Source organism: Spirulina subsalsa FACHB-351 (assembly GCF_026130165.1).
Taxonomy (GTDB): domain Bacteria; phylum Cyanobacteriota; class Cyanobacteriia; order Cyanobacteriales; family Spirulinaceae; genus Spirulina_A; species Spirulina_A subsalsa_A.
Window position 1 is genome coordinate 1 of record NZ_JAIHOM010000034.1, and the last position, 45,669, is coordinate 45,669.

Here is a 45,669-nt window from a genome sequence, read left to right on the forward strand (position 1 = left end):
TATGTGCCAAAAAATTAGCTATGTACACTGGTTTAAAGAGCTAGTCCCACCTGGTTAAATTTACCTCTTGACAGGGTTACTATGTCCATTTTTACCTAGTTCATAAGTACCGATTCAACACTTCTGGCATTATAGGTCATTTCAACATATTTAAATATAAATCCCCTCACATAGCCCTCAAATGTTTCAATACCTCATAGGCATTATAGGTCATTTCAACGAGGGTAAAAATTACCCTCCAGGATGTACTCGATGGTTCGGCATGTTTCAATACCTCATAGGCATTATAGGTCATTTCAACCGCCGGCCTCACTTCTTTGATGAGTTAAGCATGATGTTTCAATACCTCATAGGCATTATAGGTCATTTCAACCTGTTCTACTCGGCCGTGATGGCGGAATACGAAGGTTTCAATACCTCATAGGCATTATAGGTCATTTCAACGCAGAGATGGAATTGTGATAGACGCAAGACAGGCTGTTTCAATACCTCATAGGCATTATAGGTCATTTCAACCCGCTACTTGCCTTAACTTGTAATATCGGTCTTTAGTTTCAATACCTCATAGGCATTATAGGTCATTTCAACTGCGGCAGCTTGAAAACCTTGTGCAGTAGGCTTTTCCCACCTAGTTTGCGCGACACCCACAAAAGAACTATAACACAGCCACCCAGAAAAGACAAGAAAAGGCTGAAACCCTTGTCCTGTAAGGTGCGCGACACCCTCCAAAGCCCAACACACAGCAAAACCAGAGCCAGCTTGAGTTCCAGCCATTTTCAAACTACCCGTCTAAAAAACACCTACCCCGTCGCGCAAAATCTAATCCGCCTCTCCCCCCACAACTACCTGATTAATGCGGAGACTTGGGCCACCACAGCCCACCGCTAAACCACTTTGTCCCCCCTTGCCACATCCCCCCGACTCATCCCAGTAGAAATCATCCCCAATGGCCTCAATATTCGCCAACGTCTTGAACACATTGCCCGCCAGCGTCACATCCCGCACCGGTTCCGCTAACTCCCCATTGCGAATCATCCAAGCTTCCCCAGCCGTAAACGTGAACATCTCCCCATTAGTCATCCCCCCTAACCAGTTTTTAGCATAAACCCCTTCCCGAATATCTGAATATAACTCTCTGACAGGGGTTTTTCCCCGTTCAATCCAAGTATTCGTCATGCGGACAATAGGGGGATAAAAATAATTGATACAGCGTGCGTTACCCGTGGGTTTTTCCCCTAACTTACCAGCCGTTTCCCGAGAATGTAAGCGCCCCACTAACACCCCATCCCGGATTAACTGAGTCGTGGTGGCCCGGGTGCCTTCGTCGTCGTAGAAATAACTGCCCCGGTGTCCGGGAGGGGCTGCCCCGTCATAGATTTGTAAATCAGGGGGGCCAAAGCGCTTACCCATAGTCATCACTTCCAACAAATCCGGGTTTTCATAGGCCATATCAGCCTCAGAGAGGTGTCCAAAGGCCTCATGAACGAACAAACCCGTCAGAATGGGGTCGATCACGACCGGGTAGACTTTGCCCCGTACAGAGGGCAGAGAGAGGGCAGAGACAGCCCGTTGTGCTGCCCCTTGTACTTGGTTTTCTAGGTTCAGTAGGTCTTCGTAACCATTGCGGGAGCCGGTGGTTTCTCGTCCTGTTTGTACAGTGTCTCCCTGTCGGGCTGTGGCGGAAAAGCGCATTTCCATGTCTGCCCAAGATTGCTCAATCAGAGTGCCTTCGGAGGTAGCGAGGAGAATGGTTTGAGTGCTGTCATTGTAGCGGACTGAAGTGGTGGTGATTTGGGGGTTGTAGTGGCGGAGGAGGTTGTTGTAGCGATCGCACAATTGTTTTTTCTCACTCAAGGGAACATGACGCGGATCCGTTCCCATCAAAGGCAGTGTACAGTTAATTTGCACCGGGTCAATCGGCGCTAATAGGGTTTCCTCTTCCCCCACCAAACGAGCCGCACTAATAGCTTCCGAGACACGCTCATCTAGGCTAGAAATTTGATTAAAACTCGCAAAACCCCAGCCCCCCTTATAACAAGCCCGCACCTGCCCCCCCAAGGATACCCCTTCCGTTAACGTTTCCAGAGTTTCACCCCGTAATAAAATCTCCGTGCCTTGAGAGGATTCTAGGCGAATGGCGAGAAAGTCTACAGTGTGTCGATAGCGAGCAATTAAATCCGTCAATAGCTCTTTCTGGTCGCTGAGTAGGTGGGACATGGTGAATTCAAAACCACAACAGGGCAACATTATCCCCTATTCCTCTAGGATACTGGAAGGAAAAGCCAAAAAACATTACAATGTTCGACTGACTCAACAACCTTCTGGGGAAGAAACTCAGCCCATTGCAGTTGGTGTTGACCCTGGACAACTGTATTCCGGTGTTGGGGTGCAATCCCCCAAAGCCACCCTAGTTCAGCTTTTAGCCAGAGCAAATGGACTGGTGGTGAGCCGACAATCTATTGCTTGCTTCGGGGGCATCGAACCCCACTCAGCAAGCGCTCCTATCCCTCCGCACCCACAAGGGGATGCGGTTTCTCGGAGAAATTCATGAATAAACGTCTATTTCGTCAACTTCACCGTACCCTAGCCCCGATTATTATTTTGCCCTTTTTAGTCACCGCCCTAACTGGGATTAGTTACCGCTTAGGGAAAAGCTGGTTTGGTTTATCTCGGGACCAAGTGCATTGGTTAATGACGGTTCATGAAGGAGAATATCTCGGCCCTTTTTTAGAACCCATTTATGTACTGCTCAATGGTTTAGGTCTGTTGTTTATGATTGGCACCGGAACCTATATGGTAATTCAGAGTTGGCAACCTCAGCGTTGGTTTCGTCCTCGGGAAAAGCAGGAGGAAGGAAAGGACTGATTGATTGAAGCTCAACAGTTTTTTCAAGCTTTGTTCAGGTATTTGCCCAACAGGAATATACTCTTGACCTCCCACGACTGCCGTGGGTTTGATGGCTCACCAAACCCCTCAGACAATGCACAGCCTTGTCCGAACCTAATTTCTCATGGCGTAAGCTAAAAAGATTTGGAGCAAACCTAGGGTAAGTTAAATCCCTGCTATAGAATAATCTGGACAAAAAACCCTATGCTTGATAATCACTATGCCTCGTCGCGAAGACCTACAAAAAATCCTAATCCTCGGTTCTGGCCCGATTGTCATTGGCCAAGCTTGTGAGTTTGACTACTCAGGGACACAAGCTTGTAAAGCCTTACGTCAGGAAGGATACGAGGTGGTGCTGGTGAACTCTAACCCAGCTTCCATTATGACGGACCCCGAGACGGCAGACCGCACTTATATTGAACCGTTGACTCCTGATATTGTGGAGCAGGTTTTAGCGAAAGAACGCCCGGATGCCTTATTACCGACAATGGGAGGACAAACGGCGTTAAACATAGCCGTGACTCTGGCGAAAACGGGGGTTTTGGAACGCTATGGGGTGGAGTTAATCGGCGCGAAGTTGGACGCGATTGAGAAAGCAGAAGATCGTCTGTTGTTTAAACAGGCCATGCAGAAAATTGGGGTGGGGGTTTGTCCTTCCGGGATTGCCTGTAATTTAAACGAAGCGCGGGAAATCGCCCAAGAAATCGGCTCTTATCCGTTAATTATTCGTCCGGCCTTTACCTTAGGGGGTACGGGGGGCGGTATCGCCTATAACCAAGAAGAGTATGAGGAAATGGCTCAGGCCGGGATGGATGCCTCTCCGATGAGTCAGATTCTCGTGGAGCGCTCTTTGTTGGGTTGGAAAGAGTATGAGCTAGAGGTGATGCGGGATTTGGCGGATAATGTAGTCATTATCTGTAGTATTGAGAACTTCGACCCGATGGGGGTGCATACGGGGGACTCCATTACAGTCGCTCCGGCACAAACTTTAACCGATAAGGAGTATCAACGCCTGCGGGATGCTTCGATTAAGATTATTCGGGAAATTGGGGTAGAAACTGGGGGGTCTAATATCCAGTTTGCCGTGAATCCGGTGGATGGGGATGTGATTGTGATTGAGATGAACCCCCGGGTGTCGCGGTCTTCGGCCTTGGCTTCTAAGGCGACGGGGTTCCCCATTGCTAAGTTTGCGGCTAAGTTGGCGGTGGGTTATACCTTGGATGAGATTAAAAACGATATCACCAAACAAACTCCGGCTTCTTTTGAACCGACGATTGATTATGTGGTGACGAAGATTCCCCGCTTTGCCTTTGAGAAATTCCCCGGTACAAAGCCTGTGTTAACGACTCAGATGAAGTCGGTGGGTGAGGCGATGGCCATTGGTCGGACATTTCAGGAGTCCTTCCAAAAAGCGTTACGGTCCCTGGAAACCGGGCGTTTTGGTTTTGGCTGCGATCGCACTGAAACCCTACCCACCCTCTCTCAAGTGCGTTCTACCCTGCGAACCCCTAACCCAGAGCGGGTTTTCGGCATCTACCACGCGATGAAGTTAGGGATGACGGTCGAAGAAATCTTTGAACTGACGGCCATTGACCCCTGGTTTTTGGATAAACTGTCTCAGTTGTTAGTGACCGAACGGTTTTTGAAACAAACCCCCCTGACTGAAATCACAGCAGACCAAATGTGGGGGGTCAAACAACAAGGATTTAGCGATCGCCAGATTGCCTTTGCCACCAAAACCAACGAGGATCAAGTCCGCCGCTACCGTAAAGAATTAGGCGTGATTCCCGTCTACAAAATGGTAGACACTTGCGCCGCAGAATTTGCCGCTAGCACCCCCTACTATTACTCCACCTACGAGCGTTCAGAGTCAGAAGTCGCCCCCTCCGACCGCGCCAAAGTGATGATTCTCGGCGGTGGCCCCAACCGCATTGGTCAGGGGATTGAATTTGACTACTGTTGCTGTCATGCCTCCTACGCCTTACGCGACACAGGCTTTGAGACAATTATGGTCAACTCCAACCCCGAAACCGTCTCCACCGACTACGACACCAGCGATCGCCTGTATTTTGAACCCCTAACCAAAGAAGATGTCTTAAACATCATCGAGGCCGAAAGTCCTCAAGGGATCATCGTCCAATTTGGCGGTCAAACCCCCCTCAAATTAGCTGTTCCCCTGCAAAAATTCCTCGAAACCTACAGTCCCACCCAAATCTGGGGAACCACTCCCGACTCCATCGACATCGCCGAAGACCGGGAGCGCTTTGAGAAAATCCTCCATGAATTAGACATCAAACAACCCCCCAACGGCATCGCCCGGAGTTATGAGGAAGCACTGGCGATCGCCAACCGCATCACCTACCCCGTCGTCGTGCGCCCCTCCTACGTTCTCGGCGGCCGAGCCATGGAAATTGTCTACTCCGACGAAGAACTAGAACGGTACATGACCTTTGCCGTCCAAGTCGAACCCGACCACCCCATCCTAATTGACAAATTCCTCGAAAACGCCGTAGAGGTTGATGTAGACTCCATCACCGACCACACCGGACAAGTCGTCATCGGCGGCATCATGGAACACATCGAACAAGCAGGCATCCACTCCGGCGACTCCGCTTGTTCCCTCCCCTACACCTCCCTCTCCCAAGCGTCGGTAGACACCATACGCACCTGGACCGTGCGCATTGCCCAAGCCCTCAAAGTCGTCGGCTTAATGAACATTCAATACGCCGTACAAGGGGATACCGTCTACATCCTAGAAGCCAATCCCCGCGCCTCTCGCACCGTTCCCTACGTCTCCAAAGCCACCGGAGTCCCCTTAGCCCGCATGGCCTCCCTCGTCATGTCCGGAAAAAGTTTAGCCGAACTCAACTTTACCGAAGAACCCAAACTGCGTCACGTTGCCGTTAAAGAGGCCGTCCTACCCTTTAATAAATTCCCCGGTGCTGACACCTTATTGGGGCCAGAAATGCGCTCCACCGGGGAAGTGATGGGCATTGACCAAACCTTTGGGAAAGCCTTCGCCAAAGCCGAAATCGCCGCCGGGGAAAAACTGCCCCTCTCCGGCACCGTCTTTGTCTCCACCAACGACCGAGATAAACCCCTTGTCGTCCCCATTGTCAAAGACTTTATCGAACTCGGCTTTAAAATCATTGCCACAGCCGGAACCTATCAAGTCTTGAAAGAACAGGGTGTTCCAGCCGAATTAGTCCTCAAACTCCATGAAGGTCGTCCTCACGTCTTGGATGCCATCAAAAACGAGCAAATCCAACTGATTATCAACACCCCATCTGGTCAAGAAGCACGGGAAGACGGTATCTTAATCCGTCGGACTTGTTTAGCCTACAAAATCCCCCTAATCACCACCTTAGCCGGGGCAAAAGCGACAGTTTCCGCTATTCGCATCCTGCAAACTGAACCGTTAGGGGTGAAAGCTTTACAGGATTATATTTACTAGAACGCTCGTTAACATCTCCCCGGGTTGAAACCCTAGGGCAACTTAAGAATCTCCCGTTGCAGGATAGCTTAACGGGAGATTCTCTTAATTGTTGGCTGATTTGGGCTGACGGAGAAACGCCTCTAGTGCTTTTAACACGGTGGCAGGTTCTTTGTTCTGCAAATTGTCTCCCCCCTGTCGAGAAAACACACTCCAACGAAAAGGGCATTTTTGGGCGGCCGACATCCAGAGGAGACGTTTAGCGCGGGTCATAGCGACGTAGAATAAACGGTATTCTTCCGCCTGTTTCAGTTGATTGGCCAGTTGCCAGGCCTCTTGAGGGTTAGGGAGGGGCGTGGGGTCGTGGGAGTCGGTGGTTTGGTCTAAGTGGCGATTATGGACAGCGACACGAACCTGAGCGCGGGCAATTTCGGGAAGGGTGAAGTCACCTAAAAACTGAGCAGAACGGGGAATCCAAGGGCTGCCCGGGAGAATGTCGTGATGGAGGAAGGGCAGAAAGACATAATCCCAGTCCAGACCTTTGGCTTTGTGCATGGTGATGATGGTGACTTGACCCGGTTTGATTTCTGGCTGCTCCTCCGGTTCTTCGTTAATGTTTTCAAAGTCCTCGGAGCTTACCATGTCTTGTAAAACGCTGATGATAGCTTTGAGGGAGCGATTCCTTGGGAAGGCCTCGCCAACGCCTTCCATTTGTCGCCACACCCGATCCGCCAGTTTCTGCACGGTGGCCAGTTCCCCACTTTGATAACCTAAAGTCATGCCGAAAAAGGAAATCAGTTGATAATATGGCAGTTCTAACCGAGCGTTGAGCATTTGGCAACAGGCTTTACGAGCGATTTGTACGGGCTTTTTTTGGGGCGGATCCAAGGGGGTGGGATAGAGAAATTGTTCCGGCGCTGTGGCGAGAGCGTTCAGGTCTTGGGTCGGGATGATCTCCCGTTTATCTAAGACTTCGAGGGCAGCTTTCAGGTTATCGGGGGAGTGGGGGCGATCCACAAATTGCAAGAGTTTCAGCATTTCGTTGGGGATCTCAGACTGTCGTCCCCCTGCTCCGACTTCATGAACCTTAATCTTGGTCACTTTTTCCCATTCTGCCAGTTGTTCCCCAATGAAGCGACCTTGACGATTTTCCCGCACTAAAATGGCGGCGCTGTGGTGGGGGTTTTCTGTCAGTAGTTGTTGGATACGCTGGCCAATTTGCTCCACTGTTTGATAGATGTCCTCGGGATAGTGGATTTCTACTCCTTGAGCGGTGGGGGGTGGGTTAGGTTGGGGATCGTGGGGATCAACGGGGCAGATATCTTGGTCGCGAAAGGGACGATTTTGGGCATCGTTGGGATTCCAAGTTTTATTAACCCAGTGCAGGACATAGTTAGCCGCTTTGAGGATGGGGGTACAACTCCGTCCGGCTTGATTCATGGTGGCTAGACGAGTTCCGTCCCGAGACGCTACGCGAGCGCACTGCTCACAAAAATGATTGAAATAAATGGGATCAGCCGGGGTAAAGGTGGAGTTAATGGCTTGATTAGGATCTCCCACCCGCACTATATTGGGATCTGGGCTACCTTCTACTGGAGTGGCCAGAATCTCTAAGAGTTCAGTTTGTAAGGGGGTGGAGTCTTGGGCTTCGTCTTCAAAAACGGCAAAAACTTGATCTTGCCAGATTGGCCGCGGTTTCGGGCTATCTAAAACCCGCCGGGCGGCCAGAATCATGTCATCATAATCAATAAAATTCCGACGCTCCATGAGTTGCTGGACTTTGGTATATAGACCCGCCGCTATTGTTAAGGTTTGATAGGGATCTTCCACCCCAGCGCTCACCTCCCGCAACTCCTCCGGCATGAAGCCGGAACTTTTCGCCTCTTGAATAACCGTCATGGCTAACTTGGGTAAAACTTCCGTGCGCAACACCGACTGACGGCGTAAACGTTCGGCTTCTTCTCCGTCAAATTCAGTCCCTTCTAACAGGGTTTGATAGAGGGCGGGATTTTCCCGAATCCACTGTTCCACTGCCTCTTTTACGAGATAGTGGTTTTGATTGGGGGAGATGAGGGTGAAGGTTTCTAAATCAATGCCCGAGGCTTCCGGATGACGGGAGGCAATACTAAAGGCTAATCCGTGTAAGGTATAGACTTGAAAGCCCAGTTGGGGCAGTCTGAGGGCTTGGAGATTCTTCTTAACTTTGCTTTTAATACTGGCGGCGGCGGTTCGGGTAAAGGTGACTAGAATCAACTGTTTGCGGCCATTGAGTTGATGACGAGCAATGGCGATCGCTGCCCCCACCGCCATACTGTGGGATTTGCCAGCCCCCGGCACCGCAGAAACCGCTAAACGCCCTCCTTGCCAATCGGCTAAACTGCGCTGTCCGGGGCGCAGGCCTTGGCGTAACTGGGTTAGGGTTTCCTCTTGCAAGCTAGAAACTAGCGTATCCATGACTTACCACCAACGTAATTCTAAATAACTGCGATCGCCTAATTTTTGCTCCTCCTCCGTCAACCAATCCACCACCTTATAAGTCCCAAACACCCGATCCCACCAATCCACCCCCAGACCAAAATTATGATGCCACATCCCATATTTATGATGGACATAATGAACAGGCATTTTCATCCAGAAACACTTGGTCGGGTTTTCATGTTGTAACTGGTGAGCATAGGCAGAAAACGCCGCATAAACTAGCCCCCCCAAAAACCAGCCAATGCCCGCCTCCCAAGACACCCAAAACAAGGCCAACATGGGGAGAAAACTGCCCTTCACATAATCCCGAAACTCCCACAGCACCCCCTGACCTTCATTGCGACGGTGATGATCTCGATGACGCTCTCCAATGCGGGCATTCACGTGCATCAGGCGATGAATCCAATATTCTACCAAACTGGCTAATACAAAGGAACCCACAAAACAAAGCACACCAACCATGATGATTCTGCACTCCTCGTTCAACGAAATACAATGTACTGCTTATTGTGCCATTGTTGTCGCCTCCTAGGTTGAAGACTCAAGCAGACGACACAACAGGAAAGCTTCATAAAAATTAAAGAAGTTTGGTATGATGCTAGCTCAAATAGCCATCAATTATTTTTTTAATGGAATCGACCTGAAACTCTAACCCCCCAGCCACGTCATTAGCCGAGAGTGTAGAGACAACAGACTCCCCCCGGAGTATCCCCTCCCTTATCCCAACTCGTACACACGGCCAACTGACTTCGATATACTAAACCACTAAATAATGTGAAGGAGTGAACGGTGCAAGTCGTCCAAAAATACACCCAGGGAATGTATGAACACGGTCTTTATCCTGACAAATACATCTGTCACCAAAAGCAGAATAATTTTGTCGAAATCGAAGATCCTAAAACAGGTAAGCGGCAAACAGTTTTAACATTTTGTACTAACGATGTACTCGGGTTAGTGCAGAACCCCCAAGTTCAACAGGCGGCGATTGATGCCATCCTCCAGTATGGAACCTCCAATAGTTCCTGTTCAGTTCTAAGTGGTCGCATTGACCTCCATCGTCAGCTAGAACAAGAGATTTCAGCATTTAAACATCTTCCCCATACGCAACTGTTCCTGAACGCTTGGATGGCGATGCAAGCCTTAATGGATGCCTTTTGTCATTTAGCCATTCCGGTTCCGGGGTTCCAACATACTCGGGAAACGTTAATTATGACAGATGTTTTGAATCATGGCTGTATTGTTTCTGCCGTGGTTAATGCCGATAATCGTTCCGGCAAGGTTTTCAGTTATAGTCCTCCGGTACGAGTGAAACCCTATCGTCACTGTGATGCAGACGACCTAGCCCGGAAACTGCGCCGTTATGCTAAAGCGGGCGATCGCATTTTAGTCGTCTCCGATGCTGTGTTCTCCATGGACGGCGACATTGCCCCCCTCCCCGACATGATTGAGGTTCTCTCTCAATATCCAGATAGTGTTTTAGTGATGGACGAAGCCCACGCCAGTGGCGCACTCGGGGCAAAAGGTGGCGGAATTTACGACCACTTCAGCATCTCCACCCAGTCCGTCATTGACCAAGGGATTAACCCCCTCATCATGACCACATTCTCCAAATTTGCCGCCTCCGCCGGGGCCGCCATCAGCACCCACGTCAAAGAATTAGTAGACCTCCTCGACGTTTCCCCCACCTCCATCGGCACCATTTCCCTCCCCGCACCCACCACCGCGGCCGCCCTAGAAAGTATCCGCCAAGTGCGCAGCCATCCCGAACTGGTGCAAAAACTCCAAGCCAACAACCGTTATTTACGCTCTCGTTTAATTGAACACGAGTTCAACGCCATTGGGGAAACCAACGTTATCCCGGTGATTTTACCCCCGGACTACGACCCCAAAGCTTTCGCCGACCATTTAATGGAAGTTCACGGGATTTGGGTATCTCCCATTTGGTACATCGCCAAACCTCGCCTACGCATCACTGCCAACGCCCTCCACACTCAGGAGGAAATGGATCAACTGGTGAGTGCCATGGTACAAACTCGCGCCGCCCTCTATTCTACCCCTGTCACAGCTACCATTAGCGCCTAAATCGATTAGGGAGGGGGGTTAGGTGGGATAGTCCTGACTCCATTCCCCCTCTCCCTATCTTGACCAGTTAAGCCTGAATGTCCTCTGGTCAAGGTCAGGGAATAGGGAATAGGGAGTAGGGAAAACGCTAACCGTAAGCTTTACCTATTCCCTAGCTGAACTGGTATGATTTTTGGGGCAAGGCCGATCAAGGTCAACCCTTGAATGAGCCAGCCCAATTGTTGTTAATCATGTCCTACTGCCTTGGAGTAACTTCATGGATTTAGCTCGGATTCCTGCTCAACCCAAACCCGGTTTAATTAATGTTTTAATTGAAATTCCCGCCGGGAGTAAGAATAAATACGAATTTGACAAAGACCTGAACGCCTTCGCCTTAGATCGAGTGCTTTACGCCTCCGTTCAATACCCCTACGACTACGGCTTTGTTCCCAATACCCTCGCCGATGATGGGGATCCCCTCGATGGCATGGTTATCATGGATCAACCCACCTTTCCGGGTTGTGTCATTGCCGCTCGTCCCATTGGAATGTTAGAAATGATTGATGGCGGCGATCGCGACGAAAAAATCCTCTGCGTCCCCGACAAAGACCCCCGCTATACCCAAATCACCTCCCTCGAACAAATTTCCCCCCACCGTCTGGATGAAATTGCCGAGTTTTTCCGGACTTATAAAAACCTAGAAAACAAAGTCACCGAGATTTTAGGCTGGAAAGGACTCAACGAAGTCGGTCCATTGATTGAAAAGTGCATCCAAGCGGGTAGCAAATAAACAATCTTAAGGTACAGTTAGCTTATGAGCTAGGACTCACTCTTGTGACCTAACTCACAAGCTAACCATCCGGGTCGCGCTAGTATTGGGAAGATCCCAGCTAGAAATTCCCGACTTACTCAAGGGTGCTAGTAAATTTAAAATAGAGAGCAAGGCTACCCCCTCCCTAGCGGTAACACGGGAGGAAAACCCGCCCCAACTCTGCTTACATTTTCCAGCAGAAACTTTTTCAGTCCCATTTTTCGGGTTCTCGTTGCGAGTTCTCCATGGGTCAAGGCCAAAATCAGGCGGGTCGAAAACCAACTCCTGGGTGAATATTTCACCCTTGAGCCGCTTTCTGACCTAAGATAGAAAAAGTTTCAGGAAAATCACAGGGAAAGCAAACAAGCGGATATACTTTAAAATAGCTGCTAACCCAAGGCTATTAAAGTGCCTATTTCCAGTGAACAATGCCACCCAATTCCCAGCCAGCAGCAACCAATGAGAAAATGCCAAACAGCCATGTCCAGGAGGAGAGCCTTGCTGTGAGCTTTGATGTTCAGTTTTGGGGCGTTAGAAATCAGATTGCGACTCCGGGCAAAGACACAGTGCGCTATGGTGGGAACACCTCCTGCGTGGAAATGCGCATTGGGGAGGCACGGCTGATCTTCGACGGAGGAACAGGTTTACGCGCATTAGGTAACAGTCTCCTCAGTCAGATGCCCGTAGAAGCTCATATGTTCTTCACCCATTGTCATTGGGATCGGATACAGGGTTTTCCCTTCTTTGTCCCGGCTTTTATCCCCATTAATCACTTCCACATTTATGGGGCTGAAGCGTCCAACGGGTCTACCTTTAAACAACGTCTCAGTGGACAAATGCTCGGCCCCAACTTCCCGGTTCCGATCCAAGTCATGCAGTCAAAGTTAGAATTTCATGATATTCATTGGCAGGATAAGTGTTTAGTTGGAGAAGATATCGTCATTGAAACCTACATTTTGAATCGCGAACATCGCTCCATCGGTTATCGAGTTATTAGTCAGGGCAAATGCGTGGTTTATGCCATGACTCCCGATTATTTCACTGAAAAACATCACTCCAACTGGTTAGATTTAATCCGCCAAGCCGATTTATTATTATTAGCTGCTCCTGAAAACATTCCTCAGTTTCACTCGCCACCGAAACCAGAAGAATTAAACAATCCAGTTGAAGGATTTTGGGAGAAAGGCATTAAAGTTGCTCAAGAATTGGGTGTAAAACAAGTGATCATGTCTCTACATCACCCCGAGCATAATGATGATTATTTAGATTTAATGGAAAGCAAGATGCAGCAAAGTTTTCCCAAGGCAACTTTTGCTAAAGAAGGAATGATTATTTCCCTGTCATAAGCTCTTGCCGAAATTATAGCGTTTCCAAATCATTGATCAACTCTGATCAACTCTCAGAAAAGTTTCTCATAATACTTCAAGCTCCTTGTAACCCTTGTATACTGTTCCCTGTTCCCTGCTCCCTTGTAGACTACAAAGGCCGGGCTTCTGCCCTAGGACAAGAAGAGGACAAGCTTAACTCGTTAGCCTTGCTCCCTTCTCGAAACCTCTGGGTTTTGCGAAGATCCTGTAACAATCTGTATCGTCTCTTGGTTTGTGGCGCACATTTTTCTACAATAAACCCATGATTTATGGTGACTTATCGCGCTCATGTCCAAAACCGTTGCTGATTACATGACCCCCAATCCTTTAACTGTCACCCCCCAAACCCCGTTAAAGGAAGCCATTCAACTGCTAGCAGAACGCCGAATTAGTGGTTTGCCTGTGGTAAATGAGGGAGGAGAATTGTTGGGGATTTTAGCTAATGCGGATTTGATGTGGCAAGAAACGGGGGCAGATCCCCCGCCTTATATTATGTTCCTCGATAGTGTGATTTTTCTGGAAAATCCCGCGAAATATGAGAAGGAACTGCACAAGGCGTTAGGGCAAACGGTGGAAGAGGTCATGAGTACCAAACCTATTACTGTGAAGCCGGATCAGCCGTTGCGAGAGGCGGCTAAACTGATGCACGAGAAGCACGTTCGCCGTTTGCCTGTGTTAGATGAAGAGGGGAAAGTGGTGGGAATTCTCACCCAAGGGGATGTTATTCGCGCTTTGGCGGCTGAATAATCAGGATATTGACTACTCCCAACGTTAAGCTCCTCTCGTCGCTATAACGGGGGATTCTTTCAAGATAAATTTTTTTGAGCAGAGTAAATTCATGACCATTACGCCGGAATCCGTACAAGCTTTATTAAATTCTGAAGATTATGGCGATCGCTTGAGTGGATTAAATAAACTGCGCCAACTCTCTCCAGACGTGGCTTTTGGTTTAATTAAACCCCTGATTACAGATAGTCACCCTCGGGTGCGCTACTCAGCCGTGAGTCAGATGGATTCCTTGGGGGGGCAGAATCTAGCCGAAACGCTGCCGTTGTTACGGGAACGCTTGCTCACGGATAAGGAATCCGATGTACGCGCTGCGGCGGCTGATGCGATCGCCGCCTTAAAACTAACAGAAGCCTTTGATGACTTGCTCACCGTTTATCAACAGTCAGAAGATGACTGGCTGATTCAATTTAGCATCATTGCCGCTTTAGGCGAAATGGGAGAACCTCGCAGTTTTCCCCTCCTTGAAGAAGCCCTAGCTTCCGATAATAACTTGTTACAAACCGCCGCCATAGGTTCATTGGGCGAATTAGGTGATCCCCGCGCCGTTGCCCTTCTTGCCCCCTTCGTCACTCATGGAGATTGGCAAATCCGCCACCGTTTAGTTCAAGCCTTAAGTCGTTTAGGCACCCCAGAAACTCACGCTTTATTAGCCCAGTTAGCCCAAGATGAGTTCCCCCAAATCGCCCAAGATGCTCAAGCTGCACTCAGTCAATGATTAGGGCTTGCTGAAAAAGTTCGGGAGCAGGGGAGAGGGGGAGCAGGGGAGCAGGGGGGCAGGGGAATTGATAATTGATAATTGACAATTATTACCTATTCCCTATTCCCCATTCCCTATTCCCTATTCCCTATTCCCTACCCTAAAACGCCAGACATACCCGAAAACCGACATCATATAAACTCGCTTGGGCGTTAAACTTCAAACGTGCGCCGGAACGACAGTGAATGGGGCCTTTATTCCAAGAACCGCCTCGCACCACTCGTTTATCCTCTTCGCCTCCGGTGGTGCGTGCTTGTCCATCACTGGGGGCTTCGTTGTAGTCAGGATGCCAGACATCGGCGCACCACTCCCGGACTAAACCGTGCATATCGTACAGTCCAAAGGCGTTGGCGACGCGATAATGACCGACAACGGTGGTTTCTCGGAGGTCTGCCCCTTGGGGACCTTTGCCGTATGCGCCATAACTGCATATTTTGCCGCCATAGTCCCAATCAATGCCGGAGTAGTTGGCGAGTTGGGTGGTTATGGTTTCGCCAAAACAAAAGGGGGTGGTGGTTCCGGCCCGGCAGGCGTATTCCCATTCGGCCTCGCTGGGTAAACGATAGTTGCGTCCGGTGTGTTGGGAGAGTCGCGCACAAAATTCCACGGCCTCCCACCAAGTAATCTGTTCTACGGGGCGATTCCGGCCTTCAAAACAAGCGGGATGGGTGACGAGGGGGCGTTCTACTTGGGGGAAGGTGGCCACGACTCGCCATTGTGCTTGGGTGATGGGGTATTTACTCAGGGCAAAGGGGGTTAATGTAACAGAATGTTGAGGACTTTGGAGGCGATTCCATCCGAGTTCGGTTTGGGGGGTTCCCATGAGAAAGGTTCCCGAGGGGATGGGGCTTAAAAGTAGGGAGACTTTGGCGTTTAAGGGTTCTACCCAATAGGTATGTTGTGGTGTGAGGCGATCGCAAATATTGCCAAAAGCATCCACTTGGACAATTTCAATCGCTTCGGTTTGTTCAGAAAATGAAGATTTGACTACTCCCACCGTTAAGCTCCTCTCGTCGCTATAACGGGGGATTCTTTGTTCACCGAGGCTACTTGCTTAGACAGGATTTCTCCTGAAAAAGTAGAGGTATCCTCTCCCAAAGCGTTTAGGCTATCTTGTAGCCAAGTTCCCGAATGCCCTGCGGTACTTAATCCCAGTTTTAAGATGTTGCGTGCGGCGTTTTCGTCTCTGTCTAACTGACACCCACAAGCACAAATATGGGTTCTTGTGGACAGGGATTTTTTAACTTTTTCCCCACAATTAGAACAGTTTTGGCTAGTCAATTGAGGGGGGACAGCAATAGTTATTTTGCCGTGTTTTTTCCCTAGATACTCCAGCCAAAGACGGAATTGATCCCAGGCAGCATCGTTAATTGATTTAGCTAGACAATGATTTTTCACTAAGTTCTTAATCCTTAAATCTTCATAGGCTATCACATCGTTAGAGTGAACTACGCATCTTGCTAACTTTACAGCAAAATCTTTACGCTGCCTACTTATTTTAAGATGAGCTTTAGCCAATCGCTGTCTAGCCTTCCTTCTGTTAGAAGAGCCTTTCTTTTTCCTAGATAGTTTTCTTTGCAGTTTTTTAAGTTTCTTTTCTCCTTTTCTTAAAAATCTAGGGTTATTAATTTTATGACCATTTTGATCTGCATAGAAATATTGTAAGCCAACATCCAAGCCTATTACACTATTAGCTGGTTCAGTATCTACTGGGATGTCAATCGATAAAATAAACTGACAATAGTAGCCGTCAGCACGACGAATCAACCTAACTCTTTTGATTGATTCAATCGGGTAAAAGTTTAAATCGTAAGTTCCAAGCAGCCTTAATCTACCGATCTGGTTTTTATCCGTAAAAGTGATGGCTTTTCTGGTGTTTAAGTCCAACTTCCATCCGGTAGTTTTATATTCTACAGAACGGCCATTTTTTTTGAACTTAGGAAAGCCTTTTTTCCCCGGGATTTTACGTTTACAATTGTCGTAAAAACGAGAGATAGCTGACCATGCTCTTTCCGCACTAGACTGTCTAGCTTGGGAGTTTAGCTTGTTAGCAAAGTCAAAGTTATGGGCTAGTACACGACAATACTTATTGAGGTCATACTTATTGACCTCTTGGTTATCCATCCAAAAGCGTAAGCACTTATTCTGGACAAACTGAGCCGTGCGTATTGCTTGGTTTATGGCTGTATATTGATGTTTTTTAGCCCTAACTTTAAACTCTAAGACTAACATTTTTGCTAACCTCACTAGCCTAAATATAGTTTAGCACACAGTTTTCTGCTTTGAGAAAAAAGTTGCGAAAATATGGATGCTACGCCTTGTTTATTGGTAGGGGTTTCATCCCATCGTTAACATTCGTGTAACTAAGTCAATTATCAATTCCCTTGTGGAGTCTAGCGTTAGGCTTTTTCAGCAGACCCTAGCATAAGCTGCAATAGGTTTTGAGTCACTTGGATTAACCCTAAGCGCCCTTGACTTAACTGGGGGGTGTGTTGTTGTACCTCTCCCCAAATCCGGCAGGAGCGATGAAACTCAAGAAAGGCTTCACTGAGGGCTAGTCCCAAGTTAGATGAGCCGCCAGAGGGGGGGTAGGTGATTGCATCCATGATCTGAATCTGGGTGGCAATGAGGTTAATCTCGGCTGGGTGTTGGAAGGGTAGCGGGGCAGAATTTACAGTCCAAGGCGGGGGCTGGGGGGCAAGCCATGTCCTGACTTGATCCGGTAAGGGGGGGGATAGCTGAATCAGTTGTTCACTCGCGCCAAGATGGAGTAGGGAGACACAACGGTTATAAGTATATTGAATGGGTATAATGTGAGATTTGTCAAGAGATTTTAAGCGGTAAAGTTTAGAAATTTGTAGCTTTTCGGGGCTGGGGGGAAGATGTAAACATTGGGTCAACCAGGAGGCGATCGCACTTGCTCGAACTTCCCACTCTAATCTCCCCATCTGTACCCGTTTAATGAGAAAATCAGTAGAATCAGGGAAATTACGCAGCAACTGTTGAGCAATTTCCTCGGATTGCTTTCCGTATTTTCCGCTAATTTTTAAGGCAAGTGCCGATTGATAACGCCATTTTCCGAGGACTTGAAGGCAAGGAATATCAGTAATATCCGCAAGAGCAGCTAAATCATTTTCCTCCCGTGATAACTTCAGCAGCACTTGGGTTAAATGCTGATTTAGCCTAAATTTGAAGGAATAGGAGCGATAAAGTGGATCTAATTCCCTAAGCTGACCAGTCACCCTGTTTTAACAACGTTTTAAAAAATACATTTGACCTAAGTATAAACTAGAAAAATGCCTGTTTCAATCCCACAAAGCCCTATGCAATCACTTCCCTCGGCCTCAGAAGTATCTCGTCCCTTCCTGACTTGGCAACGTATTTTAGATTGGGCCCAGTCTCACTATCGCGATCGCACCTTTAGCAAAGACGAACGGATTCCCGCCCGTCCCGGTTTGTTATACTTAGTGCAACGGGGGGCGGTGCGTCTGGTGGGGACGGCTCAAATTAGTGTCCCGTCTCGACGCAAATCAGCCAGCATCTCCACGGAACCCGAAGAGGCCTTTTTGGGCTTTGTGGGAGCGGGTCATCCCTTTGAAATTGTTGCTCAGTCGCCCTTTACCCTCCAAGCTTACGCCCACGTTGAACAAACCTCCGTAATTTGGATGTACTGGCACGACTTAGACAACTGGCCTCATTTTCGCCGAGAAATTCTCGACGCTTTCCGTTACCAACACCAGCGTAAACTGTTGTGGTTAAGTACCCTCGGACAACGGCGGACGATTGACCGTTTACTGGGCTTTTTGACCCTTTTAGTTGAAGAGTATGGAGAACCGAGGGACAATGGATATTGTCTCCCCTATCCCCTCACCCACGCTCAAATCGGTAGCGCCATCGGGTCTACTCGGGTCACAGTAACTCGTCTCATGGGTCGTTTACGGCAACAAAATCTAATCTCCATTGAGGAAGATAATTTGATTTGTTTACCCACCATGCAAACGCCTCAAGATCCCGACGCATAGCTTAAATCAATTACTAATCACTAATTATCAATTATCAATTCTCAATGAATACTTCCCATCCCCTAATTCCTGATTCCTGAATCATGAGTCTTAAAGCGGTTTTACTGGACTTCAACGGCACAATCATTAATGACGAACCCGTTCACGAAGAACTCATTAATGACCTTCTCTTGCAGGAAAACTTACGTCCTTCTCCCCATGACTTCCATGAAATTTGTTTAGGGAGAAGCGATCGCGTTTGTCTCAAAGAAATCCTAGCGCGTCGGGGTCGCGTTGTTTCAGAGGAGTACCTCGACCGTCTCATTGCCCGGAAATCTCAAGCCTATCAAGCCCGCATTGCCACCCTTGACCCCTTACCCATTTATCCAGAAGTTGAGGAATTTTTGCAGCAATTACAAAGGGAGGAATTAATCATTGGCCTAGTGACAGGAGCCCTGCGGAGTGAAGTGGACACGGTATTACAACGGGCTAGTTTAGCCCATTATTTTCAAGTCTTTGTAACAGGGGATGAAGTCACCACCAGTAAACCCGATCCCTATGGTTATCTCCTAGCAGTAGAGCGCTTAAATCGTCTCTTTCCTTACCTCAATATTACCGCCCAAAACTGTCTAGCCATTGAGGACAGTCCGGCCGGAATCACGGCCGCTAAACAGGCGAAAATGCAGGTTGTGGGAATTGCCCATACTTACCCGTTCCATATGTTACAACGCCAGACCAACTGGACAGTGGATCGTTTTTCCGAATTGGAATTAGAACGAGTTAAAGCCGTATTTGCCCCCGTCCCCAAGGGTGGCTAAATGGGCAATTGATCGGTAAGACTACTCGCGAAGACAACGCAATTGCGTCCTTTAAGTTTGGCTCTATAAAGTGATAGATCTGCCGCATCTATTAACTCTTCTATTGAACAGGTTAAAGGCGGTTGTATGCTAGCTCCCCCAATACTAACAGTGAGTTCAAAACGTTGCCAATCAAATTGATTAATTTTAAGTCTTAAAGAGTCAGCCAAGCATAAGGCGTGATGTTCGTTAGTATTCGGTAGAATCAAACAAAATCCGTCGCCACTATATCTCGAAGCTGGATAACAGAAACGACCGAAATTTTGTAAAATTTTTCCAATATGATACAACACATCATCCCCGCATGAAATCCCAAAATGATCATTAACTTTTTTAAAATTATCAATATTAATCATCAGTAAAGATAGAGGAAGACAAAATCTCTCAGCTAGGGAAATTTCGCGTGTTAAGCTACTAAAAAAGTACTGTCTATTTTCAAGCCCTGTCAGTACGTCTCGATAGGGTAATCCATACCGTTCAAGGTAATTATAAATTGGCTCTGGTTTATTTTGATTGATGTCTGTTATATCCACTACCAATTCAATAATCCCCATGACTTTCCCTTCTGAATTGTAGATAGGGGCAGCATATAATTTGGTAGAAAATTTTAGTAAGCTATCTTCTTCTTTAGTTGAAATTTTAGTTTCTATCTTGCCACTCATCAAACATTTTTGAGCAACACATTCAGGACAGGTGTTGGTTCTTTTTTTTAAAACTTCATAGCATTTTTTTCCGATAATATCTTCTCGCTTCTCGAACCCAAGTTTCTGAAGCCAAGGAGGTTTAACGTTAGCATTTCGGATATTAAGTTGGGAGTCTAGGATATGAACATGAGCAGGAATTAGGTTAAAAATGGCCTTTAATTTAGCTTTGGTTAACTCTAGCTCTTTTTGTAGTTCTTCGTAGGTAGGTTTCTGATTCATTGATTTTTCGGAATTAGTTTTAGCTTCTCTGATCTATATTTTATGTTTGTTAAAATCGATACACCATCATTAGTTAGATTTATTAACATCCTCCCACGCTGAATCGAAGATTACAGCCTGGGATTCCCAACTCAACCGCCCAACTTATCCAACCAGCTTTCACTGATTGAACAAAGGTTTAGATGTCCTTGGGCGTTAATTGGGCAGTGTCCCCCCCTACTCATTATTTCCAGTCCTCTGGCCAAAAAATTTAGAAATATTAGCAAAGCTTATTGCCCCAAGGGTTCAATCTGTTATATTGTCCCTAAGCAAACCCTCATGATGGCTATGGTGACATCCTCTCAACCTCCCTCAGAACCAACTTGGTGGACGATTATCCGTTTGTTGCGCTGGGATAAGCCCGCAGGACGATTGATTCTCTTGATTCCGGCGCTGTGGGCCGTCTTTTTAGCGGCTCATGGTTTGCCCCCCTGGCCCTTAGTGGGGGTAATTGTCCTAGGAACCCTCAGCACCAGTGCGTTAGGTTGTGTCGTGAATGACTTGTGGGATCGGGATATTGATCCCCAAGTAGAACGAACCAAAACCCGCCCCCTTGCCTCTCGGGCGCTATCTCTACAGGTGGGTTTTGCCATTAGTGCGATCGCCCTACTTTGTGCCGCAGGATTAGCCTTATACCTCAACCCCCTCAGCTTTGAACTTTGTCTGGCCTCTGTCCCCTTCATCCTCCTTTACCCCTCCGCCAAACGCTTTTTTCCCATCCCTCAATTCGTTCTCGCCCTCGCTTGGGGATTCGCCGTCTTGATCAGTTGGAGTGCCGTGACAGGGAACCTTTCCCTCCCCGCCGGGTTGCTCTGGGGAGCCGTGGTCAGTTGGACATTAGGCTTTGATACCGTCTACGCCATGAGCGATCGCGAAGATGACGCCAAAATTGGCATTAACTCCAGCGCCCTCTTCTTCGGTCAAGCCGCCCCCTTCGCCGTCGGAGTCTTTTTTGCCATCACTGCCGCCTTACTCGCCGATTTAGCCCTTGTAGAAGGCTTACATTGGACATTTTGGCTGGGGTGGAGTGCTGCTTTTCTGGGCTGGCTCTGGCAGTTTAACCAACTGCGACAACCCGCTCCTCCCCGTCCCCTCTATGGCCAAATTTTCCAGCAAAACGTAGGCTTAGGTTTTGTCCTGTTAGGGGGAATGATTGCCGGGTGTTTATTATGACCTACTCCCACACTAATCTGACGGTATAGTATCAGCTTCTCAGTTTTATTAATCCACTCATGCTCTCAAAAGAAACCCTCTTTGCCCTATCCCTATTTCCCTACCTCGGGTTTTTGTGGTTTATGACTCGTTCCGGCAAAACCCCCCGTCTAGCTTTAATTGGCTTTTATGTCCTTTTAATCTTCGTTGCTGTCACCATTCCAGCCGGAATTTATGCCCAAGTCGCCTATCAGGAAAACTTAGCCAATGTAGACTGGTTACATGGGGGCGCAGAAGCCTTTCTTACCCTCTCCAATATTTTAGTGGTGTTAGGTTTTCGTCAGGCGATTATTAACCACAAAAAGAACGTACCCGAGGAAAAACCCTAAAGGTTCTCCTCAGCTACTTGTAAGTTGGGTGAAGCGAAGCGCCCAACCCAACACTCCCATCAAAAGGTAAAGCTTCAACTCCCCAATCAGAAACCGGGTTTTTGTTCAGAAGTGGCAGGACAACAAGGGAATGCAAGAAACCCGGTTTCTAGGTGGCTAGTTGATATGTTTGACACATCGATATCCATGTGCTAGAATCCGCACTAATATTGCTGGAGCTAAGTGGGTAATTATTCCAATGCAACCCAAAAACCCACTCTTTCAAAAATGTCTCGATTATCTTGAATCACTGCCTCATATTGAGGCAATGGTTGAAGAAGAACCATATCTTTCTAGCGAAGCTCTAGCCGATGGAAAGCTAATCATTAAAACATCCAGCAAAAGTGTAAATTATGTCTGTGAGATTAAAACTGGACTGACAAATGATGTCATTGAACAAGTCACTAAATATTTTTATAATTTGGGTAAAAGGTTAAAGCATACCGAAAGACCATTATTGATCACTCGTGGATTGTCTAATGTAGTTTTAGAGCAACTTCTAAAGAAAAATATTGAATTTATAGATGTTGACGGAAATATTTATCTTAACAGTCCAGAAATTTATATCTTGGTTCGCAATCAAGCTTCAAAAGAAAGTGCAAACAAGTCTCTGGAAATCACTGCTGCCGCCTTGCAAGTTATATACGCTTTGCTTCGTAAACCTCACCTTCTTTTAGATGAATCTGGCTTTGGTGAAGAAATTTCTTATATCTCTGGTGTTACCCTAAAAACTGTAAAGAATACCCTTAATAAACTTCAGGAGTTAGATTACATTGCACGTAGGTACGGAAGGTATGAGATTGTTGATTATCTCAAGCTCCTTGAACGTTGGGAGTTGGGATACATTGAGAGATTGCGCGCAAAATTGCTTCTTGGAACTTTTTCGCCTATTGGAAAAGGAGGCTTTCGAGAAGTCGAAGACAAAATCAGAGAATGTACAGATCAATTCAATTACTTAGTAGGTGGTGAACTTGCTGCTTCAGTCATGACTGATTATCTCAGACCTATTAGTGCTACCTTGCATTTGATCAACAACTCTGATAGTCGTCAAATAGCAGTTAAGTTAAAGCTAAAGCCTGACCCAGATGGTGATATTGCATTGCTCCAAACTTTTGGTCATATTGGATATCAGCGATATGAGGGTGGCAAAAATCAACAAAGCCTTGTTCATCCATTATTAATTCATGCAGAGCTAGTTCGAACTGGAAATAGCCGCCTAAAGGAAACCGCCCAACTTATTTACGATCGCTACATTGAGGAGTTAGCACAAAAGTATGATTGGCTCTGAAGAAAAACAAGTCTTGGCTGATTTAGTTGATGTAGTCAGATCGTTGGATCTACCAATGATTTTAGTCGGTGCAGGAGCCAGACTTCTAATATTTGACCAGCAGTTTGGAGCAGGAAGAAGCACAAAAGATTGGGACGTAGCAATTTCTATAGATAGCTGGGAAGTATATCAAGAACTTCGTACATCTTTGACGACTGGTGAGTATCCACGTTTTAAGTCTACAAAAAACTCTCACAAATTTATACACATAGAAACCAATATAGAGGTTGACATAGTTCCATTTGGAGAAATTGGTGAGCCAGATCAAGAAATTACTTGGTCTGACAGTGGTAATTCTATGAATGTTTTAGGTTTTGCTGAAGCTCTCCTATCTGCGAAAACCACTACTATAGATGAACTAGAAATCCAAGTAGTTGATACACCAGCCTTTGTAGTCCTCAAATTATTTGCATGGGGAGATCGTGGAGAACGCACAAACAAAGATTTGGAAGATATTGATTTTATCTTATCGAAATATGAAGATGATGAGCGTGTCTATTCTGAATTATCACAAGAGCTTGTCGATGGAGTAGTTGATTTTCTTGATGCAAACATATATCTGCTTGGACAGGATATTTGCAAAATCCTTCAACAGAAAACTTTGGTTGAATTGAATTTATTATTAAATAAGCTGGTTGAATATCTAGATTATGATGAAGCTGGATCTTTGGGTTATAAATTGAAAGTGTTGCAGCAAGGAATTAGCTCTATCAGCGCCCAAAATCAGTCATTTTAAGACCCGGCGATCCCGACTTTGACGCAAAAATTTAAGCAGCAATTCGGCACAAACTAGAAGCCTCACCTAGTAGCGAGCTAACAACATTTCTGGGTAGATTCATTAGATTTCTACACTTTACTGGACGATGTTTTCATCTGTTGAGTAGCCAAGAAACCCGGTTTTTGACCATTGACGAAAAAATCAGCTAAAATGTGAGGCAACCCTAAGCACAGACTGAGAAGTTTTGAAGGTCTTGCCTACAGAGGGTCTGACACCGATTTAAGGGTGGATTCGAGTTCAACAATTGAGAGGTCTAAATCTATGGTAACTACCCCTCAACCTACACAACCGACAAAGGTCATCTACCCCGATTGTGACGGAAATCCTATGTCCGATAATACTCGCCAGTTTCGTTGGATTGTGGTGATTAAAGAAAACTTGGAGATTCTGTTTGATGATGATCCCAATGTCTTTGTGGCGGGGGATTTACTCTGGTATCCCCAAGAAGGGAATAATAAACTACGTCAAGTGCCTGATGTGATGGTAGCCATTGGAAGGCCTAAAGGCGATCGCGGTTCTTATAAACAATGGGAAGAAGGCAACATCCCCCCCCAAGTCGTGTTTGAAGTTCTCTCCCCCGGAAATCGCCTCAAGGAAATGGCGAAGAAACAAGAGTTTTACGAGTGCTATGGGGTGGAAGAATATTATATTTTTGACCCAGATCGTCTGGATTTTAATGGTTTGGTTCGCAGTCAAAGGGGTTTCCTGGAGACTATCGATCAGCCTGAAAACTGGACGAGTCCCCGTTTAGGGATTCGCTTTGAACTTCAGGATGAACAGTTCACCATCTACCGTCCCGATGGTCAGCGATTCCTCACCCCCACGGAGTTGGCAAAACTCGCGGAACAACAGCGTCAGAGAGCGGAGTCCGCAGAGGCACGGCTGCGGGAATTGGAGGCTCGTTTGCAGGAACTAGAGAGGAAGGACAGGAGCGATTTGTAGGTTAGGTGAAGCGAAGCGCCCAACCCAACACTCCCATCAAAAGGTAAAGCTTCAACTCCCCAATCAGAAACCGGGTTTTTGTTCAGAAGTAGCGGGACAACAGGGGAATGCAAGAAACCCGGTTTCTAGGTGGCTACTTTCTCGCCCAGCGTGTTCCTTGCCACATCATGAGAAATAGCACTGCCGCTAACAAAGAGCCAAGATTCCATTTAACGGAGTTCTTTAATAAAGACAGTCGTTGAGCCGCTTGGAGGCTTTCCGCTTGCTGTTTAATATTTTGTTCAACCTGTGACATGGTATCAGCTAAACGGGCTTTCACTTCGTCGTATTGTTCAGGATTATCTAGGGTGGGGCGGGTAGGTTGATTGGTAATTTGTCCGACTAATTCCTCCAATTCTTGCACGGAATTAACTTGGGTCAATTGTTGTTGAACTTGCTCTACTTGGCTCACCCCTTGAGCGACTCGACTGGTAATTTGTTCGTCCGCTTGTCTCTGAATACGAATGGTATTAAAGACTCCCAAGGGGATGAAGAGGAAGAAGAGTAAGGCTAAACCTAACACTAACCAAGATAATATTTTTAAGAGGGGAATTTCCCACCCGGATCGTACTTTTTTTTCTGCAAAAAAGATGAAGCTAAAACCAATTAAAGGAACGGCTACCCGTTCCACAATGCCGCCAAAGGTTTGAAATTCCCAAGTCGGGTTCATAAAGTTGGGAGGGATCAGCAAATTTATCACATCAAACAGGAGGAAAATCAGTAGACCATACCCGACGGTTCTTAAGAGTTTAATGGACTGAACTTGAGCTAGGGAAAAGTTCCAAATTTCGTCAACTTTTCCACTCATTTCGGCTAAATGTTGATTAGAGTGTTGAGACTCTAAGGGTTGCTCAGGATTGGAGGATTGGGGGGCAGAATTCATATTTTTTTCCTTGACTTATAAGCTAAAATATGCGGCAAAGATGGGTTAGGTGGAGGGGAGATTCCGAAGATGCGATCGCCACCAATCATACCAACCCGTCCAAACCTCCTCGACTCCCTCTAAGGGATTCGCTAGAGGAACGTCGGATGCAGGCATGATGATTAAAGTCCAAAAACACCGAGGATCTCGCAAGGGTTGCTCTCTGGTTAACCAAGCCAACAGCCTTGATCCGTCCAAACCATAGCGATAACCATTTTGCTTGAACTGTAAATGAGTCACGGTGCTATGGCCTCTGGCATTAATACAGGCTGTGAGATAAGTATAATCTGGATTGGCTGTCACGGCATAAAACCCCTGATTAGGATGTTCTCGAATTTCTACAGGTTGAGAAATATTAGCATATTGTTTCATTAATGTTCTGGCATCTTCTTCATTGGTAACAAGGCGCATTTCTACTTGAACCACTCGGTTGTTCTGTTGGTAGTAATACGTCTCGGCTTGGGGGAATAAATCGGGGTCTGACCGTTCCTTAATTTCTAAAGGCTTGGGGAGGGACTTCCAGCTAGGAATGGGGACGTTTTCTGGAAACTCAGGTACTGTTACAACTGCTTGGGGAATGGAGGGGGAGGGTTGAGAAAACAGAATTTTCAGGCAGCTAAACCAGACTCCAGTACAAATAAGGATTAAAAAAGGGAGGCGCATTTTCTGCTCAAAAAATTGGTTCATGGCTTAAGCTAAAAAAGAGTTAGTCACTAGATAAAGCTGGGTTATTTCCCAATACAAAACCGACTAAAAATTTGGTCTAAAACGGACTCGGTAACGCCTTCTCCGGTAATTTCTCCTAGGGCTTGAATGGCACTGCGCAGGTCAATGGTCCAGAAGTCTAGAGGGAGTTGTTCGTTGATGGTTTGTTGCACTTGTTCTAGGGCAATTTTAGCCCGAGTGAGGGCGGCGGCTTGGCGTTGGTTGATGGCAATATCAAGGTTAGTGGCCGTGAGTTGTCCCGTTTTGATGGTGTTTAGGATCGCTTGTTCTAGGTCAGGGATGCCTTGATGGTGGGCGACGGCGGTATAGACGACTTGCTGGATTTCGGGGGGATAGTGGACTTGTTGAGGGGAGGCGAGGTCAATTTTGTTCAGGATGAGGATCAGGGGGCGGTGTTTGACTTGTTGGTAAATTTCGTCATCTTCGGGAGTCCAACCGCTTGGGGTGTCTAGGGTGAAGAGGATCAGGTCGGCGGTTTGGGCGGCTTGACGCGATCGCGCTACCCCAATTTGTTCTACTGTATCAACCGTATGGCGGATTCCGGCGGTGTCTAACACTTGAATGGGAATCCCCCCCACAATCAGGCTTGACTCCACCACATCCCGCGTGGTGCCAGGGAGTTCCGTCACAATAGCGCGATCGCTCCGACTCCAAGCATTGAGTAAACTGGATTTGCCCACATTGGGACGGCCCACAATGGCCACTTTTAAACCACTACGCAGTAATTCCCCTCGGTTAGCTGTGGCTAAAATCTCCTCTACGACCCCTAACGCCCCCTTGAGGTCTTTTTTGACCTGTTCCTCATCTAACGGCGGTAAATCGTCCTCAAAATCGATGCGTGCTTCCACTTCTGCGAGGATATCCAGGCAAATTTTCCGCAAGTGACGGATCGGGTGGGCGAGTTTGCCCTGTAGTCCGGCGAGGGCCAGGCTAGCCGCTTGGGGAGAACGGGCCCCCACCAGATCGGCCACACTTTCAGCTTGGGTGAGGTCAATTCGCCCATTGAGAAAGGCACGCAAGCTAAATTCTCCCGGCCCGGCGAGTCTGGCACCCCCTTCCAGACACAATTGTAGAACTCGTTGCACCGGAATCATGCCCCCGTGACAGTGGAACTCTACCACGTCCTCCCGGGTGAAAGAGCGGGGGGCTTGCATAATCAGTAAGAGAGCCTCATCAACTTGTTCCCCCGTCTCAGGGTGACGGATGGAGCCGTAGAGGATGCGGTGGCTTGCCCAGCGTTGATTGCCCGGGGCGTGGAAGATTCGCCGGGCGAGGGGTAGGGCTTCTTTGCCCGACACCCGCACAATGCCGATGCTTCCCTGTTCCGGGACAATGGCCGTTGCGATCGCCGCGATTGTCTCACCTTGCATCATTAATCCCCAGTTTCTTGTTCTTTAAACTCTCGGGGGGGGAAGGACTGCTCAACGTGCCAGAAGGACGATCCCGCCTCCGTGGGACGATTGAGACGGAGGGACAAACCAAAGCCCGCCCCCGCCGAAGCGGCGATCGCACTGGTCATCAACAAAGCCCCCATCGGAAAGCGGACTGTGAGCTTTGGGCTTCCGGAGCGCGCTTTAACTTTGCGTTTCCCGGTTTTAGTGGGGTGGGTACTGGTTTTGGGTCGTTTTTGGGGAGAAGATACATTGACGGCCAAAGCTCCAGCTTCTAATTCTTCGAGAGCAGCAGGAGATGGGGGGGTTTCTCCGGCAGTTGTTTGTTGACGTTCTACCTCCCGTTGAATTTGTCGTTCAAACTCTAAACGAGCTAAACGTTCAGCTTCCAATCGTTCGGCATCTAAACGAGCTAAACGTTCAGCTTCCACTCGTTCAGCCTCTAAACGAGCTAAACGCTCATTTTCCACTCGTTCAGCCTCTAAACGAGCTAAACGTTCATTTTCCACTCGTTCGGCCTCTAAACGAGCTAAACGCTCATTTTCCAACCGTTCAGCTTCTAAACGAGCTAAACGCTCATTTTCCAATCGTTCAGCTTCTAAACGAGCTAAACGTTCATTTTCCACTCGTTCCGCCTCTAAACGGGCTAAACGTTCATTTTCCAACCGTTCCGCCTGTAATTGTGCATCTAACTGAGCTTGTAGAGCCTGTTGTTCTCGTTCCCAGACCTCTCGCCATAACAAAGACCAATCCGGCACCGTTTGGGGGCGGTCAATAGCAGAGAGAGCCATCCCCCGTAAAATCGTAGCGCGGGTGGGGGAGCTAATCTCCCGGGGGAACTTCTGCCATTTTTCCGGGGGAATATGCCCCAAAATCGGGACCGGTGGGGGAGCATCTCCGGTCAACATAAAATAGAACGTAGCACTAAGGCTATAAATATCCGTCGCCGGGGAACAGGGTTTTTTCGGATTATGTTGTTCTAGGGCAGAATAACCCGGTGCGATTAAGTTAGCGTGAGTTTGGCGAATTTCTGGAGTGAGTTCTGCGGTAAAGCCAAAATCCACCAGTACCACATCATTGGTTTCCCGGCGATAGATAATATTGCGCGGGTTAACATCTAAATGCTTAAGTCCCTTTTGATGCAAGAGATCCAACGCTGAGGCGATTTGATTAATCCATTCTCGGGCTTGGTCTTCTGGGATTCTACCCTGAGCGGCGACATGATCGGCGAGGTTCACCCCAAGGATTCGGTCATAGACAATGTAGGGCTGTCCATCTTCCTCGAAAAACTCCCAAATGCCCGGTAAGTGGGGATGAACACATTGTTTGAGTTGTTGGCACAGCTTGAGAAATCGTTCCCGAAATTGAGGAAATTGGGGATGTTCTTGCAAGCTGGGGGCAAGGGTTTTGATCATGACGGGCTTCCCCGTACCAACTTCGACCGCTTGGTAGGTTAGGCTAAAGATGCCTTGACCAATGGTGGTGTCGAGGCTGTATTTGAAATCGTTATGGGTGGCAGTGGTTGTCATGGTTACAGAATGGGGGAATGGGGAATGGGGAATAGGGTAACTGATTACTGTTTACTGTTCTTGGACAAGGGAAAATATTGCTTTAAAAAGACTTCAGCTTGAGGGCGATCGCCAATGACTCCATCTAAGGTAGCAGAAAGGAGCGTTTCTAGGATTTCTCGGTACAATGGACCGGGCTTATAACCCATTTGTTTTAAATCATGACCATTGAGCGGGGCGCGACGGTGGGATAAATCAATCAGATAGTGCCAGATTTGCCGTCGCACCTGTCGGGGGGTTTTCACGGCTAAAAGGGCTAAGACTGCTAGTGAATAATCCCGCAGAGTCTGGACAATTTGACTCGGGGGGATTTCGCCGTGATTCCCCAAGACTTTGATTAGCCTTTGACGAGCCTCTGGCAACAGTTTCAGCCGTTTGATTCCATCGGCGGAGAGTTCTAAACTTTGGGCGACTTTCCAGCCTTCTGGGGCCGCTAATTCGGCCAGTAGGAGTTCTAAGCGCAGTTGCCAATGGTCTAGTTGGTGTTGGGGGTCAAATCGTTGTAATCCCCGGTCTAACAGGCGAATCTGCCACCAGAGACGAGGGTTTAGCTCTAGGGTGGGATGGAGGCAGCGCAAGGCCCCAAGATCATTGAGTAGTTCTAGGGCAGGTTTCCAGTAGGGGGCTTCTAGGATATATCTTAATTCAGCCTTGAGGCGGGTCGTCAGGGCGGGGGCGGGATTTTGTTGGGAACGAGAACGATCATACACGCCACTGGTGATGGCATAGCGGATATACTGTTCCGTTTGGGCTTCGAGGTGAAAGCCTAGACGCACGGCAAACCGCACAGCCCGGTAGATGCGGGTGGGATCTTCAATGAAGCTGTTGGCATGGAGGACGCGCAAGGTGTGCGATCGCAAATCTAACAAACCGCCAAAAAAGTCCAACAATTCCCCCTCCCTCGGTGAGGTGAGACGAATGGCCAGGGCGTTGATGGTAAAATCCCGGCGGTACAAGTCCTGACGAATAGAACTCGCCTCCACTTCGGGATTGGCGGCCGGGTAGGGATAAAATTCTGTTCGCGCTGTGGCAATATCGACGGCTAAGGAACTAAAAGTAGGATCTTTATGCCACAACAGGGCGGCCGTTTGGAAAGCCCCATGCACTTCTAGGCGGGCTTGGGGATACTGTTCTTGTACCGCTTTGGCTAATTCTACCCCGGCTCCGGTTTGGGCGGTACGGTGGAAGCCATCCACTACTAGGTCGATGTCTTGGAGGAGGGTGGGGGAAGGTTTTAGGGGGGCAAGACTTGCGCCCTCATGGGAGGCTGTTTCTGTTCCCCTCCCTTTTTGGGCATCTTGCTGCATGATTAAATCCCGCACAGCCCCCCCCACTAGATACAAATGCCAGCCCCGTTGTTCGGCCTGTTGGCTCACTTGTTCTAAAAATTGCCAAATTCCCGCCGGAATCAGGTCTTGAGGTTTAGGAATCAAGCAACTCGCCCAACGGTGCCGTTTCCCGTTGCTGGACCGATTGCCCATTTCCCCCATGCCCCAATTTTCCCCTTGACGGACTCTCAGCACATCCGTTCTGGTCACAATTCCCACCAGATGACCTTGTTCAATCACAGGTAAACGCCCCACATCATAGGTCACCATCAGGGACTCAATTTCCGGCATGGTGGTTTCTGGGGTGATGGTTTTTAGGGTGTCCGTTTGGCTCATATAGCCCTTAACGGGGGCGTGTTGAAAACCATGATGAAGGGCTAAATCTAAATCTCGACGGCAAATAATGCCGACTAATTGGTCATTTTCATTGACCACCGATAGGCCCGAATGACCATAACGCAGGAGAATCCGTTGAGCTTCGGCGATGGTAATGTGGGGGCGAATGGTCCGCACGGGGGAGGACATGATATCCCGTGCTGTGAGGGGGTGGGGCAGTTGATCAATCAGTTGGTTGACAAACTCTTGTAAGGTGTCGCTGGCGTTCACATTTTTGAGGGTGGCCGATGTCGCTTGGGCATGGCCGCCCCCTCCTACAGCCTGAAAGAGGGGGAGGAGGGTGGTGTTGGGAATGCGCGATCGCCCAATCACCGTTAAACGACTCCCACTTTCCGCGCTGCGTTGATACTGCACCCCAAAAAATAGGGCATCGGCTTCCGTTAAATCCATCAGGCGTTCTGCAATACTCGATAAGCCCGGGACAAAGCCCTCCGTATCTAAACAAACCCAAGTTATGGTATAGCTCTGTACTTTAGCGCGCTCTAAGCCCTCTAGGGCAGCCGAGAGCAGCTTTTGCAGGCGGGGGGTGAGTCCGGGGTCGATATAGTCCCGAATGCCCTGTAAATCGGCTCCCTGCTCCATTAACCAAGCTAAAGCCCGCACATCTCGGGGGGTAGTTTGATCAAACGTCAGGGAGCCGGTGTCTACATGAATTCCCAGGGCCATCACTGTCGCTTCGGGGAAGGTCAGAGACACCCCAGCGTCTTGCAGTTTCTCCACAATCAACGTTGTTGTTGCCCCAACATTCTCCACCTGTCGAAAGGTAGCGGGAATGTCACTCTTGCTGTCCCAATGGTGATCATAGACCTCAATGGCTTCGAGCTGGGGCAAATCTAACCAGGCGGCGCTTTTGCCGAGGCGATCGCGCTGTTGGGTATCCACCACCATAATCCGTTTCAGTCGTTGGGGGGTGACGCTGCGCTGTTCAATTAACAGCAACTCATCCCGATACAAGGCCAGAAAGTTTTTCACCCCCGGATGAGCGCCCCCCGTTAATACTAACTTCGCCCCTGCCCGTAACCGCGTCAAGCCTACAGCCGCGCCTAACGCATCAAAATCAACGGTTTGGTGACAGAGAATGATCTGATACATTTACGCGACATTTATCCGGCGATTGAATGTTTAACCAAAAGGCTGGCCCATTGCCTTTTCCCAACTAGCAGACCTTTTCAGCAAGCCCTAACTTAAGGCCTCAGATAAAGAATAAGCGGCCGCTTCTACTAATGTAATGGCATTTTCATATAACATCCGCGTTGGACCAATTAATCCAATACTGCCCACGGGAATATCCCCTTGTTTATAATTAGCAGAAATAACGGTGCAAATGGTCAACGGTTCCAGGGGATTTTCTGACCCAATTCGGACGGAAACGCGGGGAGATTTTTCATCCAAATCAGGGTACTCAAAAATCAGAGGAAACAGTTGCTCTTGTTCTTCCTCTAGTAAATGGAGCAACATTTGCACCTGTTGCACTTCAGAAAATTCTGGCTGACGAAGAGCTTCTGAAATACCCCGAATAACAATGGGTGTACAATCGGTTGATTGATTCTCTCTCGCCAAAACCTTCAGAATATCCTGCATAAATTCGGTGTACTTTTTGAACTCTTGATCTAACTCTCCCCAGTTTAAGTGATTTAAGGTGGCTAAAGATTTTCCCTTGAGTTTACTATTAAGGAAGTTCGACAATAGTTCTAATTCACTTTCTAAGTCTTCCCGGTTATCGCTGTTATAATCCCGTTGGGGTAAATCAATCAGTAAGGATTGGGTATAATAGCCATCGGTCACAACTAACAGCATGACCTGTTTTTCATTAACCGGAATGAGTTGTAGATGGCGCAATTGATTTTGGGAGTTTTGGGGCAAGGTAATTAAGGCAATATGCCCGCTTAAACTGGCTAAAATTTGCGCAGCCCGTTTTAAAAGAGTTTCAATATTGTAAGCTTCCCAGTTTAATTTTTGATGATATAAGTTTAACAGATGATTATTCCAAGATTCATCAAGGCTCATCAAATTATCTACATAAATCCGATAGCCTGAATCGGAGGGGATGCGTCCGGCGGAAGTATGGGGTTGATATAATAAACCTGCTTTTTCTAACCGTCCCATTGCATTCCGAATGGTAGCAGAACTCACTTGTAAGCCATATTCTTGAGCAATAGTTCGTGAGCCAACAGGTTCGGCTGTCGCGATATAATGGCGGATGGTCGCCCAAAGAATATGCTGGTGACGGTCACTCAATTTTAATTGGGGAGACATCATGGAAAAATTGTGTTTTTTATTAAAGGTTTTTTCAACAGTGAATAGTAAGAGATGGGGGGGTGGGGGAATTGACAATTGATAATTGGGAATTGATAATTGGGAATTCCCTTGTTAAGTCTAGCGTTTGGTTTTTTCAGTCAATCCTACCTATTCCCTGACCTTGACCAAAGGACATTCATGCTCAACTTGTCAAGATTACCGATTTCCTAATATTGAGGAATAGACGGATCCACTAAATGGGAATACTCGTGGATTCCTCCTCGGACATTTTTAACATTTGTAAAACCCTGACTCCGTAGCCATTGGCACATTTGCTGGGAACGAATTCCATGATGACATATTACAAGGGTTTCAGCATCGGGGTTAAAACGGGTTGTAATGTCCTTTGACCAATATTCGTATTCACTGAGGGGGAGGATGGTAAAACCGGGAATTTGTGCGATCGCCACTTCTTGAGATTCCCGCACATCAATCAGTTGTAAGTCTTCTCCTGCCTCAGCCATACGTTGCGCTAAAGTATCCGGGGAAATTTGCGGGATCGGATCTTGAGGATTATTCATGGGTCACAAAATAAGTTTAAATGTATTAATCGGGGAAACCAAAGATTCAGTTGATGACTGTCACCAACACCTGAAATAATAATGTGTAACCAAGCGATGGAGGTATTGTAACAACTCCCCTCTGTTCTTTCCTCGCTTAACATCGCGTAGACTAGATACTGGATTTTGCCCAATTTTTACGAGACAGTCTCGATCATGACGCTCCGTTCCTTTTTCCTCACCCTGTTAGTTGCTGCCCTCCTCTTCCTCTCTTTGGCCGGAGGGGGAGTATATTGGGTACTAGCCCAAAGTCCCCTAACCTTAAAGGATGGGGGAGTTCAGGAAACGCCCTCGGCCGCTATGTTTGTCCCCCGACAAGCTCCAGCCATGTTATCTTTACTGGTCAATCCCGACCGTTTAGAGGCCCTGCTTCAGTTGGGGACTCCAGTGGGGGAACGGAAACAGTCACGACGGGAGCTAGATGAGATTAAAGCGGGACTGTTGAGCAAAACGGGGTTAAAGTATCGCAAGGACGTTGAACCTTGGTTAGGGGAAGAAATCACCGTCGCGGTGACGAGTTTGGACTATGACCGCAACGGGGAAAATGGTCAACAACCGGGTTATTTATTGGTCGCTTCAGCTAAAGATGGGGAATATGCCCGAGAATTCTTACAGGTGTTTTATGCCAAAAGTGCGATCGCCGGAGAATCGGATCTCGTCTTTGAACAGTACAAGGGCGTTAATGTTATCTATCGTCGTCTACGGGAAACCGGGGAACCCTCCCTGGCCAGTGCGGTGGTAGGCGATCGCTATGTATTATTTGCCAATCATCCCAAAGTCCTACGGGATGCCCTCAACAACGTCCAAGTTCCTAACCTCAATTTAGCCAATGCCGAGGTTTATCAACAAGCCCTAGACACCCTCACAGCGCCCCGGATTGGGATGGCCTATGTGAACTTGTTGGCCTTAGCCAAAAATGCCGAAATTGACCCCAGCGAACCCGTTCCCACCCTCACCTTGGGCTTTACCGTCAGTCCTCAAGGTTTAGTGGCCGAAAGTGCCATTTCCGGTCTGGTGAAACCCCCCGCCCTCACCACCGCCTTAAACGCTCCTGTGGGCGCGTTGAACTATCTCCCACCCCGTACCCTATTAACCGCTTCTGGCGTGGATTTAGAGGGCTTCTGGGGGCAAATCCGGCAGGGTTTCGGGGAGGATAGTCCTGTGGCTGGGTTATTTGAACAAGCTCTGAATAATTTACAAGCACCTTGGGGGGTAGACTTACCCCAAGATATCTTTAGCTGGGTTAGGGGAGAGTATGCTTTATCCTTACTGCCCACTAGCTTAACCCAACCCGATTGGGTCTTTGTGGCGGAAAAAAACACCCCAGAAGCAGAACAGGCCATTGACCACCTCGACGAATTGGCCGAGTCCCAGAATTTGAGTTTAGGCAAAGTCACCGTCGGGGAGCGTCCTGTCACAGTCTGGACGGCCTTAGAGGCCAGTGGGGGACGCTTAAATGCTCAAGTGAAGGGGGTACATGGTACCGTGGGCAATTATGAGGTGCTGGCCAGTTCCTTGGAGGCGATGACACAGGTTCTCAGTGCGAATAATACGCCTTTAGTGAAGACCAATGTGTTTAAGGAGGCGATCGCACCCCTTCCCCTACCCAACTACGGGTATTTCTATATAGACTGGGCCAAAAGTAAACCCCTCTTGACCCAAAAAGTCCCCGTCGTCAAAGTTCTAGAATTAGTCGGACAGCCCCTATTAGATCATCTCCGTTCCTTCACCCTCACCAGTCAAGGCCGACAAAACGAGGTCAGTCGTGCCACGATTTTCTTTAAATTAGGGCTGAAAAAATGACGGAGATAGTGAATCGCTGAACTCAGTTATCTTTAGTTCAAATCCTAATCTGTGATAGTCCACTTGTTTAGATGATCTGTTCCCCGTTTCCTCAAACCAGAGACTTTGTAGCTCACCAACATAGGAATTTGTATATTGTCATAACTTCCATTAATTCAATGTTCATGTTTGATGTTCGATGTTCGATTTCAAATTGATCTCAGCACCTCCTGTAAGAGTTTCTGATTCATCTGTTTTCTTATCATCATTAAGTTCAGCTAAAAACCATTCTAAAAACTCCTGATACTTGGCTTCATTCTCAAAATGCCATTCAGTTGTATTAGTTTCATTAGAGGCAGAAGTAAAGTGATACTCAGGATAGAATTGTAGGTTGGGTGGAATGAAATGTAACCCAACATTTTTCAAGTTGGTATTGCCATGATGTGGCCTCATATTCGCCCGGTTGTTGGGTTGCGCTGGCGCTTCACCCAACCTACGGATTGCTACTATTGTTGGGTTGCGCTGGCGCTTCACCCAACCTACGGAGCGCGAAATAATTAGCAATTATCAATTATTTTGTTGGGTTGCGCTGGCGCTCCACCCAACCTACGGAGCGCGGAATAATTATTAATTGTCAATTGTTTTGTTGGGTTGCGCTGGCGCTCCACCCAACCTACGGAGCGCTACAAATAGCTGATTAGGCACAAAAAACCATGCAAAAACAGGGGAGTATTCCAACCCTTAAATTGAACCACGTCACCTATAGTTACCCCGGCAGTTCTCACCTGGCCTTAGATGATGTATCCTTATCTATTGCTGAGGATCAAGTTTCTATCTTCATTGGACGAAATGGTTGCGGAAAAACAACCTTATTCTGTTTAGCTAATGGGTTATTTCGTCCCCAAAAGGGAGTTATAGAGGCTTTTGGGAAACCTTTAGGGTATGATCACCGTGCCTTGAATCAACTGCGGCAAAAGGTGGGATTTGTGTTCCAAAATCCTGAACATCAGTTAGTTGCGACTACCGTAGAAGAAGATTTATCTTACGGATTGTTCAACTTTGGCTACAGTGAAGGGGAAGTGCGCGATCGCGTTCAACAAACTCTAGTAGACTTTGATCTAGTCGAGTTAGCAGATACACCGATCCATCATCTCAGTTTAGGGCAGAAAAAAAGACTGGCGATCGCCGACGTGATGATCCTACAGCCGCAACTGCTACTATTAGACGAACCTACAGCCTATCTCGATCCCTACCAAACCCGCAACTTTATTGATCTTTTACAACAAATTCGCGCTGGGGGAACCACCATTGCGATCGCTACCCATAACCTTGATTTTGCCTATACTTACGGGGACTGGTTATTGGTCTTAGATCAAGGAAAATTAGTCACCCAAGGCACACCCCAAACGGTGTTTAACGAGTCCCAAATCGTGAAGGATTTACAGTTAGGTCGTCCCCTGATTCTAGATGTATTAGACCTCCTTGAAGAACCGGAAAAATCTAGAATAGCAAGACAATTTATTCAGAGTGGAGAAGGAAAAACTTAACTGACTTTTAAGCCATTTTTTCGTTAGTCTGAACTCTATAGCTAGTCCTAATGAGATGTGAACTCTGGGCTATTGTCCTATAAGGCTATATTAGGGAACAATCCGGCCAAACAGGTCATTGAGCTTGCTCTCTCTGGATATTGCCATGAGAGATTTTGGTGCTCCCCCAAATTTTGGCCTAAAATACATAGACTGAAGAATTGGTCAACAAAGCCTATAGATACGATCTACGGAAACCTACAAGGTTTAAAACCCAGTCAACTCAAGCAACTCCAGCGGCTCTATCAACAGCGTTTGCCGAGGGATAGCTTTGCGACAGCAGAATTTGCCCAACGTTTAGCCGCCATTAGTACGGAGATTAAACAAGCCATCTGTGCCTATGTGAATCGACGGGGGCAGGTGATTCGGGTGGGGGTGGGATCTCCTCGCCAGACGCAGATTCCGCCCCTAGAATTGCCCCGCTATGGTGCCGAACGGTTATCGGGGATTCGTTGTATTGCCACGAGTTTAAAAGACGTGCCGCCAAAAACCTCTAGTTTAACGGCGATGGTGATGCAGCGCTTAGATGCCTTGGTGGTGTTAACCCTGACGGGGGAAGGATTCGAGCGTCGGGGAGGTGGGGCGACGGGCTATGTGAGGGCGGCCTATTTTGCCCATTTAATCCCAGAATTAGAGGGGCAGGAGGGAGAAAGTGCCTATTGGACGGTATCCGAGGCGATCGCACTGGAAGAACTAGCCCAAGAGGATTTTTTCGCCCTAGTGGAAGGCCTAGAGGCAGAATTTCGCCGGGAATATGTCGCCCAACAGGTGGACGCGGATCATGAGCGGGTGTTATTGGTGGGACTGATGACCCAAGAGATGACCACCCAACAGTTTGAAGATGGTCTAGCAGAATTAGAACGCTTGGTGGAGAGTGCCGGGGGCGAAGTGTTACAGGTTTCTCGGCAAAAGCGATCGCGTCCAGACTCTCAAACCCTCGTTGGTTCCGGGAAGGTGGAGGAAATCGCCCTCACTGTGCAGACCTTGGGGGCGAATCTGGTCGTCTTTGACCGGGATCTTTCCCCCGCTCAAGTGCGCAATTTAGAGCGACAATTTGGGGTGAGAGTGGTAGACCGCACCGAGGTCATCCTAGATATTTTCGCCCAGCGCGCTCAATCTCGGGCGGGAAAATTGCAAGTCGAATTAGCCCAGTTGGAGTATATGTTACCCCGTCTCACCGGGCGAGGTCAGGCTATGTCCCGTTTAGGGGGAGGCATTGGGACAAGGGGACCGGGGGAAACCAAACTAGAGACGGAACGACGGACTATTCAAAAACGCATCGCCCGACTACAACGGGAGGTGAACGAACTCCAAGCCCATCGTTCCCGTTTACGCCAACAACGACAACAGCAGGAAGTCCCGACGGTGGCTATTGTGGGCTATACCAACGCGGGCAAATCCACGCTGATTAATGCCCTAACCAATGCGGAGGTCTACACAGCAGATCAATTGTTCGCTACCCTAGACCCCACTACTCGCCGTTTATCGGTGACAGACCCGGAAACGGGGGAAGCTTTGACCCTATTGTTAACGGATACGGTGGGTTTCATTCATGAGTTACCCCCGGCTTTGATGGATGCTTTTCGGGCAACTTTGGAAGAGGTGACAGAAGCAGATGCCCTGCTGCACGTGGTTGATTTATCCCATCCCGCTTGGTTGAGTCATATTGAATCGGTGAAAAATATTTTGGCGGAAATGCCGACCTGTCCCGGACCGAGTTTAATCGCCTTCAATAAGTTAGATCAGGCCGATAGTGAGTCTTTGGCTATGGCGAAAGAGCAGTTCCCCGGGGCGGTTTTCATCGCCGCTAGTCAACGGATTGGATTAGAAACGTTACGGCAGAAGTTAGGGCAGTTAGTGGATGATCGGGTATGGCATTAGCCAACTTTGACAAGTTAAGCTTGTGTGCCTTTTGTGATGGGAGTGTCAACTCCCCGTTTGTTCCACCCAGAGCGTCGTTCCCGAACGTCCCACCACATAGACCACATCCCCCTCTTCTAGAATTCCCCCCATGCAGGCCGCACGCCACCATGTCCCCCGATAACGCACCTGTCCTATTTGTTGGGGGGTGATGCGTTGGGTCACAACTGCTTGCCACTCTCTGAGGGAAGTGCGATCGCCTGACGAGAAGGAGCGCTGATGAAACTGGGCGGGAAAATGTTGCCAAAATTCTGTCATCGGCCTAACCTCCTGCAAGATCCTATTATGGGGATCTCCAGTGAAAATCGCCGATTTGATGCCAACTAGCCGCCAAAATTGAACCCAGCCCCCGGCTCAAGAGGGGCGAACAATGGGGCTATACTAAGAAAATTAAGAACATTTGGGTTAATTCACCGCCAAAATTATGCAGCTTCCAACTGATTTCGCTATTTATATTCAAGGATTTGCGATCGCAACAGGTTTATTCTTCCTACTCACCCTACTCGCCTTCGCCCTAAAATGGGGCTTCCGCTTCCGCCTTGTTGGGATAACCTCCTTTATGGTTGTCCTCACCATCGGCGTTTTCGGCCTCAGTTTAGGCCTCTTCCAGCGCGTCGCCATCCCCGGCGCCGTGCGTTATGCCCTCGTCTTTGACAACGCCGCCAACAACGTCGTCATCACCATCCCCGCCACCATCACCGAAGACCAACTCACCGCCACCCTACAACAGGCCGCCATTGATATTTCCCCCTTCGGTCGTTTAGGAGGAGACAACAGTCAAGTCAGCATTCGCGCTCGGGCCCTCATCCACCCCGAACCCGGAATTTCCGTTCCCCTCTACCTCGGTCAAGCCACCAAACGAGTCGCAGACCGGGAACAAGAAGCGGTTCAAGTCTACATCTTTAGCGAAAACCTGAAAAAAATCGCCGATTTAACCACTTAACTCTAGTCCAATTTGGGCGAAATGCTCACCGGAAAAGAGCAGCATTCCTAGATTCAAACCAGTTGGACTGCTCTTTTCTTAATTCCTTCGCAGCAGGATTAGAAGTCACCAATGCAATAACCAAATTTAACCCTATTTGCCCTACGGCCTTTCACGTCTGTCTGCGAATTCCATTGGCTAAATTCTACTCACTTCCCTCAACAAGTGAAAGTATTGCCACACCTGTTTTACGGAAACTTTAAATAAGTCCTTGGTTTTATCAAGCAATTGTAAAAAGATCAAGAATTTCTGGTATTTTAGCCCTAGGCTGAATCCAATTTGAGGGTTATCTCGTGTCTTCTCTTCTGCCTTTCTTCCCGTCTCCCCCCAGTGAATTCGCCACCATTGCCCTTGTTTCCAGCTATTTACTGGTGATTGTGGTGCTGGCGGAGGGGTTAAACCGTCTCTCTCATACTACGGCGGAATTTACGCGAAAAATTGTTCATATTGGCTCGGGGAATGTGATCCTGTTCGCTTGGTGGCTTCAGATTCCCCTGTGGATTGGTTTGGGGGCTTCTTTTGTCGCTTCTCTGGTAGCCCTAGTGTCCTATTTTGTGCCGATTTTGCCCAGTTTAAACAGTGTGGGGCGACAAAGTTTAGGTACGTTTTTCTATGCCCTTAGTATTGGGTTGTTGGTGGCGGGGTTTTTTCCCCAGCTGCCCTATTATGGGGTGATTGGGGTGCTGGTGATGGCTTGGGGGGATGGATTGGCGGCGTTGGTGGGACAACGTTGGGGGAAACATAAGTACCGCATTTGGGGCAATGGGAAGAGTTGGGAAGGCTCTCTCACGATGTTGGGGGTGAGTTTTGCGGTGACTCTAGCGGTTTTAATCGGGGTGTATGGCAATAATGGGATTTTGTGGGTAGTGGCGGGATTGGTTGCGATCGCTGCAACGGTGTTAGAATCTTTCTCCAATTTTGGTTTAGATAATCTGACGGTGCCGCTGGGCAGTGCAGGTTTATGTTTTTATCTCATGTCTTGGTGGGGGATGAGTCTGTGAAAGGATGAATATAATGAAGCCGAGGGGCAAGTTATCCCGGAATTGCGATCGCCTTTATCCTGATCCTCCAATCCTATGATCTTTCCCGAATTCCCTGCGCCTTCAGAAACTCGTTTTTCCCAGTCATCCCCTTCGTTTCACGCTTTATATCGTCGTCAGTCAACAGTGGTTGAAAGCCTATAATTTAGAGGGAATCCCCGTAATTGGCCGTTCTCACTACGAGATTTTCCCAGAAATCCCCCAACGCTGGAAAGACATTCATCAAAACTGTTTAGCCGGAAATAGTCAACGCTGTGAAGAAGATCCCTTTCCCCGTGCCGATGGTAGCTTAGACTGGATACGCTGGGCGATTTACCCCTGGTATGAAACCACGGGGGAAGTAGGAGGGATTATCGTCTTTTCTGAGATTATTAGCGATCGCAAACAAATTGAAGAAGAAAAAAATCGCCTAATTGAAGTCTTAAAAGCCAAAACCGTTGAACTCGAAACCGCCTATCAAGACCTGAAACAAGCCCAAAGCCAGTTAGTTCAAGCCGAAAAGATGTCCAGTCTTGGTCAGTTAGTCGCCGGAGTTGCCCATGAAATTAACAACCCCGTGAACTTCATTTTCGGAAATATTATTCATGCAAAACAGTATGTTCATGAATGATTAGAATTGATTGAATTATACCAACTCACTTATCCTAATACTTCCCCCGAAATAGCGGAGACAATTGAATCAATTGACTTAGAATTTTTAGCAGAAGACCTGCCTAAAACCATTGATTCTATGCGAGTAGGAGCGGAACGAATTCGGGAAATAGTGAAATCTTTGCGGACGTTTTCCCGCTTAGATGAAGCCGAAATGAAGTTAGTGGATCTCCATGAGAATATCGATAGCACTTTAATGATTTTGCAAAATCGGATCAAAGCTAAATCTGACTGTACCCCACCTGCTATCCTAGGAGATAGTTCAAAGGAGGGATGGTCAAGTTAGATTCCATCCCTCCTTTGCGATGGGATAGTATTTTGCTTAAAAACCTGCAAAATGTTATACTGTGGGATTATTGAATGATTGTGTTAACGCTATTTTTATGGACGCAGTAGAACTTCTCGGGATAAAAAATAGTGCGCGCTAATATTGCGGCACAGAAGGATCAATCTCTTGACTCCAAGCCAAAATACCGCCCTTAAGATTAGTTCCTTGAATACCATGTTTTTGTAAAATAGCTAAGGCTTCAGCAGAGCGGTTTCCACTACGACAATAGACGATTAAAGGACGACCATTTAACACTTTTTTTAATTTCTCCACCCCTAAACCCTGTTTGATTTCCGGTAGAGGAATGAGAACAGAATCCCGCAATTTAGCAAAATCATATTCGTCCCGATTGCGCACATCAAGCAAGACAAAATTTTTAGATTGATGATCGACCAGTGGCTTTAACTCCTGTACGGTCATCTCGAATAACGTAGAATTGGGGGACTTAGTTTGGATTAAACTAGGAGGTAACTGGGCTAACAGTTGAGCATGAGAAGTATTGCCAAATAGGAGCGATAAGGGATTAAAAGCAAGATAAAATAGTGACAGAGGGATCACCATGATTAACCCTCCAAATAGAAGCTTCGTCCAATTTTTAGATCCTAAATGTTTAGACACCATGCTGTTATCCCTCGAATCCTAACAACTTTTATTATTCCCCATTTTACAAGGAAGTAAACAGGGTCTGAAGGCTGAAGGAGTCGAACTAGGCTTGACGACGAAGCCACACCTGGGCAAAATTGAGGGCTTCTTCCTTGGTGTTTACTTGTCCTTTAATGCGGGCGAGTTGAATTTGGGTGAGGAGTTCCCCAATTTGCGGGGAGGGAGCAAGACAAAACTGTTCTATTAAATCATTGCCTGTTAGGAGGGGAGTGGGATGGGCCACTAAACTGTTGGGATCGAGGTAGGCGTTGATTAAGGGGGCAATAATGCCGACAAAGCGGGTTTCACGAATGATATCTTGATGGGCGGCCAGGGCGATCGCCAAAATGGTCATAATGGGGAACGCATCTCCTACCTCCTGAAAGAAAAAGTATTGTTCCTCTAAACTCATGGGTTGTTTAATGAAGTTGAGGAGATGGGGGAGATAACGCAGAGATAGAGAAGCGGCGCGAATTTCTGCCCGAGAATATTTGAGTTTTTCCAGTTGACGGGTGGCGGCGTTGGGTTTTTGGGGCAGGAGACTCACTAATTTCGCCAAACTTAAACCCGAGAGAGACTGATGATGAAAGGGTTTTTGGAGTTGCTGATCTAAATCAGTCCAAATTTTACCCACTAACCAAGCAGCTTGTTCAATGGGTTCTAATCGCTGGAGATCGTTGGCTTTCAGGTTTGGGAAGATGATGGGTAAGATGTGATCATCCCAAGCTGCTTGAAACCAAGTATGACTATGAGGACTATTGAGTAAGTAGTTCAGTTCTTGTTGAATCCGTTCAGCCGCCACTTGTTCTAAATGGGGGGCAAGTTTCCGAATGAGGGAACGGGTATGAGGTTTGATGGTAAAGTTCAACTGAGCCGCTTGACGATAAGCCCGTAACAGACGCAAGGGGTCATCTTTGAGGTTATGTTTACTAATGGCCTGAATGACCCCTTCTTCAATGTCCTGCTGTCCTTTGAGGGGATCAATTAACTCTTGAGTTCGGGGATTGTAGGCGATCGCATTCATCCGAAAATCCCGACGATTGAGATCCGCCTCCAAACTCTCCCCATCCTGTTGGGCAAAATCCACCGTCCCTTGAGCAAAGACCAGCCGGGTTATTTTGCGCTCGGGATCTAATACCACAAATCCCGCCCGACATTGTTGGGCAATACCCCGCGCAATTTCCACCGCCTTCTGAGGCACAATAAAATCCAAATCCAAATAGGGAGACTGACGGTCTAACAAGGCATCCCGCACTGCCCCCCCAACCACATAAACTGGATCGGGTAATAAATCCAGACTGAATGGCAATTTTTCACCTGTCAATGCTGCTAATGCTGATTTAACACTCATAAAAAATATAGCGGTAAGCGGGAAACTCAGCGGCTTTACCCCTGAGAGGGAAGCGACTAGGCGAATTTATTCGCCGTGGTCTTTTTAATTTTTAGCATGATGCGGGTCTTCAATATATCTTTTGATGACTGCACTGCTGACATTACCTGCTGTACTGACAAAGTAACTGTTAGTCCATAATGTAGGTAATTTTTTGAGTTCTGGAAATTCTTTTCTGAGATAGTTACTGCTACGTCCTTTTGACAACTACTAATTTAACTGATAGTCTAGATTCAGTCAACTAACAAGGATATGCCTAAATCCAAAAAAATGATGGGTGTTCAACAAATATTGTTGCACCCTGACCAAGAAATAGAAGCGATTTTAAAGTATTTATGTGAGCAATCAGGTAAGCTTTATAATACGGGTGTTTATTTCGCTCGCCAAATATTCTTTAAGACTGGCAAGATTTTAACAGGTAAGTTTGATTTAGCTTATGAGCCATCGGTTTCTAAATCAATTGTTGCGCAGTCTTTGCCATCCACACCAGCACAACAAACACTATTTTCTGTACTTGAGGCTTTTAAATCTTTTAAAAAACTCAGGGATAAATACCTTCAAGAGCAGTTGCATTTTAAGCCCACACTACCTGATTACCTGAAAGGTAATAAGTTGTTTAAAGTGGCTTACCCCAACAGTGGAGGTCAAAAACCTAAGCTTATTGATGGGCAATTACGATTTTCTTTGGGTTTGACAATTAGACGCTGGTTTGGTCTGTCAGATTTGAAACTACCAATGCCTTCTAATTTTGATTATTTTGATTATTTAAGAGTTAAAGAGTTTACCATTCTTCCTAAAAATGGGGCTTTTTACCTTGAGTTATCCTATACAGTTGACCAAGAAAGTCATGATTTAGACATTAATCAAGCGTTATCCATTGACCTTGGCACTGCCGATAATCTTGCAGCTTGTGTTGATACTTTGGGCAACTCTTTATTGATTGATTCTCGTGCAATGAAGGCCATGAATCAGCTCTGGAATAAGAAAGTATCAACCCGGAAGGAAGGTAAACCAGAAGATTATTGGGATAGCTGGTTAGACCGTGTAACCCGTAAGCGTAACCATCAAATACGTGATGGTACAAATAAAGC

At 47.4% G+C, this 45,669-nt stretch carries 39 protein-coding genes, 3 pseudogenes and 1 CRISPR repeat array; of the genes and pseudogenes, 23 read left to right on the plus strand and 19 right to left on the minus strand.

Annotation, left to right across the window (positions count from 1 at the left end):
• The first annotated feature begins 183 nt into the window (after positions 1-183).
• Positions 184-588: direct repeats of the CRISPR family, unit length 37 nt; unit sequence GTTTCAATACCTCATAGGCATTATAGGTCATTTCAAC.
• Positions 589-819: 231 nt separating this feature from the next.
• Complete coding sequence (locus K4A83_RS08615; protein ID WP_265264082.1) at positions 820-2,217, minus strand: TldD/PmbA family protein; 1,398 nt, start codon at positions 2,215-2,217, stop codon at positions 820-822.
• Here K4A83_RS08615 and K4A83_RS23120 point away from each other — a divergent pair.
• The 3 genes and pseudogenes from K4A83_RS23120 to carB form a co-directional block, all read left to right on the plus strand.
• Positions 2,216-2,410: pseudogene (locus K4A83_RS23120) on the plus strand (hypothetical protein); the annotation flags it as partial. The gene K4A83_RS08615 and the pseudogene K4A83_RS23120 overlap by 2 nt on opposite strands.
• A gap of 137 nt (positions 2,411-2,547) precedes the next feature.
• Positions 2,548-2,865 carry a PepSY domain-containing protein gene (locus K4A83_RS08625; protein ID WP_265264084.1) on the plus strand — a complete coding sequence of 106 codons (318 nt, stop codon included), beginning with the start codon at positions 2,548-2,550 and terminating at the stop codon, positions 2,863-2,865.
• A 241-nt stretch (positions 2,866-3,106) separates the two neighbouring features.
• A complete protein-coding gene (gene carB / locus K4A83_RS08630) occupies positions 3,107-6,340 on the plus strand; it encodes a carbamoyl-phosphate synthase large subunit (RefSeq protein WP_265264085.1) in 3,234 nt (1,077 codons plus the stop codon).
• A gap of 84 nt (positions 6,341-6,424) precedes the next feature.
• Here the strand turns inward: carB and K4A83_RS08635 are convergent, their stop codons facing one another.
• Positions 6,425-8,773, minus strand: coding sequence for an ATP-dependent helicase (locus tag K4A83_RS08635; protein WP_265264086.1), 2,349 nt, complete (start codon positions 8,771-8,773; stop codon positions 6,425-6,427).
• Between the two features lie 3 nt (positions 8,774-8,776).
• On the minus strand, positions 8,777-9,259 hold the full coding sequence (locus K4A83_RS08640; RefSeq protein WP_265264087.1) for a sterol desaturase family protein: 483 nt from the start codon (positions 9,257-9,259) through the stop codon (positions 8,777-8,779).
• A gap of 327 nt (positions 9,260-9,586) precedes the next feature.
• On the opposite strand from K4A83_RS08640, the gene K4A83_RS08645 reads away from it, so the two are divergent.
• The 5 genes from K4A83_RS08645 (at position 9,587) to nblB (ending at position 14,540) form a co-directional block, all read left to right on the plus strand.
• The gene (locus tag K4A83_RS08645) at positions 9,587-10,879 is read left to right on the plus strand and encodes an aminotransferase class I/II-fold pyridoxal phosphate-dependent enzyme (protein ID WP_265264088.1); all 1,293 of its coding nucleotides are present in this window, start codon (positions 9,587-9,589) and stop codon (positions 10,877-10,879) included.
• A 256-nt stretch (positions 10,880-11,135) separates the two neighbouring features.
• The gene (locus K4A83_RS08650; RefSeq protein WP_265264089.1) at positions 11,136-11,648 is read left to right on the plus strand and encodes an inorganic diphosphatase; all 513 of its coding nucleotides are present in this window, start codon (positions 11,136-11,138) and stop codon (positions 11,646-11,648) included.
• A 488-nt stretch (positions 11,649-12,136) separates the two neighbouring features.
• Complete coding sequence (locus K4A83_RS08655) at positions 12,137-13,015, plus strand: MBL fold metallo-hydrolase (RefSeq protein ID WP_407809957.1); 879 nt, start codon at positions 12,137-12,139, stop codon at positions 13,013-13,015.
• A 309-nt stretch (positions 13,016-13,324) separates the two neighbouring features.
• Positions 13,325-13,783, plus strand: a complete 459-nt coding sequence (locus K4A83_RS08660; RefSeq protein WP_265264091.1) for a CBS domain-containing protein — start codon at positions 13,325-13,327, stop codon at positions 13,781-13,783.
• A gap of 91 nt (positions 13,784-13,874) precedes the next feature.
• Positions 13,875-14,540: a phycobilisome degradation protein NblB gene (gene nblB, locus K4A83_RS08665; protein ID WP_265264092.1), complete on the plus strand. Its 666-nt coding sequence runs from the start codon at positions 13,875-13,877 to the stop codon at positions 14,538-14,540.
• A gap of 142 nt (positions 14,541-14,682) precedes the next feature.
• Here the strand turns inward: nblB and K4A83_RS08670 are convergent, their stop codons facing one another.
• The 3 genes from K4A83_RS08670 to K4A83_RS08680 form a co-directional block, all read right to left on the minus strand.
• A complete protein-coding gene (locus tag K4A83_RS08670) occupies positions 14,683-15,579 on the minus strand; it encodes a formylglycine-generating enzyme family protein (RefSeq protein ID WP_265264093.1) in 897 nt (298 codons plus the stop codon).
• A gap of 2 nt (positions 15,580-15,581) precedes the next feature.
• Positions 15,582-16,814, minus strand: coding sequence for an RNA-guided endonuclease InsQ/TnpB family protein (locus tag K4A83_RS08675; RefSeq protein ID WP_265264094.1), 1,233 nt, complete (start codon positions 16,812-16,814; stop codon positions 15,582-15,584).
• 167 nt (positions 16,815-16,981) lie between these two features.
• Positions 16,982-17,824: a hypothetical protein gene (locus K4A83_RS08680; protein WP_265264095.1), complete on the minus strand. Its 843-nt coding sequence runs from the start codon at positions 17,822-17,824 to the stop codon at positions 16,982-16,984.
• Between the two features lie 81 nt (positions 17,825-17,905).
• Between K4A83_RS08680 and K4A83_RS08685 the strand changes: the two genes are divergently transcribed.
• Both K4A83_RS08685 and K4A83_RS08690 read left to right on the plus strand, forming a co-directional pair.
• Positions 17,906-18,604, plus strand: a complete 699-nt coding sequence (locus K4A83_RS08685) for a Crp/Fnr family transcriptional regulator (RefSeq protein WP_265264096.1) — start codon at positions 17,906-17,908, stop codon at positions 18,602-18,604.
• Between the two features lie 83 nt (positions 18,605-18,687).
• Positions 18,688-19,401, plus strand: a complete 714-nt coding sequence (locus K4A83_RS08690; RefSeq protein ID WP_265264097.1) for an HAD family hydrolase — start codon at positions 18,688-18,690, stop codon at positions 19,399-19,401.
• Here the strand turns inward: K4A83_RS08690 and K4A83_RS08695 are convergent.
• Positions 19,398-20,363 (minus strand): sensor domain-containing diguanylate cyclase, encoded by a 966-nt coding sequence (locus K4A83_RS08695; RefSeq protein ID WP_265264098.1) that lies wholly within the window; start codon positions 20,361-20,363, stop codon positions 19,398-19,400. The two genes, K4A83_RS08690 and K4A83_RS08695, sit on opposite strands and share 4 nt — an antisense overlap.
• A gap of 327 nt (positions 20,364-20,690) precedes the next feature.
• On the opposite strand from K4A83_RS08695, the gene K4A83_RS08700 reads away from it, so the two are divergent.
• The 5 genes from K4A83_RS08700 (at position 20,691) to K4A83_RS08720 (ending at position 25,029) form a co-directional block, all read left to right on the plus strand.
• Positions 20,691-21,575, plus strand: a complete 885-nt coding sequence (locus K4A83_RS08700; protein WP_321161013.1) for a 4-hydroxybenzoate solanesyltransferase — start codon at positions 20,691-20,693, stop codon at positions 21,573-21,575.
• A gap of 59 nt (positions 21,576-21,634) precedes the next feature.
• A complete protein-coding gene (locus tag K4A83_RS08705) occupies positions 21,635-21,943 on the plus strand; it encodes a DUF3593 domain-containing protein (protein ID WP_265264099.1) in 309 nt (102 codons plus the stop codon).
• 238 nt (positions 21,944-22,181) lie between these two features.
• Positions 22,182-23,270, plus strand: a complete 1,089-nt coding sequence (locus tag K4A83_RS08710; RefSeq protein ID WP_265264100.1) for a type IV toxin-antitoxin system AbiEi family antitoxin — start codon at positions 22,182-22,184, stop codon at positions 23,268-23,270.
• A complete protein-coding gene (locus K4A83_RS08715; RefSeq protein WP_265264101.1) occupies positions 23,257-24,045 on the plus strand; it encodes a nucleotidyl transferase AbiEii/AbiGii toxin family protein in 789 nt (262 codons plus the stop codon). The genes K4A83_RS08710 and K4A83_RS08715 overlap by 14 nt, the downstream gene beginning before the upstream one ends.
• Before the next feature lie 303 nt (positions 24,046-24,348).
• Positions 24,349-25,029 carry a Uma2 family endonuclease gene (locus K4A83_RS08720; protein ID WP_265264102.1) on the plus strand — a complete coding sequence of 227 codons (681 nt, stop codon included), beginning with the start codon at positions 24,349-24,351 and terminating at the stop codon, positions 25,027-25,029.
• Between the two features lie 133 nt (positions 25,030-25,162).
• Here K4A83_RS08720 and hpsJ-A read toward each other — a convergent pair whose 3' ends face one another.
• The 7 genes from hpsJ-A to K4A83_RS08755 all read right to left on the minus strand — a co-directional run bounded on the left by hpsJ-A (position 25,163) and on the right by K4A83_RS08755 (position 34,218).
• Positions 25,163-25,951, minus strand: a complete 789-nt coding sequence (gene hpsJ-A, locus K4A83_RS08725; protein ID WP_265264103.1) for an HpsJ-like protein, cyanoexosortase A-associated — start codon at positions 25,949-25,951, stop codon at positions 25,163-25,165.
• 45 nt (positions 25,952-25,996) lie between these two features.
• Positions 25,997-26,677 carry a cyanoexosortase A system-associated protein gene (locus tag K4A83_RS08730; RefSeq protein WP_265264104.1) on the minus strand — a complete coding sequence of 227 codons (681 nt, stop codon included), beginning with the start codon at positions 26,675-26,677 and terminating at the stop codon, positions 25,997-25,999.
• 41 nt (positions 26,678-26,718) lie between these two features.
• The gene (gene mnmE / locus K4A83_RS08735) at positions 26,719-28,086 is read right to left on the minus strand and encodes a tRNA uridine-5-carboxymethylaminomethyl(34) synthesis GTPase MnmE (protein ID WP_407809958.1); all 1,368 of its coding nucleotides are present in this window, start codon (positions 28,084-28,086) and stop codon (positions 26,719-26,721) included.
• A gap of 2 nt (positions 28,087-28,088) precedes the next feature.
• Positions 28,089-29,636, minus strand: coding sequence for a serine/threonine protein kinase (locus K4A83_RS08740; RefSeq protein ID WP_265264106.1), 1,548 nt, complete (start codon positions 29,634-29,636; stop codon positions 28,089-28,091).
• A 44-nt stretch (positions 29,637-29,680) separates the two neighbouring features.
• The gene (locus K4A83_RS08745) at positions 29,681-32,491 is read right to left on the minus strand and encodes a CBS domain-containing protein (RefSeq protein ID WP_265264107.1); all 2,811 of its coding nucleotides are present in this window, start codon (positions 32,489-32,491) and stop codon (positions 29,681-29,683) included.
• Positions 32,492-32,578: 87 nt separating this feature from the next.
• Positions 32,579-33,655, minus strand: coding sequence for a heat-inducible transcriptional repressor HrcA (gene hrcA / locus K4A83_RS08750; RefSeq protein ID WP_321161014.1), 1,077 nt, complete (start codon positions 33,653-33,655; stop codon positions 32,579-32,581).
• A gap of 209 nt (positions 33,656-33,864) precedes the next feature.
• Positions 33,865-34,218 carry a rhodanese-like domain-containing protein gene (locus K4A83_RS08755; protein ID WP_265264109.1) on the minus strand — a complete coding sequence of 118 codons (354 nt, stop codon included), beginning with the start codon at positions 34,216-34,218 and terminating at the stop codon, positions 33,865-33,867.
• A 195-nt stretch (positions 34,219-34,413) separates the two neighbouring features.
• Here K4A83_RS08755 and K4A83_RS08760 point away from each other — a divergent pair, with 195 nt between their 5' ends.
• Positions 34,414-36,060, plus strand: a complete 1,647-nt coding sequence (locus K4A83_RS08760) for a DUF3352 domain-containing protein (RefSeq protein WP_265264110.1) — start codon at positions 34,414-34,416, stop codon at positions 36,058-36,060.
• Between the two features lie 162 nt (positions 36,061-36,222).
• Here the strand turns inward: K4A83_RS08760 and K4A83_RS08765 are convergent, their stop codons facing one another.
• The gene (locus tag K4A83_RS08765; RefSeq protein ID WP_265264111.1) at positions 36,223-36,573 is read right to left on the minus strand and encodes a hypothetical protein; all 351 of its coding nucleotides are present in this window, start codon (positions 36,571-36,573) and stop codon (positions 36,223-36,225) included.
• Positions 36,574-36,752: 179 nt separating this feature from the next.
• On the opposite strand from K4A83_RS08765, the gene K4A83_RS08770 reads away from it, so the two are divergent.
• Complete coding sequence (locus K4A83_RS08770; protein WP_265264112.1) at positions 36,753-37,586, plus strand: energy-coupling factor ABC transporter ATP-binding protein; 834 nt, start codon at positions 36,753-36,755, stop codon at positions 37,584-37,586.
• Between the two features lie 216 nt (positions 37,587-37,802).
• Positions 37,803-39,506: a GTPase HflX gene (gene hflX, locus K4A83_RS08775; protein ID WP_407809961.1), complete on the plus strand. Its 1,704-nt coding sequence runs from the start codon at positions 37,803-37,805 to the stop codon at positions 39,504-39,506.
• 45 nt (positions 39,507-39,551) lie between these two features.
• Here hflX and K4A83_RS08780 read toward each other — a convergent pair whose 3' ends face one another.
• Positions 39,552-39,803, minus strand: coding sequence for an NfeD family protein (locus K4A83_RS08780; RefSeq protein ID WP_265264116.1), 252 nt, complete (start codon positions 39,801-39,803; stop codon positions 39,552-39,554).
• Between the two features lie 166 nt (positions 39,804-39,969).
• Between K4A83_RS08780 and K4A83_RS08785 the strand changes: the two genes are divergently transcribed.
• From K4A83_RS08785 to K4A83_RS08800, 4 genes are all read left to right on the plus strand, one after another.
• On the plus strand, positions 39,970-40,488 hold the full coding sequence (locus K4A83_RS08785) for a Ycf51 family protein (RefSeq protein ID WP_265264117.1): 519 nt from the start codon (positions 39,970-39,972) through the stop codon (positions 40,486-40,488).
• A 332-nt stretch (positions 40,489-40,820) separates the two neighbouring features.
• Positions 40,821-41,528, plus strand: coding sequence for a diacylglycerol/polyprenol kinase family protein (locus tag K4A83_RS08790; RefSeq protein ID WP_265264118.1), 708 nt, complete (start codon positions 40,821-40,823; stop codon positions 41,526-41,528).
• Between the two features lie 148 nt (positions 41,529-41,676).
• Entirely contained in the window at positions 41,677-42,177 is a 501-nt protein-coding gene (locus K4A83_RS08795; RefSeq protein ID WP_265264124.1) for a PAS domain-containing protein, read from the plus strand.
• A 6-nt stretch (positions 42,178-42,183) separates the two neighbouring features.
• Positions 42,184-42,504 (plus strand): sensor histidine kinase, encoded by a 321-nt coding sequence (locus K4A83_RS08800; protein ID WP_265264119.1) that lies wholly within the window; start codon positions 42,184-42,186, stop codon positions 42,502-42,504.
• Positions 42,505-42,642: 138 nt separating this feature from the next.
• On the opposite strand, the pseudogene K4A83_RS08805 reads toward K4A83_RS08800, so the two are convergent.
• From K4A83_RS08805 to K4A83_RS08815, 3 genes and pseudogenes are all read right to left on the minus strand, one after another.
• Positions 42,643-42,975 (minus strand): annotated as a pseudogene (locus K4A83_RS08805) (rhodanese-like domain-containing protein); the annotation flags it as partial.
• A 277-nt stretch (positions 42,976-43,252) separates the two neighbouring features.
• Positions 43,253-44,539, minus strand: coding sequence for a CCA tRNA nucleotidyltransferase (locus K4A83_RS08810; RefSeq protein ID WP_265264121.1), 1,287 nt, complete (start codon positions 44,537-44,539; stop codon positions 43,253-43,255).
• A gap of 84 nt (positions 44,540-44,623) precedes the next feature.
• Positions 44,624-44,779 (minus strand): annotated as a pseudogene (locus K4A83_RS08815) (transposase); the annotation flags it as partial.
• Positions 44,780-44,830: 51 nt separating this feature from the next.
• Between K4A83_RS08815 and K4A83_RS08820 the strand changes: the two are divergent.
• Positions 44,831-45,669: RNA-guided endonuclease InsQ/TnpB family protein (locus K4A83_RS08820; protein WP_265264122.1), on the plus strand; the 839-nt coding region annotated here is incomplete at its 3' end.

Excerpts from the sequence above, each read along its gene's own strand:
- K4A83_RS08675 (WP_265264094.1), bottom strand. The coding sequence starts at position 16,814 with ATGTTAGTCTTAGAGTTTAAAGTTAGGGCTAAAAAACATCAATATACA.
- K4A83_RS08770 (WP_265264112.1), top strand. The coding sequence starts at position 36,753 with ATGCAAAAACAGGGGAGTATTCCAACCCTTAAATTGAACCACGTCACC.
- K4A83_RS08660 (WP_265264091.1), top strand. The coding sequence starts at position 13,325 with ATGTCCAAAACCGTTGCTGATTACATGACCCCCAATCCTTTAACTGTC.
- K4A83_RS08705 (WP_265264099.1), top strand. The coding sequence starts at position 21,635 with ATGCTCTCAAAAGAAACCCTCTTTGCCCTATCCCTATTTCCCTACCTC.
- K4A83_RS08715 (WP_265264101.1), top strand. The coding sequence starts at position 23,257 with ATGATTGGCTCTGAAGAAAAACAAGTCTTGGCTGATTTAGTTGATGTA.
- carB (WP_265264085.1), top strand. The coding sequence starts at position 3,107 with ATGCCTCGTCGCGAAGACCTACAAAAAATCCTAATCCTCGGTTCTGGC.
- K4A83_RS08720 (WP_265264102.1), top strand. The coding sequence starts at position 24,349 with ATGGTAACTACCCCTCAACCTACACAACCGACAAAGGTCATCTACCCC.
- K4A83_RS08785 (WP_265264117.1), top strand. The coding sequence starts at position 39,970 with ATGCAGCTTCCAACTGATTTCGCTATTTATATTCAAGGATTTGCGATC.
- nblB (WP_265264092.1), top strand. The coding sequence starts at position 13,875 with ATGACCATTACGCCGGAATCCGTACAAGCTTTATTAAATTCTGAAGAT.
- mnmE (WP_407809958.1), bottom strand. The coding sequence starts at position 28,086 with ATGCAAGGTGAGACAATCGCGGCGATCGCAACGGCCATTGTCCCGGAA.
- K4A83_RS08625 (WP_265264084.1), top strand. The coding sequence starts at position 2,548 with ATGAATAAACGTCTATTTCGTCAACTTCACCGTACCCTAGCCCCGATT.
- K4A83_RS08615 (WP_265264082.1), bottom strand. The coding sequence starts at position 2,217 with ATGTCCCACCTACTCAGCGACCAGAAAGAGCTATTGACGGATTTAATT.
- K4A83_RS08685 (WP_265264096.1), top strand. The coding sequence starts at position 17,906 with ATGCAATCACTTCCCTCGGCCTCAGAAGTATCTCGTCCCTTCCTGACT.
- hrcA (WP_321161014.1), bottom strand. The coding sequence starts at position 33,655 with ATGTCTCCCCAATTAAAATTGAGTGACCGTCACCAGCATATTCTTTGG.
- K4A83_RS08755 (WP_265264109.1), bottom strand. The coding sequence starts at position 34,218 with ATGAATAATCCTCAAGATCCGATCCCGCAAATTTCCCCGGATACTTTA.
- K4A83_RS08730 (WP_265264104.1), bottom strand. The coding sequence starts at position 26,677 with ATGAACCAATTTTTTGAGCAGAAAATGCGCCTCCCTTTTTTAATCCTT.
- K4A83_RS08640 (WP_265264087.1), bottom strand. The coding sequence starts at position 9,259 with ATGGTTGGTGTGCTTTGTTTTGTGGGTTCCTTTGTATTAGCCAGTTTG.
- K4A83_RS08780 (WP_265264116.1), bottom strand. The coding sequence starts at position 39,803 with ATGACAGAATTTTGGCAACATTTTCCCGCCCAGTTTCATCAGCGCTCC.
- K4A83_RS08690 (WP_265264097.1), top strand. The coding sequence starts at position 18,688 with ATGAGTCTTAAAGCGGTTTTACTGGACTTCAACGGCACAATCATTAAT.
- K4A83_RS08655 (WP_407809957.1), top strand. The coding sequence starts at position 12,137 with ATGCCAAACAGCCATGTCCAGGAGGAGAGCCTTGCTGTGAGCTTTGAT.
- K4A83_RS08710 (WP_265264100.1), top strand. The coding sequence starts at position 22,182 with ATGCAACCCAAAAACCCACTCTTTCAAAAATGTCTCGATTATCTTGAA.
- K4A83_RS08700 (WP_321161013.1), top strand. The coding sequence starts at position 20,691 with ATGGTGACATCCTCTCAACCTCCCTCAGAACCAACTTGGTGGACGATT.
- K4A83_RS08695 (WP_265264098.1), bottom strand. The coding sequence starts at position 20,363 with ATGAATCAGAAACCTACCTACGAAGAACTACAAAAAGAGCTAGAGTTA.
- hpsJ-A (WP_265264103.1), bottom strand. The coding sequence starts at position 25,951 with ATGAATTCTGCCCCCCAATCCTCCAATCCTGAGCAACCCTTAGAGTCT.
- K4A83_RS08745 (WP_265264107.1), bottom strand. The coding sequence starts at position 32,491 with ATGTATCAGATCATTCTCTGTCACCAAACCGTTGATTTTGATGCGTTA.
- K4A83_RS08650 (WP_265264089.1), top strand. The coding sequence starts at position 11,136 with ATGGATTTAGCTCGGATTCCTGCTCAACCCAAACCCGGTTTAATTAAT.
- K4A83_RS08740 (WP_265264106.1), bottom strand. The coding sequence starts at position 29,636 with ATGACAACCACTGCCACCCATAACGATTTCAAATACAGCCTCGACACC.
- K4A83_RS08810 (WP_265264121.1), bottom strand. The coding sequence starts at position 44,539 with ATGAGTGTTAAATCAGCATTAGCAGCATTGACAGGTGAAAAATTGCCA.
- K4A83_RS08760 (WP_265264110.1), top strand. The coding sequence starts at position 34,414 with ATGACGCTCCGTTCCTTTTTCCTCACCCTGTTAGTTGCTGCCCTCCTC.
- K4A83_RS08635 (WP_265264086.1), bottom strand. The coding sequence starts at position 8,773 with ATGGATACGCTAGTTTCTAGCTTGCAAGAGGAAACCCTAACCCAGTTA.